Genomic DNA, 54395 nt, shown 5'->3' on the forward strand with positions numbered 1-54395 from the left:
CACAGGCAAATGTGAAAGCTCAGAAGCGTTTGATTGGCTCATACTGCAACCTTCATTTCAGTATAGGGCGCTGTAGTATGTTGTAGCGCAGATAAATTTGAATGTGATGTCATTTTAGTTTTAGGGAGTAACACCGCAGAGGTTTTTTCAGTATTTAAAACCAAGGTGTAATGATGCTGTTGTAAGGTATTTTTTGATACGGCATGCGGGGAATGTGTGCTTTTTGCAGTTGTATCTTCAAATATTTTTTCTTGCTGCATTTCATGCATTTGTGCTTGCATCTTTGCTTCAAGTTCCTGAATACGCGCCATTTCTTGCTGCATTTGCTCGCGTAATTCAGATAAACGCAATTCGCGGTCAATGTCATTTTGAACATTACTGACCATACGTTTAATTTTAGCGTACCATTTGCCGACAAAACGCGCTGCTTCAGGGAGTTTTTCAGGACCCAGCACCAATAATGCAATGATGCCGAAAATCAGCAGTTCCGTCATTCCAATATTGAGCATAATCTCAAACCCTCAGCCTTAATGCTTTACAGTCGAATTTACATCACTGCTATTGGCTTGATGTTCAATCGTACGAGGTTCTTTCAGTTGCGCCGCTTCTGCCTCATCATCTTTTATTGATTTTTTAAAATCTTTGACCGCGCCACCTACATCTTTACCTAAGTTTTTAAGCTTAGATGTACCAAATAATAAAATGACCACAATTGCAAAAATCAGCACGTGCCAAATAGATAATCCTGCCATGATTTAGACCTCTCAATAGTTGAGCCTATCTCAACAGGTCTGTATGACAATGCGGTGACGAATGTGTTGCGATTTGACGACAAGGGATGTTTGACCTGATTTGTAAAGCTTGAAAATAAAACAGCCCGTGTTTGAAAACGGGCTGTAAGATCAATCACATCTGTTAAATCTAAGCTTGTAAACTTGCTTTAAACAGTTGCATCGCCTGACCACGGTGACTGATTTTATTCTTTTCTGCTTTCGACATTTCTGCGCTCGACACTCCCAATTCAGGCAACCAAAAGAGCGGGTCATAGCCAAAACCATTTTCACCACGAGCTTCTGCTAAAATCTCGCCTTTCCAAATACCTTGGAAAATTTGTGGTAATGGATCATCGGTATGTTCAACCAAAGCCAAAACACAAACAAACATACCTTCAATTGCTGCGCCGTCTTGACGTAGTGGTTTGAGTTTATTCAAAAGTTTTTCATTGTTGGCTGCATCATTGCCATGTTCGCCTGCAAAACGTGCAGAATAAATCCCCGGTGCGCCGCCTAAAATAGGCACACATAAACCAGAGTCATCTGCAATGGCAGGCTTTCCTGAAATTTTTGCGGCATGGCGTGCTTTTAAAATGGCATTTTCAACAAAGCTCAAACCATCTTCAACAGCATCTTCAATATTTAGTTGACCTTGCGGAATCACTTGCACAGGCAAGTCTAATTGCGCAAACAGGGTTTCAAATTCTGCAATTTTTCCCTTGTTATTGCTTGCTAAAACCAAAGTACCTTGAGCGCGCCAATCAGTTGCAGCCATAATTCAGATCTTAATTTAAAATAATCTTGGATATTTTAACGGATTTTGCAGACTTAAAAGTTTAATCTTGCACAGATTTGTTTTAATACATGCAAATCATGCTGAGATATAAGAAGTAGGGGAATCATGACGAGCAAAATTTCAGAGATCTACCGTTATTCGAGTCAGCACCGTACATTATTTCAGCAAAGTGAGCGTTGTGGCTGTTTTTACTGTCTGGAAACTTTTGCTTATAGCGAAATTGAAGATTGGTGTGATGATGAGCAAACCGCAATTTGTCCGCATTGTGGTATAGATGCGGTATTAGGTTCTGCTGCAGTAGAAGAATTCAGCCCTGAACTGCTACAGGCCATGCAGGCAGTTTATTTCGGATAAAACAAAAAGCACCCGAAGGTGCTTTGAGATCACTTCAAACGTAGTTAAATTTATTGCGCTTGAATCCATTGGTCTGCGCGGTCACGTGCTTGACGAATTTGTTCTTGAGTTAAGTTAGCTGCCAAAGCGGTTTTCTTACCTTCAGACAAAGAAATTACTTTATTGTCGAGCATGCCATCACGGGTAGATAACTCATACCACTGATACGCACCCATATAGTTTTTCTTTTGTTCTTCCATCATGGCAAGGTTAAAGCTGGCACGGTTATCACCACGGCTAGCCGCCTTTTCAAAATATTGACGTGCTAAGACTTCGTCTTTTTTCGTGCCAATACCATCTGCCAACATACGACCTACATTTAATTGCGCAGCCGATAAACCTTGATCTGCCGCAGCTTTGTACCAAGCAAACGCTTGACGGCTGTCTTGTTGAACGTCTTTACCTTGTTGATATTTTGTCGCTAAGTAAAATTGTGCGCCTGCCTGACCTGCTTTGGCTGCTTTAATCAAGCCATTAATATCCATGGTTGAATATTGAGCCGCTTGGCTCGCTACAGAAGATGATGGTGAAACATAATCTGCATGGGCTTGAATGCTCAACAGTCCAACCAATAGCGTGGTGCTTAATAATAGTTTTTTCATAGAGCGCTCACTCGATAAATTGCGACTTCACCAAACAAATTAGGCAGATGCTTACTGAGTAAACTATCTTGTTGATTCCCATTCACGGCAAGTCGGTTAATGATGCGAATATTATTTTCGGCACAAAGTGCCTCAAAATCACGAAACGTACACAAATGAATATTTGGGGTGTTGTACCACATATAAGGTAATGCATCTGAAACAGGCATTTTCCCTTTTAAGGCAAGAAAAGAGCGAGTCTTCCAATGCGCAAAGTTCGGAAAGGTAATAATTGCCTGTTTACCCACACGTACCATATCTCTTAATAATACGTCAGGTGCATCTACTGCTTGCAAGGCTTGTGCCATGACCACATAGTCAAAAGACTGGTCTGCAAAACGGCTAAGCCCCAAATTCAAGTCTTGTTGGATAATATTTAACCCGCGACTGATCGCAATTGCAATCTTTTCTTGATCAATTTCTAATCCGTATGCACGAATATTATGCTGTTTGCTCATGTGTGCCAACAGTTCACCATCGCCACAACCCAAATCGAGTACTTTAGAATTGGGTTTAATCCACTTTTCGGCAAGTTGCTGATCAAGACGCATTACACGGCCTCCTGTGGGGTTGCTTGAAGATGTTCTGTTCCGCCCAAGAATGCACGCATGGCTTTCACGTACAGTGGAATTGGGAACAAGAACGAGTCGTGTCCTTGTTCGGCATCAATATCTAAATAGCTGACAGGTTTATGATTGCTAATTAGCGCATCCACAATTTCCTGCGAACGCTCAGGGCTAAAGCGCCAGTCGGTGGTAAATGACACCACTAAAAACTTGCATTTTGTATTCGCCATGGCTTTTTGTAAGGATTGCTCGTATTCACGTGCAGGATCAAAATAATCCAGTGCCTTGGTCATAATTAAATAGGTATTGGCATCAAAATTACGGCTAAATTGTTCGCCCTGATAGCGTAAATAGCTTTCGACCTGAAATTCGACATCAAAACCATACATAAATTTGCCTGATTTTAAGTCACGACCAAATTTCTGTTTCATGGCCTCTTCAGACAAATAGGTGATATGTCCAACCATGCGTGCCAAAATCAAACCACGTTTTGGGTAGCTGTCGTGTTCTAAATAACGGCCATGATGAAAGTCTGGGTCAGATAAAATTGACTGACGTGCGACTTCATTAAAGGCAATATTTTGTGCAGACAATTTTGGCGCACTGGCAATGATCACACATTTTTTTAGACGGTCAGGATAATCTACCGACCATTGCAAAGCCTGCATGCCACCCAAAGAGCCGCCAATAACTGAATACCAGACTTCAATCCCTAAACGGTCAGACAGCATGGCTTGGGTTTTGACCCAATCGCGCACAGTGACCAAGGGAAAATCTGGGCCATAAGGGCGGTTGTCATTTTCAGGGTTTGGCGATGTTGGGCCAGTCGAGCCGTTACATCCGCCAATATTATTTAAGGCCACCACAAAAAAGTGGTTGGTATCAATGGCTTTTCCCGGGCCAATACAGGCATCCCACCAGCCTGCTTTTTTATCGTCGGCATGATGATAACCTGCAGCATGATGATGCCCTGACAACGCATGACAGATCAGAATTGCATTGGATTTTTCGGCATTGAGCGTGCCGTAGGTTTCGACCATCAGTTCGAAGCGGGGTAGAACACGGCCACATTCGAGCTCTAGGGGTTCTTCAAATTGGAACTTTTCTGGAACAACAATGCCTACTGAGTCAGCTGGAAAAGACACGGGAATAATTCGCCTTAAATCCTGAGGATGAATAAACAAAAGGATACCACTTGGGGTATCCTTTTCAAAATGCTTTTATGCGTTTGCAGCGCTTTAAACTGCGGCAGCAACCACTTGATCCGTGCTTAATACACCTTGCTCAATCAAGCGATTTGTACAAGCAATGATCGCATCAATTGATGAAGTCACAATGTTGTCATGAACCCCTGCACCAAATGCAGATTTACCTGTGCCTTTCACTTGCAATTCAATTAAAGCCAACGCTTTTGCATGTGCACCCGAGCTAATGCTGCGCTCTTCGTAGTTCAAGACATCAATTGGCAATTGCAATGCGTTTAAAATCGCTGAAATTGGGCCATTGCCTTCGCCACGTAAGTGCTGCGTTTCACCATTTACTACAACATCTAGTTCAATGACCTGATTGCCATTTTCATCAGACAATTTGTAGTTTTGTGTTGCATATTGTGCATCTTTTACCGCAACGTAAGTTTCTTTAAACAAGTTCCAAATTTCGCTTGCGCTAATTTCTGTACCTTGTTCATCGGTACGTTGTTGCACAATTTGTGAGAATTCGATTTGTAAACGACGCGGCAAAGTCACGTTGTAGTTCGATTCTAACAAGTAAGCAATACCGCCTTTACCCGATTGTGAGTTGACACGAATCACTGCGTCATAGTCACGACCTAAATCTTTCGGGTCAATTGGCAAGTAAGGCATATCCCAAATTTCTTCATTTTTCTGGAACTCAAAACCTTTCTTAATTGCGTCTTGGTGTGAACCAGAGAATGCAGTAAAGACTAAGTCACCTGCGTACGGATGACGAGGGTGTACTGGCAAGCCTGTGCATTCTTCAACTGTTGCAATAATTTCGTTGATGTTTGAGAAATCCAACTCTGGTGCAACACCTTGGGTGTACATGTTCAACGCAATCGCAGCAACGTCTACGTTACCTGTGCGCTCACCGTTACCAAATACACAACCTTCTACACGGTCTGCACCCGCCATGATGGCCAATTCAGAAGCGGCAATACCACAACCACGGTCATTGTGACAGTGTACTGAAATGATCACACCATCACGACGCTCAATATTGCGGTGCATCCATTCAACTTGGTCTGCATACACGTTTGGTGTAGACACTTCCACTGTTGCAGGCAAGTTTAAAATGACTTTATTGGTTGGCGATGCTTCCCAAATTTCAGTTACCGCATCACAAACATCTTTAGCCACTTCTAACTCAGTTGCAGTGAAACATTCTGGGCTGTACTGGAATACCCACTCAGTTTCAGGCTGTTTTGCTGCATATTCTTTTACTTTGGTTGCAGCGTTGATGGCCAATTGTTTGGCACCCGCAACATCTACATTCAAGACTTTTTGGCGGAAGGTAGGCGAGTTGGCATTATAAATATGCACAATTGCACGTTTTGCACCTTGTAAAGATTCAAAAGTACGTGCGATTAAATGGTCACGTGCTTGTACCAATACTTCAATATATACGTCATCTGGAATATGACCTTCTTCAATCAATTTACGCGTGAAATCGAAGTCAACTTGAGATGCCGATGGGAAACCAATTTCGATGTGTTTAAAACCAATTTTCACAAGCATTTGGAACATTTTGAATTTTTGTTCAATGTTCATTGGCTCAAAGATCGCTTGGTTACCGTCACGTAGGTCGGTACTCATCCAGATTGGCGCTTTGGTAATTTCGTTATTTGGCCATTGGCGGTCTGGTAAGTCGACACGCTGGTACATACGACGGTATTTTTTGCTTGGATCTGCCAACATCATGTGAAAACTCCTTGAATAGTAGCGGTTGCATCGGTCGTGGATAACGGCAACTTACTATAAATATAGATTGTGTCTATTCTATCAATTTACAAGCTATTTTCAGGAGACTATCGCTAAAAGTCGAATCATGGCACTTGTAAACCAATATCTGTATGTTAATGGATCTGCAAGGGTAATAATTCCCTGTTTTTTACAAATATAGCCATACCTGTGAAAATTTTTTCTGTTATTTGTTTTATTTCTGATAAATATAACTGTTTTTAATCTGTTTAATGCTGCTTGTTCCCATAAGTGCCATGCTCACTTCAAATTCTTCTTTTAAGAGCTTGATGCTATGCGCTGCCCCTAATGCACCAGCAACTGCCAAGCCATAAATATATGGCCGTCCAATTAATACTGCATTTGCCCCTAGGGCTAATGCTTTAAAAATATCTGTGCCACGGCGGATACCACTGTCCAATAGAATAGGGAAATCGTGCGGTAAAATTTTTCGCATCGTGCTTAAAACTTGAATTGGACTGACAACGGTATCTAAAACTCGACCACCATGATTAGACACAATAATCCCTTGTACGCCGTATTGATGCGCCTGTTGTGCATCGGCAGGGTGTAAAATACCTTTGAGTAAAATAGGGAGCGGGCTGCGTTGTACCAGCCAAGCAATATCTTCCCATGTGGCGGCTTGCTGCATTAAGCCATCAAATAGAGCATGCTGATTGTCTTTGAGGGTTGCTGTACTCACAGGATGATGATGCACTGCCTGAATATGTGCGGGTAACTGAAAGTAAGCGCGACGTTCCCGATCTCGAATACCCATGTGCTGTGCATCAACCGTGAGTACAATGGCTTGATAGGCATAATGTTGCGCTTGAAAAATCAAATCCAAAGCGGCTTTACGACTGCCTTGCCAATACAGTTGAAACCATTTTGGCGCAGATGAAACCTGATCAAGCGTTGCCATTGAGGTGGTGCTTAAATGACTGAGAATCATGGGCGCTTGCATAGCGGAAGCTGCTTGTGCTGTGGCAATTTCCCCCTGCAGATGAAATAGCTGTTGATAAGCCACGGGGGCTAAAAAAATCGGGTGGGGATAGTGTTCGCCTAAAAGTTGAATCTGCGTATTGGCATCTTTAAAAGAATTTAAGTGACGTGGTAATAATTGAATATTGGCAAAAGCAGTTCGGTTATTATTTAGACTGTATTCATCGCCCGCAGCGCCTTCTAAATTGGCCCATGTGGCTGCATCCAAGTGTAGTTTCGCCTGTTTTTGATAGTCGGCAATCGTTTGTAAATGTGGGGGAATATGGTTTAAGGCTGCCAATGGTGCGGTATTCATAATTGACTCCATTGACGAATCAGATTGTGATAGTGCGCAGTCAGGGACAATACTTCTGCGGTATCACCAAGTTGTTGACGTAATTGCAGAATGGTCATGTCTAAATTGAACAACATACTGCGCTGCCAGTCATCTTTCACCATACTTTGACACCAAGTAAATGCCGCAATTCTTTGGCCTACTGTTACTGGTTCAACCCGATGTAAACTGGTCGCAGGATACACAATCGCATCGCCCGCACTGAGTTTAACTTCATGACTTCCATAGTTGTCTTCAATAATCAGTTCACCTCCCTGATATTCTTCAGGTTCACTTAAAAATAAAGTCATAGAAACATCAGTACGAATCGGACGTTGCGCCTGCGCACAATATTGCACCGCACTATCGACATGATTGCCATAAGTTCCTGTGTTTTGATAACAATTGAACATCGGCTGAAGCATATGCAGCGGCAAGGCAAATGACTGCAATAAAGCCTGTTGTTTGAGAGCGCTGAGTATTTCTTGCGCCAGTGCTGCATAACTCGGATGTTTGGGATCAAACTGCAAATTTTGTTTAATTTTTTGTGCTTGCGCGCCTGCGCTGAATTGGCCATTTTGCCAAGCCGATGCACTGTCTAACTCAGCCCGAATTTGCTGGACTTGCACTTTACTGAGTACGTTAGGAATGTGAAGCATCATATTGATTCTTCCTGTGAAAGTTATAATTCAAAAAATTGAATACTCGACATTATGGTTCAGCAGTAAAAGTTCGAGCGATCTGTGCTATGAAAGCGACTCATCGCCCGAACCAATCTATATAGTCTCTTTTGAGCTACGCTATAGATTTATTGCAATTACTTAGAACTTGTAATTCAAGCTAAGCGTTGCCGAGCGTGGCTGTCCAAGAACCACACGACCACCACCATTGTTAAGGGTGCTGATATATTCTTTATCGGCAAGGTTGTAGAGGTTCAGATTTAGTGAAGCGTGTTTGTTAAAGTTGTAGCCTACCAAAGCATCAAAGACGACATAGCCTGGGATATTCGGCATGTTGGCAGGTGCGGTGCTGTCAGTGACTACACGTTTTTGTTCATCAACATAACGAGCGCCTAAACCAAATTTAAAGCCTGCCCAGTCGTAGGTTGACCATAAGCTTGCAGTCCATTCAGGTGACCAGCGTTCAGATAATGTTGTGCTACTCGATGAACGTTGATTCAGTTGTTTAACTTTCATGTGGGCAACGCCTGCAGAAATATTCCAGGCATCGGTAATTTGCCCCACAGCACTTAGCTCAACACCATCGACACGTTTTTTACCTTCCTGCACGGCTAGCTGGGAAATCGGATCAATGGTCGATTGATTTTCATTTTCTGTACGATACGCAGCAGCAGCCATAGCAAGTTTGCCTTGCAATAACTCCCATTTGCTGCCTACTTCATAATGATGGGTTTCTTGAGGCTGCGCATTAATGGCATCATTGCCTGATTCAGACAGCGTGAAGTTGGCACTGCCTGGCGGAGTCAATGATTTGGCATAAGAGGCATACACACTGCTATTTAAAGTAGGTTTATACACACCGCCAAGTTTCCAGCTTAACAATGTGTCGTGCGTACTGAGGTCTTTGGCGACCAAGGCATTACCACCTCGCGGCAAAGTTAAGCCCTGATAATCGGTTTCATAATAATCGACCCGAACACCGCCGTTCAGCTGGAAACGCTCTCCAAATTTTAAAGTATCGAATAAATAAGCTGCGGCAGTTTGGGTTTCACCATTGGTATAACCGCCATTATAAATAAGCGCTGGCATGGCTTGATTGCGGTCAGGTCGATAAAGATTAGCCCAAGGTGTATTGACGGTCGCTTCACCTGGCAATTGTGTGGCCAACAGTTTGCTGGATTGCTGTTCTTTTAAAAACTCCATACCTGCAACAACATCATGTTCAACAGCGCCAGTTTGTAGATCGAAATTTAAAGTGGTTTGGTTAGCCAGAATCTTATTTTCCTGATCAACCCCTTGGCGGGAGCGATTCACTTCCCATTGTGCTGGGTCAGATGAACCATTGGTTCTTAAACCACTAGAACCAGTATTGATCCCTGTCAGCACCCGATTCATCTGCGTTTTGCCTACACGGGTGGTGTTGGTCAGTTTGAGCCGATCCGTTAAATCACTTTCAATTTTTGCCGTAAACATATCTGCATCGACATCTTCATAGTCATTGACATGACCATAAAAGTTTTCCCGATTGACTTGAGGTGCAGTCGCTAACAGCGAGTCTGAGTTATAAAAGCCCTTCATGCCGATTGTTGGAATACCACCATCTGGAATATTCCGCTGTCTGATGTGTTGAGAATACAAATATAAACGAGTGGCCGTGTTTAATCCGAAAGCAAGAGAAGGAGCGATGGCATAACTGTTATTTTCGATATAGTCACGTCCTTCCACACCACCTTCTTGCCCCATCACGTTCAGGCGAAACGCCGTATTGGGGTTGATGACTTGGTTAATGTCTGCAGAGAGTCGGGCATGTTCTGCGGTGTTATAGCTGGCAGAAACTTCCTGACTATTTTCACTTTGCGGTAATTTACTCACCAAATTGATATAACCCGAAGCCGCACCACGACCTGCTTCTGAACCTGATGGGCCTTTGACCACTTCAATTTGATCAAGGTTAAATACATCACGGCTGATAGCACCTAAATCGCGAATACCATCGACATAGGTTGAGGTTTGGGTAGAAAAACCTCGCATTTGAAAGGCATCGCCTGCGCTGGTATTACCATTTTCACCAAGTTGTAGGGTGATGCCTGGGGTGTTACGCAAGGCTTCAACCAACGAGGTTGCACCTTGCTCCTGCAAGATTTCTTTTTTAATTACAGAGATGGTTTGTGGAGTATCCAACAACGGCTGTGTGTATTTTGCAAAGCTTAAACGGTCTGCCTTGTATTTGCTTTCGGCTTCCGATTTAACCGTAATGGTGGGTAAGTGGGTGACGTCATCTTCAGGGCTTGCGGCATGTGCAAGTAGTGGAAGAGAGGCGGCTAAAGCCATCAGTTGCGCAGAGCGATTGTGTTTGCGGCTTTTGATCTGTGCCATTTATGGTATTTCCCTAAATGTAAACCAACAGGAGGCCACGCTTTATTCAGCGTTTTTAGTTCAAAATGAATAAAGTGTGAAGTTGTTGTTATGACGTCTATAACAATTGTTGCTAATTGTATTGAGAATCATTATCAATAACAATGTGCGGAGTGGTGTTTTTCTTTAATTCTTATTTGAAAATAATAATCATTATCAATATTATTATTTAATAAAACGATGTGAACGTGAAAGGCTTGGGGGGAGACTAGAAAACCCTGCCGAAGCAGGGTTTGAGATGAAGTTTAAGACTTAGAAGTCATAAGAAACAGAAAGCCAGTAGTTACGGCCTGCTAAATATGTACCTTCAGAACTGCGTCCGATAGATAGATATTTATATGCCTGTTGTGTATCACCATTGATATCGATGTAATCCATATTTTGGGTAAAGTCTTTATCTAGTAAGTTGTTTACCGCAGCATTAATACGAATGTGATCGTTAAATTGATAGCTTGTGCCTAAGTTAAAGAGGTTATACCCAGAGAACTCATTATTTGTTTGTACTTCAATGCTTTGTGAGCCGGCATCTGTTGGTTTGGCAGTAAAGCGAGGGCGACCAGATTGGTACTCATGTTGTAACCAAATATCAAATGCATCATTAATATGCCAAGTTGAAGTCAAGTTAAGTAAATGTTTAGCAGTTGATTCTAAAGCATACCCTTTATCATCACCTTTGGTGATTTCTGATTCTGTAAAGGTGTAGGAGGCTTTGATATCCCATTCTGGGATAATTTGGTACTGCAATGAAGTTTCTAATCCGTAAATTTCCGCTTCATCAGCATTAAAGCTTTTACTAAAAGAGGTAACTTTGTTGCTGAAGTTAGAACAGTCATTGGTTTGACAGCTAAAGGTTTTAGAAATAATTTTATCTTCAACTTGGTTGAAGAATGCTGTTGCCGTTAAATTTAAAGCATCAGTCGGTTGATAATTAAAACCAAGTTCATAGTTGACTGAAGTTTCTGGATCTAGATCAGGATTTCCGAGACTTGGTGTTGCACCTTGTCCACTATAACCATTGATACCGTTATACAAATCTTTGGCTGATGGAGTTTTATAGCCTGTGCTGACGCCTCCTTTAATCGTTAAGTCATCGGTTGTATTCCATACCAAATATGCGCGCGGGCTAAACTGTCCACCAAAACCACTGTGATCTTCGTAGCGTCCACCAAAGGTAAAATAAAGGTTATCTCTTAATTGCCATTCATCTTCAGCATACAGTGACCAAGTATCTTGAGTAAATTCTTTACCAATGCCTGCGATATCATCTGCAATAGTAGTGTCTTTATATTCGGTGCCAATAGTAAGTTTGTGGTTCGCAATTGGAGTGACTAAATGTGAGTCAAAGACTAAATCAGTATTTTCTAATTTGCGGGGTTGTCCTGCAAGTGCTGGAAATGCATCCGTTGGAATGGTGCGTCCTTTAGTCTCAGTTGTATTCTGACTGATATAAGTTTTCCACAAACCGAAGTCATATTGTCCATCATGACCTGCAGCAATTTGAATACGATTAAACTCAAGTTCATCTTCATATCCTGCAATACCGCCACGAGAAATGAAGTTACCCAAACGTTGATCTGAATTGTCATATTTTTGAGTTGATGAAAAACCATCGATCCAAAAAGAGTTTTGATCATCAAGTTTAAAGTCTAATTTTGCACCGATATCATAATTATCAGCTTTGCTTGGGCGTGGGTCACGACCTGTTGAACCCTGAATACGTTCTGAACGTTGACGGTCTAAATAGCTGCCACGTAGTTGCAAACCTAAACGGTCATTGATCAGTGGTCCATTGACGACAAAACTGGTTTTCCATGAGTCTGCTTCGGCATTACTTTCCATGACATTACCGCTGACAGTGACATTCCCATTCCACTCATCAGACACTTTTTTGGTAATGATATTGATCACACCACCCATCGCTTCTGAGCCATAGCGAGTAGCCATAGGGCCACGAATCACTTCAATTCTTTCGATTGCAGCCAGTGGGGGTAAAAATCCGTTTGATGTTTCTCCAAAACCATTTGGGGTAACATCTGACGAGGTAGTTTGACGACGACCATCAATTAAAATTAAGCTGTAATCATTTCCAAGACCACGCATTTTTATATTTAAACCAGAGGTTTTACCGACACCAGAACGTATATCGATACCAGGAACATCTGCTAACAAATCAGCAATACTGGTGGCATTTTTCTTTTCAATATCTTCTTTTGTGACCACGCTAATAGAAGCAGGTGCATTTTTAATATCTTGTTCAAAACCTGCCGCAGAAACCACAATCGTGGAAAGTTGGTGGGTTGAAGTCGCATCGGTAGAGGTATTTGCGAAAACAGCAGTAGAGGTTGCCCCAAGTAATGCAAGACACAGCGGGTGTAGGTTGAACTTAGCCATAAAATTATATCTCTAATATGAATCAATGATCCTAATTTAGACCTATATGGTAATTAGAATCATTCATGAAGGAGTTGGCTAATAATAATGATAAGGATTCTTATTTACAACAAGAAATATACACAAAGTTGAAAATTTACAGAAAATAGCGTGACGATTAAAAAAATTCAGTCGAGATCAGAACGTATTTTGTATATCCTTTAATGTTGTCATATAATGTGGCACTTTTTTATAAACTGTTATTACTAACTATATCGAGGAAGCCATGCAAGTAACTTCTGAAGCGGTTTCGGGCGTTGCCCGTCGTTTAAATGTATCTGTACCGACGAGCCGTATTAACGAGCAGTTTGAAGCTCGCTTGAAACGCACTGCCAAAACTGTGAAGATTAACGGCTTCCGTCCAGGTAAAGTGCCTCTAAACGTTGTTCGTCGTGAATACGGTGCAGGTATTTATCAAGAAGTGGTGAACGACATTATTCGTGACACCGTTTTTGAAGCAATCCAACAAGAAAAAATCAACGCTGTTGGTATGCCAAACATCGAAAAAACTGAAATGAAAGACGACGCTTTAGTTTACGAAGCGACAGTTGAAGTTTATCCAGAAGTTGAAGTGAAATTTGACGGTTTAGAAGTTGAACGTAAGTCTTCAGAAGTGAACGACAAAGACGTTGAGCAAATGCTTGAAAATCTTCAAAAGCAACGTGCTTCTTGGGCAGAAACCAAAGGCATGGCGAAAAAAGACATGCAAGTGACTTTCGACTTTGAAGGCACTGTAGATGGCGAAAAGTTTGAAGGCGGTGCTGCTGAAGACTTTAAACTAGTACTTGGTTCTGGTCGCATGATTCCTGGTTTTGAAGATGGCATCGTGGGCATGAAAAAAGGCGAAGAGAAAGTTATTGATGTAACTTTCCCTGAAGACTACCAAGCAGCAAACCTTGCAGGTAAAGCAGCTCAATTCAAAATCACTGTGAAACTTGTTGAAAAGCAAAAACTTCCAGAAATTGATGCTGAATTCCTACAAATCTTCGGTATTTCTGAAGAAGATGGCGTAGACAAATTAAAAGCTGACGTTCGTAAAAACATGGAACGTGAAGTGAAAAATGGTTTACGTAACCAAGTAAAAGGTGCAACTTTTGATGCACTCGTTGCGGCAAACGAAGTTGAAATTCCGTCTGCAATGGTTGCTCAAGAAATTGACCGTCAACGTCAACAAATGATTCAGCAATTCACACAGCAGTTTGGTGCGCAAGGTGCAAAAGCATTTGACTCAAGCATGCTTCCAGATGAATTGTTCAAAGAACAAGCTGAAAAATCTGTAAAACTAGGCGTATTGGTTAGCAAAGTATTGGCAGATGCTAAACTTGAAGTTGACCAAGCACGTGTAGATGCTTACATCGAAGATATGGCTTCTTCTTATGAAGATCCAAACGAAGTAATTGAATACTTCAAAAATGACAAACAACAGCGTTCACAAATCGAAGCAGTTGTTTTAGAAGATCAGGTTGTAGATCACATCTTGGCTTCTGCAAAAGTGACTGATACATCTGTAAGCTATGAAGACTTATTGAAAGAGCAACAAGCTCGTCAACAAGGCTAATTGGCTTTAGGTAAAAAAGGCGCTTTGTGCGCCTTTTTTATTGCATCGCAGTTTTTGGTTTTTCAGAGATTGATCGCATTTAACTCAAAATATCTACGATTTAAGCCGTGAATATTTTGCAATTTAGACAATTATCCCTCATATTGTGAACATGAGTCGTGTCACAAGAATTTAGGAATAAATAACCATATGTATGTTCCAACAATTGAAAATGCTTTAGTACCCATGGTGGTCGAACAATCATCTCGTGGTGAGCGTTCTTTTGATATTTATTCACGTCTTTTACGTGAACGTGTCATTTTTTTGACGGGTGAAGTCGAAGATAATATGGCCAACTTAATTGTGGCGCAGATGTTATTTTTAGAAGCAGAAAACCCAGATAAAGATATTCACCTATACATTAACTCACCAGGCGGTTCAGTGACTGCAGGTATGGCAATTTACGATACCATGCAATTTATTAAGCCTGATGTTGTGACTTACTGTATGGGACAAGCAGCATCTATGGGTGCTTTCCTGCTCAACGCAGGTGCAAAAGGTAAGCGTTACTGTCTTGAAAATGCGCGTGTCATGATTCACCAACCACTTGGTGGTTTCCGTGGTCAGGCATCTGATATTGAAATTCATGCACGTGAAATTCTATTCATTAAAGAGCGTTTAAACCGTTTAATGGCAGAACATAGTGGTCAGGACTATGAAACTGTCGCAAGAGATACCGACCGTGATAACTTCATGACTGCACAGGCAGCGAAGGAATACGGTCTTGTGGATGAAGTTTTAACAAAACGTCCATAAGTTTTAAAGATTGAGATATTGGAGTGACTATGTCCGAACATCCTCAGGGACAAAAACATTGTTCATTTTGCGGTAAAACGCAGTCTGAAGTCGGGAAGCTGATTGCAGGCGAGGACGCATACATCTGTAATGAATGTGTGGACGTATGCTTAGACTTGGTTCAGACCAGTCAACAAGTTGAGTCGGGTGATTGGGCAACACGTCCATTGCCAAAACCACATGAAATTCGTGCTGCGCTAGACCAGTATGTGATTGGTCAGGACACTGCGAAGAAAACCTTATCGGTTGCAGTGTATAACCATTACAAACGTCTGAAAGTGACCCAGCAAGGGCATAAGACAGACGATACTGTCGAAATTTCAAAAAGTAACATCATGCTGGTTGGGCCAACAGGTTCGGGTAAAACCTTACTTGCACAGACTTTGGCGCGCCTATTGGATGTTCCTTTTGCAATGGCAGACGCGACCACATTAACCGAAGCGGGTTATGTGGGTGAAGATGTCGAAAACATTGTGCAAAAGCTGTTGCAAAAAGCCGATTACGATGTAGAAAAAGCACAAAAAGGCATTATCTATATCGATGAGATCGACAAGATCACACGTAAGTCTGAAAATCCATCTATCACCCGTGATGTATCAGGTGAGGGTGTTCAGCAAGCCTTGCTTAAAATGATTGAAGGCACGGTTGCATCTATTCCACCTCAAGGTGGACGTAAGCATCCGCAGCAAGAATTCATTCAAATTGATACCTCAAATATCCTGTTTATTTGTGGTGGTGCATTCTCTGGTTTAGAGAAAATTGTGCAGCAACGTCAGGAAAAAGGCGGGATTGGTTTTACTGCAGACGTGAAGAAAAAAGATGAAGGCAAGAAATTGTCTGATTTATTCCGTCAGGTAGAAGCAACTGACTTGGTGAAGTTTGGTTTAATTCCAGAGTTTATTGGTCGTTTGCCAGTGATTGCAACACTAGATGAACTGGATGAAGATGCATTATTGCAAATTTTGACTGAACCAAAAAATTCCTTAACCCGTCAGTATCAATACTTATTCGAGATGGAAAATGTCGATTTAGTCTTTGAAGAGGCGGCTTTACGTGCAGTGGCGAAAAAAGCCCTTGAACGTAATACAGGTGCACGTGGTTTGCGTTCTATTTTAGAAAATGCTTTGCTTGAAACCATGTATGACCTACCAAGCCGTACCGATGTAGGTACAGTGGTGGTGACTGAGGCTGTGATTGATGAGGGTGCGAAGCCTGAATTTCAGGTCGAGCGTCAAGCCAAAGCTGAAGAGTCAGTTGAAGAAAAAGTCGACTTAAAAGTATTAGACAGCAAAACAGCTTAATTCGCTGTTCGTCTGAAACGTGCCGAAACGCTAGGTTTCGGCACGTTTTTTATTGTCAAAAAAAACAAGGCGGTGTTAATCTTAGTTCAAGGCGTGGACGCCTATTATTCAAAACAACAATTGCAAAATGAATTTGCAGCTTGATTTGCAAAAAACTTAATTTACAAAAATAAGAAACGCAGTGAGGGATAGACATGCGTGGTGTCGCAATCTTGGTCGTGACCAGTTTAATGTTAGTGGGATGTCATGGCAAAAAAAACGTGGTGCAACAAACACAACCACCGAGTACTTTAAAAGTTTTAGATTTAGAACAGAAACCGGGTTTTGTAGAGCAGCACCGCTTGGGCATGATGACCATTGGCGGTTGGGTTAATCAAAAACTGGGGCAGCGTTTTCAGCCCATTCAGGCACAGCATCAAGATGCGGCCATTGTGTATTTGTATCGCCCTGACTCTAAGTGGAATAGGCAGGAAATTGTCGCAGCCAGTATGTTTATCAATAAGCATCGGATTCCAAGTTTATTGCACAATCATTATTACTGGATTGAACTTGCACCGGGTGAGTATCGTTTAAGTGTGAGTCGGCCTTTGGGGGCATTACATTTTCAAAAACCGAAGTATTTAGATTTTCAGGTGCAGGCAGGGCAGTCGTATTTTATTAAGTATGACGAAGAAAATTTGAGTACACGTAAGGAAGTTTCAGGGCCTTTAATTTTAATGCCTACAAGTACCGCACAACAGGAAATCGCATTTACTCAACTCAAAACAGAAAGCTATAACTTTGTTGCGGAAGATCAGCACACAGGCAAGTTACGCAAAAAGCCACAAAAAATTAAGCATGAGAAATATGACCCTGCGGAAGATGTGCATTTAACTCAGCCATTTAAGTTGTGGGATCCTCGAACCTGGTAAGGTTTTTCATCTTTATCTTGCGCATTGCTTTTGTTCATTTCTAGCATGCATAAAAAAGCACCCAAAGTTTGGGTGCTTTTTCTTTATCACTGTATTGGAAAATTATTCTGCTGCAGCGTCTACAACAGGAATTTTACCAATTTTAGCTTGCCAGATTTTTGGTGCAATGGCGTGGATTGATGTACCGTTTACATCCACCGCAACAGAAACAGGCATATCTTCAACTTTGAACTTGTAGATTGCTTCCATACCTAAGTCTTCAAAAGCAACCACTTCTGCTTCACGTACAGCTTTAGATACAAGATAAGCCGCACCACCTACTGCCATAAGGTAAGTTGCTTTATGGTCTTTGATGGCTTCAATTGCTGCAGGACCACGATCCGCCTTACCAATCATACCGAACAAACCAGTGTGCTCTAATACTTGGCGTGTGAACTTGTCCATACGTGTTGCTGTTGTCGGACCTGCAGGGCCAACCACTTCATCACCCACAGGGTCAACTGGGCCAACGTAGTAAATGAACTTGCCTTTTAAGTCGACTGGTAATTCTTCACCATTGTTGATCATGTCTACCATGCGTTTGTGCGCAGCATCACGACCTGTGTAAATCGTACCGTTTAATAATAAAGTATCGCCCGGCTGCCAAGTGTTCATTTCTTCTGGAGTGATGTTGTCTAAATCTACACGTTTAGATTTAGAAGAGTCCCAAGTCACTTCTGGGTAGTCATCCAGTTTAGGTGCTTGAATGTGTGCAACACCTGAACCATCTAACTGGAAGTGTGCGTGACGAGTTGCCGCACAGTTTGGAATCATGCCCACTGGTTTGCCCGCAGCGTGGCAAGGATAGTCTTTGATTTTAATATCAAGTACTGTAGTTAAGCCGCCTAAACCTTGAGCACCAATACCCAATGCGTTTACTTTCTCGAAGATCTCAATACGGAGTTCTTCCATTTTATTTTGTGGGCCACGACGCAATAATTCGTCCATGTTGATTTCTTCCATGAGTGCTTCTTTTGCAAGCATCATGGCTTTTTCAGCAGTACCACCAATACCAATACCAAGCATACCCGGTGGACACCAGCCTGCACCCATGGTTGGAACAGTTTTAAGTACCCAGTCTACAATTGAGTCAGATGGGTTCAGCATGGCCAATTTAGATTTGTTTTCTGAACCACCACCTTTAGCAGCAACCGTAATATCAACTTTGTTACCTGGAACGAGTTTGTAGTGAATTACTGCAGGGGTATTGTCTTTGGTATTTTTACGACCAAATGCAGGATCAGCCAATACAGATGCACGAAGCACGTTTGAGTTTTCTAGGTAACCCTGACGTACACCTTCGTTAATTGCATCATCTAAGCTCATGGTTAAATCAAATTTAACGTCTAAGCCCACTTCAAGGAATACGTTTACGATACCAGTATCTTGACAGATTGGACGATGACCTTCTGCACACATACGTGAGTTAATTAAGATCTGTGCAATCGCATCTTTCGCAGCTTTGTTTTCTTCACGATCATAAGCACGGCTCATCGCTTGGATGAAGTCTTGTGGATGATAGTAGGAAATAAACTGAAGCGCGTCTTTGATCGAAGTGATCAAGTCTTCTTGCTTGATAATAGTTGTCATATCAAAAATCTCTTGAGCGGGCGGATAGCTAGCGGACTAAATTATAAGACAAAATGTGGTCGTTGTGGGCACTTTGATCAAGCTTTGGGCGAAAGTTTAATATCGCACATGGGCTGTGGGAGATTGATGAAAGATCAAGCAAAAATAAACATTGCGATATGCACTGATTTTGCTTCTTTAAGGCTAAATTTTCCGTTATGTTCAGAACTCTATTTGCTCAATATTGAAGTTATGTGATGACAGATTCCTCTGCTTTGGCGGCTCAGATTATCCCAATGTATAAAAGGCATGCCCGAGCGTGGACGGCTTTACGTGGTCAGGTGCTATATGAGAAAAACTGGCTGGATCGTTTGCTGCGTTATTTACCTGCGCAGGCCAAAATTTTAGATTTAGGTTGTGGTTCAGGCCGTCCAATTGCAGCGTATCTATTACAACATGGGCATCAGCTTACAGGTGTGGATAGTTCAGACACCATGCTGGAAATGGCACGAGAACATTTTCCATCACAATGTTGGATTGAAGCCGATATGCGTTCTGTAGAATTGAATCAGCGCTTTGATGCTATTTTGGCGTGGGATAGTTTTTTTCATTTAACGCCACAAGACCAGCGTGGCATGTTTACACAATTTGCAAAGTGGTCTAAACCCAATGCCGTATTGATGTTTACAAGTGGGCCAGCAGCAGGCGAGGCAATCGGGGAAATGTTTGGTGAGGCTCTCTATCATGCCAGTTTATCGCAAGAAGAATACCGTCAATTGTTAGCACAACATGGGTTTAAGGTATTGGACATGCAGGCTGAAGATCAGGATTGTGCAGGGCATACGGTGTGGTTGGCGCAGAAGTTTTGATATTAGTCATGCTAAATAATCATGTGGAACAATGATTGAGAATTGAGCGTGGAAAGTGAAAAACCATAAAAAAACCACCCAATTTTTCAATTAGGTGGTTTGTAAAACTTCAATTTACGAATTACTGTGCAGCTTGTTGCTCTGCTTGAATTGCAGTCAATGCAATGGTAAACACAATGTCATCTACCAATGCACCACGAGACAAGTCGTTTACTGGTTTGTTCAAACCTTGTAGCATTGGACCAACACTTACCACATTCGCAGAACGTTGTACGGCTTTATAAGTCGTGTTACCAGTGTTCAGGTCAGGGAAAATGAACACATTGGCACGGCCTGCAACTTCAGAGTTAGGTGCTTTAGAGCGACCAACACTTTCAACAGATGCTGCATCGTACTGTAATGGGCCATCAATCAGTAAATCAGGACGACGCTGTTTCGCAATTTCAGTCGCTTTCGCTACTTTTTCTACATCAGCACCTGCACCTGAAGTACCGGTTGAATAAGAAATCATCGCAATGCGTGGGTCAATACCAAACGCTTTTGCAGAGTCTGCAGACTGGATTGCAATTTCAGCCAATTGTTCCGCATCTGGGTCTGGGTTAATTGCACAGTCACCGTACACGTAGACTTCATCTGGTAACAACATGAAGAATACTGAAGATACCAATGAGTAGTCTGGAGCAGTTTTAATCAGCTGGAATGCAGGGCGAACAGTGTTGGCAGTGGTGTGTACTGCACCTGAAACTAAACCATCGACCTGATCAAGTGCCAACATCATGGTACCAAGTACTACAGTGTCTTGTAGCTGATCACGTGCTTGGTCTTCAGTGAGTTTGCCTTTACGCATTTCCACCATTTTTTCGATATAGTTTTCACGGATCAAGTCAGGATCAATGATTTCTAAATCATGTGGAAGTTCAATACCACGTGCTTTGGCAACATCTACGACAGCTTCAGGTTTTGCCAATAGAATACAGTGGGCAATACCACGTGATTGACAAATCGCTGCAGCTTGAACGGTACGTGGCTCATCACCCTCTGGAAGCACGATACGTTTTTTCGCTGCAATAGATTTTTGCACCAATTCATGGCGGAACGCAGAAGGCGATAAACGTGGTTTATGCGTATCGCTGATTAATTGGGTTAACCATTCTGCATTGATGTGACTGGCCACAAAGCGGGTAACTTGTTCTGCACGCTCAGTATCATCTACAGGAATTTCGTTGCTCAGGTTTAATAACTGTTGTGCAGTTTCAAAGGTGCTCAATTTAGTATGTAAAATTGGCAAGCCATTTTTCATTGCTGCTTGGCAGAACTCTAAAGCTTGTGCGCTTGGTGCTTGATGTTCAGTTAACACCAAACCTGCAAGTGGAATACCATTGCTGCTGGCTAAGCTACTGGCAAGCAATACATCGACACGGTCAGAACCACTGATAATCAGCTCGCCTGCAACGAATTTATGCATTTCGTGTTCAATATTCGATGCAATTAAGCTGCTGTGTAATACACGGCGCTGCGCTGCTTCACCTTGGTTAATCCATTCTGCAGAAATGTGTGCAGCCAAGTCCGACATGCGTGGCACACTTAAAGTATTGCTGAATGGCACCAAGCCAATCACTGGCATGCAATCTTTACCAATCATTGGATGTGTAGTTTGAATTTTGCTGACAAACTGGTTGGTGTCGCTAATTAAACGTAAGTTTGGATCAAGCGTAACAGGAATTTGTGCAGAATCTTCTGGTAAACCTTTGGTACGCATAAACAATACGCCCGCAGTACGCTCACAAGTTGCACCACCAAAGAAACGTAATTGATTGTCTACTTTTGACGCTGTTTTAACAGCATTGTTGATGTCGGCATTGCTGACAATAATGACTTTTGCATCAAGTGCTTTAGCCAAATTTGCATTCAATTCAGTTGCAAATGGATCACGTCCGTTTGGCAACACGCCTTCTACAATAATGATATCGTGATGTTTAGAAATTTCACGATGTAAACGAACTGCATCTTCAAGCAATTCGTCATTTTCATCATTTTTTAAACGCTCAGTCAGCGCAGTATAAGAAATCGGCTCAACTGTTTCATGCTTGAACAGGTGACGATACAACGCAGTTGTGCGGTCTGCTTCAGGTTGTAATTCTTGTGAAAAAGGCTTTAAGAAACCTGCTTTTACGCCTTGGCATTCCAAAGCGTAAATTAAACCTAAACATGCTGATGTTAAACCAACACCAATTTCTGTAGGAACCAAAAGTATTGTTTTCATAATTTTTTCTAAATCGTAAAGGGACTGATTGAAAGTGGCTGAGCACTACGATTGCTTAAGCAATCGCAGCGTCACATTCAGACTTTTTTGCAGCTGACTTTAGCTCCTCTGCAACTTGCGCAGTTTCTTTCGCAATACGGCCTTCTTCGTCAGTTGGTACAACCCAAATTTGTGGACCGCCTGTACCTGCATCAATACGACCTTCAGTACCGCGTTTTAAGCTGTCATTGCGTTCTTTGCTGAAGTTAAAGCCAAAGTGTGGCAAGTAAGATACAGTTTTTTCACGGATGTACGCAGAGTTTTCGCCAATACCACCTGTGAAGAATAAGCCATCTAAGCGTGGTAAACCACAGCTAAGTGCAGCTAAAGATTTAGCTAAACGGTAGCAGAATACTTCAATTGCAAGCGTTGCATCTTCGTTGCCTTGTTCAGATGCTTCAATCAGGGTACGCATGTCGTTCGATAAGCCTGACAAACCAAGTAAACCACTTTGGCTGTTTAGCATTTTGTCAATTTTGTAGATATCCCAACCTAAGTTGCTTGCAAGGAAGCTGTGTAAGCTTGGGTCTACATCACCACTACGAGTACCCATCACCAAACCTTCAAGTGGGGTTAGGCCCATAGAAGTGTCTACACTTTGACCATTCCAGATTGCACAAGTCGAGCTACCGTTACCCAAGTGAGCAGTTAACCAGCCACCTTGTTTGAAGCTGCCAGCCAACTCTGAACCGCGCTCTGAAACGTATGCGTGACTTGTACCGTGGAAGCCATAACGACGTACGTTGTGGTCGGTATATAAGAATTTAGGCACTGCATAACGGTAAGCGTGAGCAGGCATCGTTTGGTGGAATGCAGTATCAAATACAGCCACTTGCGGAAGTTCTGGGAACAAACGCATTGTTGCTTCAATACCCACCAAGTGTGCAGGGTTGTGTAAAGGTGCAAGCGGAGTTGCTTCACGAATACGTTGCACGATTTCTTCAGTTAATAATTCTGCTTTGGTTAAAGTACCGCCGTGTACAACGCGGTGACCAATGGCTTGTGGCTTATATTGAGATAAGCGACCAAGAATAGTTTCCAATGCTTTTTCATGGTCAGCATGTGGAATAGAAAGTTCGAGCGGCTCACCACCTGCGGTAATGCCTTTAATGCGCGCATCAGCAGAACCTAGATTTTCTGCCAAACCAAAGATACGATCTCCAACGCTTTCAGATACAAGCGCATATTTGATAGAAGAAGATCCGCAGTTAATCACTAATACTGATGTAGTCACTTTTATGTACCCGAATTCTAATTGAAGTTATCCCTAGTCAATCAAGCTGCATTGCAAGATATGGCAAACGGCAATCTATTGTGTTGCAATCTTGATCATTACGTATGTTTTATCATGGGTTTTTTATTGCTCCTAGATAGACTTTAGGAGATTAGACTTAAGCATTATCGACCATGAAATCAGAAATAATTAAAATTTATCAGCCCGAAACTTTCATTTTTTCATGAAATGATGGTCTAAAATTTCTGCTTAATTCCTGTTGTATTCTCTTAACATAGCACACTTCATTCTGCAGGCGAGTGGCAAACTGTTTTAAATTATTTCCTCAATCTTTGTCGGTTTATTTTGATTTGGCAGCGTATTTAATTTCCGACCAACGGACAATCACATAAGCAATCAGTGCCACCATAAAAAACACCAACATCATCCACGCCAAGCCTTGTAAGGTTTCAATAATGGTGCGGTAAATTTCCAATACCCAGCGTTCTTGCGTCAGTTCAATCACAATTCTTTTGTCATTTTCGGCATAGGTGAGTGGGGTAATGTATTTTTCCATATCGTAAATACGAATGCCTGAAGATGTGCCGACCACCATGCCTGCAAATTTGGTGTACTTTGCCCATGCTTCATGAATTGGGTCGTGGATGATACGCGCCAAAATTGCATTGATGGAGCTGGAAAACAGACGCATGACAATGAACGACACCAACAGTGCTAAAGCAAAGGTACTAATAATCAAATAATAAAACATAAGCATCGCCACTCTTTTTGATGATTTTTCTAATCTTGATGGTGTTTTTATTTTAAGTGAGCGTGAGGCAGAAATGTGTAGTGGAACTGTGTCTTAAAACAATGTCTAAAAAATAGAAGGGAATAAGGTTCAGCTTCCTGTGAAACTGAACATTATATTTGGATATTGCAAAATTACAGATGGATTTTATTGGCGGATTTGACCATCGCCAAACACGATCCATTTTTGTGAGGTTAAACCTTCCAAACCGACAGGGCCACGGGTATGAATTTTATCGGTAGAGATTCCAATTTCAGCACCTAAACCATATTCAAAACCATCAGCAAAGCGTGTAGAAGCGTTAATCATGACTGAACTAGAATCTACCGCAGCCAAGAATTGACGCGCCAAACTAAAGTTTTCAGTAATAATGGCATCAGTATGATGTGAACCATATTTATTGATATGTTCAATTGCCTCATCAATTCCTGAAACCACTTTAACTGCCAAAATTGGGCCTAAATATTCGGTGTACCAATCTTCTTCGGTTGCTGTTTTAACACTTGTACCCAAAATCTTTTGGGTTGCAGGACAGCCGCGTAATTCGACTTGTTTTTCTGCATATAGCTCGGCAATACGTGGCAAGAATTGTGCGGCAACAGCCTCATCGACCAACAATGTTTCCATGGCATTACAGACGCCATAACGGTGAGTTTTTGCATTCAGTGCAATTGGTAGCGCTTTTTGCAAGTCAGCCTGTGCTTCTACAAATACGTGACAGTTACCATCTAAATGTTTAATCACTGGTATACGTGCTTCATTGCTGATGCGTTCAATCAGACTTTTACCGCCACGTGGCACAATTACATCCACATATTCAGACATGGTAATCAGTTGCCCGACTGCAGCACGGTCTGAAGTGTTAATCACTTGCACCGAAGTTTCTGGCAAACCTGAAGCTTTTAAACCGTGTTGAATCGCAGTTGCAATGGCTTGATTGGATTCCAATGCTTCAGAACCACCACGTAAAATAATGGCATTGCCTGATTTTAAAGCCAAAGATGCAGCTTCAAGGGTCACGTTCGGACGTGATTCGTAAATCATGCCTACCACACCCAGTGGCACACGCATTTTGCCTAGTTGAATACCAGATGGGCGATAGGCCATATCGGTAATTTCACCAATAGGGTCCATTAAGCCAATCACATCTTTCAGGCCTTGTAACATACCTTTAAAACGTGCGGGGTTGAGTTCTAAGCGATCTAGCAGTGCGCTATCCAAGTTATTGTTACGACCTTTGGTCATATCAATTTGGTTGGCAGCTAAAATAGCAGACTCGCTATTTTCCAATGCCGTATAAATAGCCGATAACGCATTGTTTTTAGATTGGGTAGAAGCGCTTGCTAAGACACGAGAGGCTTGGCGTGCTTGTTGTCCTACCGTTTGCATATATTGTTCAATAGACTCTTGCATAGCGGTTTGATCACTTAGAAATTTCTATCTGATATTAACAGTCTGTGCCTATACAATGAAGCATCTAGGCGGAAAATTGACTAAATTGTTCAATCTTTAAATATTTTGTAATCTATTCATCTTTAAAAGTAGATGAGCGGTCATGGAAATTGTTGCGTATAAAATCAGCACCTGTATAGAATGATGCGATAAGACAATGATGTCATTCACAACAATAAGCAGGATGCCACTTCGGTAAAGCTGGCAATCGTTCTATTACGAACACTTGCACAATAAAAATAAAATGCGCATGGAGGTAAGGAATATGAATTCCATGATCCAGATGGACACGGACGTACAGGACTCAGGGTCTCATGTCTGCTTTTTTGATATTTACGATAAACACAGTTTTAAACAACCCGCTCGCACCACTTGGATCAATGGCTGGAAAGTGGAATACATGGCGATTGCACAGCCTGAAACTGCTCATTTAACTCCTATTGTGATTGTTGGCGGGGCATTCCAGAATTTTAATTCTTATAAATACTGCGTAGAGCAACTATTTCGTGCTGGCCCGATTATTTTAATTGATATGCCTTCTATGGGGGCTAATCAGCAAATGACCAATGTTGAAACAGGTGAGTCTGCAGGAACGTTGGAACTGCATGACTTGGGGCACATGCTGGGTGACTGGTTGGATATAGTCGGTTTAGACAAAGTCTCGGTGATGGGCATGTCACTCGGTTCAGTGGTGGCGTCCTGTTTGGCAGATCAGCGCCCTGAATTGATTGACCGCATGATTTTAATGGGGGTGATGCAAAAGACCCGTAAAAGTTGGCGTATGTTGCTTGAAGAATCGCTGCATTTAATGAAAGAACAGCGCATGGATGAGTTTGGTCAGGCGGTGATTTTGTACTTGGTGAATCATGCCAAAATGGAACAAACTCGCATGTCACCGACTGCAAAGCGTTTGTTTTACCGACAAATGGCCGACTTTACCGCCACTGAGCAAGATCGCTACGATGTGAACTGCAACCGTTTATTGCGGTTAACCAATGTGCCTATTCCGCAATGTAAGGTTTTGGTGGCGTGTGGGCAATATGACAGTTTTACCTTGCCGCATGAAAATGCCAATTTTGCCTTACAGTGCCCGAACATGGAATTTGCCATGATTGCCAATGCAGATCATGTGCCGCAATTACAGCGCCGTAAAGAAACCATGAATTTATTTGCGACCTTTTTAAGCGATGAATCTATTCAGGACTTAGATGGCATTATTCCAATGACACGTGCGCAACTATTGACGATGGAACGCCGTGGAGAAGCGCGTATTCGGGTGCAAAATCCGCAAAGTCATTTGCAGTATCGTCATTCTGATTTGAAAATTGCCACGCACATTGTCGATTTAAACTTCTTTGGTGTATTGCTTGATTTTGAAAATGCTGCGTTGGCGGCACAAGCAGCACAGTTTGAACGAGATATGGCCTTAGAATTACAGGATGAGGAAGGCAGTTTTAGCATTGAATGTTTAATTTTTGAAAGCCAAGGGCAGCAACTACGCGCATTATTTAAGCATGGTAGTTTTGAGGTGGCAGAGCGTTTGTTGCGTTATGTGGAACGTCAAAAAGCGGCTGCACAAAATTTGGAATATGCCCGTTAGTAGATAAAATCAGTGCTTGGTTTAAAATTATCCAAAGAAAATAGAATCAAAATAGCGTGTTAAACCACGCTATTTTTTTTGTAGGCATGAACCATCCAGACTAAATCGCCTAAATGTTCTGCGGTTGTTTTTTCTAAAGAGCTGTTGGAAAAATACAGTTGTGGTTGTTGTAGCTGCACTTGCTCAAAACCTGCATTTTGAAAAAACTGAGTTAATTCCTGCGGAGATTGAAAGTGAAAGGTGAAAGCACTGCGTGACATAAATTTCAATAATCGGCTGCAGTTCCAAATAAAATTGGCGAGCTTGTTTTTGACGGGTTCAGGGTAAAGATCGGTTAAATAATGCAGTTCTGGAAAGTCTTGGGTGTAGTTACACATGCCATTTAACAGCTGTTGTAGCATGTCTTTGCTGAAGTAGTTAATTAAACCTTCACTAATAATTACTAAGGGCTGCGAGTGATCAAAATATTCAAAGGCCTGTTGAAAGGATTCACTAAAAATATCGGCGGTGAGAACTTCAGGTGCGTCGTGGTCAATTTGTCGTAACGCTTGAGTTTTAATTTGCGCCATATCAGGCAAATCCAGTTCACGGTAATTCAGTTCAGGATATTTTTGTCGAAAGTTCCAGCTGCGTGGTGACAGCCCAGATGCAATTTCGAGCACTTGTAATTGCGGATGTTGCTGAATCAGTGCGGTTAAGTGTGCATCAATCATTTGGTGACGTTGTTTGAGGGTGCTGCGCATACTGCCGCCCACATGACGTTCTGCCCAGTTTTCTAAAGGATGTACCAATTTGGCTAAAAACTTGCCTTTTCGGGTCGCAAATACAGGATGTGAAATCCCCCTTTGATACCAGATATATCCCGTATAATGTGCGGTAAAAGAAATATGCCGATGTTTGGACAATGCAGTCGTGTCTGAGCGAGTTGGCTTGGCATCCGAGTTGTGCATTTCAGTCCTTTTTTCTGTCGTGATTTTGCTGTTCAGCAATGTTTTTGTCATTTTCGTATAGACCTTAATTGTTTGTATGGTGGTCGTTGTCTTTTTAGGCATGCTTTGACACTCAAGCTGCGGTGTCAGGCATATACTCAAAATAGAATAAGTTTATCATAATCAAAAAGGAACAAGCTGTCGTGTTCCTTTGTCGTATAAATGCTGTGAAAAAGTGAAGGCGTATAGGGTCTGTTGACATTTCATAAATGGCTTGCGCTGTAGGCTAAAACTGAGCAGATCAGGCATGAAGCGCAGGGAATAGTGGGTCTATTGCTAAGCTTCATAACGCAATCTGAGAAAGTTTTAGCCACAGCCTTTCAGGGCGAGCATATTTTTGCTGCTATTGCGTTATGTGCCAGTCATTTAGAATGACTAAATTTCCTGTCCCATGCCTTATATCAGCTAAAAAATCTTGCGAGATATATCTCTCACGTCGCAAACATAGACGAATTGTCAACAGACCCTAGTTAGTTTGTGGTGATCTCAAGTCGCAGCGTTTTTAGTGGTACTTGAATAATTGGTCGGGTCGTGACTAGTTTGTGCTGCCAGTAGCGTGGCACTTTGTTCTTTAAATACCAAGATACGATCACGGACGCTTCGCCATTCATCACCCAAGTCTAAAACTTCAGCAATGCTAAACTCTGCACTAAGCTCAGGGATTTTACCGCGCATGCGTTCTAAACGTGCCTGATTCGGCAAGGGTAAATCGGCAATCGCATTTAAAGCCAATCGTTGTGCAGCACGGTTGTTGCAGACCAATCCCATGTCACAGCCTGCAAGCAAAGCGGCATGAATACGTGCATCGGCATCGCCTGCTACACAAGCCGCCTGCATGCTTAAATCATCCGAAAAGAGTACACCATCATAGTCCAAGTCTTTGCGAAGCACTTGCTGTAACCAAAACTCAGAAAAACCTGCAGGGTTCGGATCGACCTGATCATAAATGACATGCGCAGGCATGAGCGCATCCAGTTGATTTTGCAGTTGGATAAAGGTTTGCATATCCTGTTGTTGAATTTCGGCAAAAGAACGTGAATCTATCGCGGCAGCAACGTGAGAGTCTGCTTTAACCGATCCATGTCCAGGAAAGTGTTTGCCTGTGGTTGCCATTCCTGCACGATGCATTCCACGTAAAAAAGCATCTGCCAAAGCAATAATATCGACAGGACGCGCAGCAAAAGCACGATCTCCAATGACATCACTGATGTCATTTAAATCTAAAACGGGTGCAAAACTAAAATCAATGCCTACGGCTAATACTTCGGTGGCCATCAACCAGCCACATTCTTCGGCTAAATCTAAGGCACGTTCAGGTTCGTTTTGGTATAACTCGCCAAATCTACCCATAGCAGGCAATAGGGTAAAACCTTGTTTTAAGCGTTGTACGCGTCCGCCTTCCTGATCGACTGCAATTAAAATATCAGGGCGTACCTGACGCATGTGGTCGGTCAAGGCGCGTACTTGCGCAGGAGATTGGATATTTCGGGCAAATAAAATGACTCCACCGACTTGCGGAGCGCTTAATAGTTCAATATCTTCTTGAGTAAGTTCTGTGCCAGCGATGTCGAGCATCAATGCGCCAATCATATTGGGTGTCCGTATTCGATTTTTATCAATAAAAAAACAATACCTGAATTCTGCAATGATTTGCTACATTTTGACAGCACAGATTATGATAAAACTACACGACAGATCCAAATTAAGTTGTATAAGATTTTGAATCTGCTCAATTCATTGTGAAAAGCAGAGATTGGTCAAAAACCAAGGACGTAAATATTTTTATGAAACTTCAAACCATCGCTTGTGCGGTTGCAATAGCAACTGGCGGTTTTTTCTTTTCTCACGCCATTAACGAGGCAATTGCAGCCAATAATACCGCTGTCGTTGCTAACAGTATTGTGCCGACGCAGGAACAAGCTTTGGTTTCGCGTCAATTGGCGACCTTGGTCGATCGTCAGCATTATTTAAATCAGCGTTTAGATGCTGCGACGTCGCAGCGCATTTTTGATTTTTATATCGACAGTTTAGACCCAGACCATACTTTGTTTTTGGCTAAAGAAGTTGAGCAATACCGCAAACAATATGCAGCAACATTTGGCGCTTCATTAAAAGCAGGCAATTTGGCGGGGCCGTATCAAATTCATGCACAGTATCGTGAACGCTTAAAACAGTTTTATCATTTCATGTTGGCAGAGCTGAAAAAACCACAAAATTTAAAACAGCCAAATGTCACGATTGAAACAGATCGTGAAAAAGCACCGTTCTTTAATACTGAAGCAGAAATGCGTAAGCATTGGCAAAAAATGTTGGTGTCACAGCTCATTAACCTGACCATTAGCAAAGAAGAAGAATTGGCAAAACAAAAAGCCATTAAAGATAACCCTGAATTGACTAATGGGCAGGATTTGGCAAGTCCAGAAGATTTGACACCAGTTCAGACTTTAACCAAGCGTTATACCCGCCAGTTAGAGCGAATGGATCGTTTAAAGAGCGATGACGTGCTGGATAAAACTTTGAATGCGATGATGCTGACTTATGATCCGCACAGCAATTATTTCCCACCTGTCGATGCGATGGAGCTGAACCGTCAAACGACTTTGCAGCTTGAAGGAATTGGGGTGTCGATTCGTCCTGAACGGGGCAATGAAGACTACACTAAAATTGAAACCATTGTTGAAGGTGGCCCTGCCAGTAAAACAGGGCAGGTGAAATCGGGTGACCGCATTATTGGTGTGGCGCAAGATGGCGAAAAAATGGTGGATGTTGTGGGTTGGCCGAGTAATGAAATTGTTGGGCTGATTCGTGGTAAACGTGGCACCAAAGTCACTGTGCGTTTGTTGGGTGCGGGTGCGGCGATGAATCAGGCGCGTAATGTGACCATTGTGCGTGATGTGATTCAGGAAGAAGATGCGGGAGTTCGTTCACGAACGATTGACATCAAACGTGATGTTCAAACTTATACCTACGGTGTGATTGAAATTCCATCGTTTTATTTGAATTACCGTGCGCGTCGTGCAGGTAATGAATATCGCTCGGTGTCGGAGGATACCAACAATGCCCTGAAAAGTTTGGCGGCCAAAAATGTCGCAGGGATTATTGTCGATTTACGTAACAACCCTGGCGGTTCACTAGAAGAAGTGGCACGTATGCTTGGGCAAGTAATCAAATCAGGCCCTGTAGTGCAAATTCGTGATGGCAATGGCAACGTGAGCGTATTTGAAGATGACGATGGCGGTGCACAGACTTATGCAGGCCCATTGGCAGTGATGATTAACCTTGCTTCTGCTTCGGCCAGTGAAATTTACTCTGCTGCAATTCAGGACTATCAGCGCGGGATTGTGATTGGTAGCACCACCACAGGTAAAGGTACAGCGCAGGTACAACTCGACACCTTAGCCTATGGGCAGGCGACCTTAACTCAACGTAAGTTCTACCGTATTACAGGTGGAAGTACCCAAAACAAAGGTGTGATTCCTGACATTAAACTGGTGGATATTTACAATGAGGAGTTTGGTGAACGCAAAGCGAAAAATGCTTTGAAGTGGGATACTATTCCAACTGCACCATTTAAGCGTGAAGGTTCAGTACAGCCGTACATCACCAAGCTAGGGCAATTGTCACAGCAACGTGTCACGCTTGATCCGCAATTTCAATATTTGGAACAACGTAAGCAAATTGCCAAACAAACTGAAGATCGCAAAAGCATTGTGTTAGATATTGAACAACGCAGAGCAGAGTTGTTAGCTTTGGAGCAACAAACGCTGACTGCGGAAAACAAACGCCGTCAGGAAACAGGTTTGAAACCATTTGCTAATTGGGAAAGCCATCAGGCATCTATTGATGCTTTGGCAGAAGCGCGTGCCAAAATGAAAGCGGCACAACGCCCTGCTTTACCTGAGGAAGAAGCTTTTGTGATTGAAGCAGCGCAGGTGTTGCAAGACTATGCCATGTTACAAAAAGGTGTTTCTGAGCCGAATCAACCTTAAAACAATGTTAGAATCTTAATCAAATAGAACCAGCAGCGAAAAGTTGCTGGTTTTTTTCATCCTAAAGCGAAAAGTAAAGTGACAAGATGCATATAGCTTTGAGTCAGACAGCTATTTTTAGCAGTTTTGAATTGCCATTATTTCATGATGACATATTATATATTTGACTATTGACCAAAGCGGAATAGTATTAGACTCTTAAGTCAATGCAGTCTTTGCTAGATCAATCCGTCGTTCAGGTTGCTTTTTAGTTATTATTTATAAGAGAGTGTGAGATTGAGTAGCCGAAAAACAATAAAATATGACAGAGATGGATACATCTAATGATGCATGTACATTATGATCTGAGCTTGGTAATTGGCTCGGTAGCAATCTCAGTATTGGCCTGCTATTTTGCAGTGTCTGTTGAGCAAATGCTTTTTCAAAATGTACAACAACAACTAAAAAAAATTGCATTAATCATGAGTGGTTTACTGCTGGGTGCGGCAGTGTGGAGTATGCATTTTGTGGGCATGTTGGCATGCCAGTTACCTGCACCGTATCAATTTGATCTTAGCTTTACGACCCTATCTTTTGTTATTGCATTTATCGCTTCTACGTTTGCGGTTTGGCTGACCACGCAATCGACCCTGCCTGTGGCGCGTTTGATCCTGAGCGGCATTTTAATGGGGTTGGGTATTTCAGGCATGCACTATACGGGCATGATGGGAATTCAGGTAGAAGGCTACCGTAGTTATTATGATCCTACCATTGTTTTGCTGTCTGTATTAGTGGCCATTGGCGGTGCAATACTTACCTTTTGGTTTATGTTTCATTCCAAGTGCAGAATGGGGCGTCAGGCACAATATAAAATTTTCATTGCGGTGCTCATGAGTCTGAGCATTGTTGCCATGCACTATATAGGCATGGAAGCACTGCATCTTTACTCTACAGCAGATTTGCCTCAATCAGGGCACTTCCAGATCGGGCAAGGGCCAGCTCTGTTGGTGGTTATTTTAGTGACCAGTCTGATTTTTGCTGCTGCGGTGGGCGTATCTCTGCTGGAGCTGCGCTTAGAAGAAAAAAGCAGACAATTGTCTTTAGCCAACCGTGAATTGGCCAATCAGGCAGTCAAAGATAACCTGACCAAATTGCCCAACCGTTTATATTTAGCTGAATATGCACAATTGCTTTTTTCTGAGCATCGGCAAAAAAACACTAAAATTGCATTTTTGTATATCGACTTAGACCGCTTTAAAGCGGTGAATGACGTATTTGGGCATCATGTTGGCGATCAATTGCTGATTCAGTTGTCTAAACGTGTGCAATCCCACTTGGGCGAAAATACCCAATTATTAAGAATTGGTGGCGATGAATTTCTTTTGGTGATTGAACATACCGACATTGCAGAAGCCACTGTCATTTCTGAAAAAATATTAGAACTGATTCAGCAAAGTTTCTTAATTGCAGGCAAGGTCATTAATATTTCAGGCAGTATTGGCATTGCGATGTATCCAGAGCATGGCACCAATTTGCAAGATATTTTAATGAATGCTGATGCGGCGATGCTGACCTCTAAATATCAGGGGCGTAACACCAGTTCAATATTTAATTATGATCTGGAGTTACTTGAGGCTAAAAGCCAAAGTAAGTTGATTAATGATTTATATAAAGCAGTTGAACAACAACAATTTGCGTTGTTCTATCAGCCAAAGTTTAAAGCCGCTGACCATAAAATTTGTGGCGTAGAAGCTTTAATTCGTTGGTATCACCCCGTACATGGTTTACTTACCCCAAATATGTTTATTAAAGGAGCTGAAAAGACGGGGTTGATTATTCAAATTGGCTATTGGACGTTAGAGGAAGCCTTTAAACAAATTCAAATTTGGGAAAGATCAGGTGCACCGTTATTTCCTGTGGCTGTGAATTTATCGGCAGTGCAGTTTGAACATAAACACTTATTTTCGACTTTAGAAAACTTGTTTAAACGCTATGAGATTCAACCCCATCACCTGATGATTGAAGTGACTGAAAGTACAGCAATGCATCATATTGAATCGAGTATTCGTAGTTTTGAGCGTTTGCGTCAAATGGGGATTCAATTGGCGATTGATGATTTTGGCACAGGACATTCGAGTTTCTTATATTTGAAAAAATTGCCAGTCGATGAGTTGAAAATTGATCGTGCTTTTATTTTAGATTTGTGTTTGGACAGCAAAGAAGAATTAATTTTAGAAAGTATTATTCAGTTGGCGATTAAACTGGGTTTAACTGTGACCGCTGAAGGGGTGGAAACGCCGTTACAAGCAGAAATTTTAACCCGTTTAGGCTGTCAGCAGTTGCAAGGTTATTTATTAGGCTTACCTATGGATGTTGAGCGTTTAGAAGAGTTGTTTAAACATTCGGCTTAAGTTAGTGGCATATAAAAATGATCACTGGCATGAACATGGAATCAGCTATTATCAAAAACAGATGATTGAAGATTTTTATGAATATATGCAGTTGATAGGTGGTAAGGTTGTTTTGAAAAATGAGTTTATACGGTAATTTCTTTTATTTTTTAATAAGTTTATAAATATTAGTGTTTTGATGAATAATTCTGGTGCGCACTGAGGGAATATGAAATACCAACCGCCTTATACTATCACCTCAAAAATCATTCATTTGATTGCTCAGATCAGTGAGAATATAGGGCGTTTGACTGTTTTAGAAGAAATCCAAGAAAATTTAAAACTTAGAAAAGCTAATCGTATTCGTACCATTCAAGGTTCACTTGCGATTGAAGGTAACACGCTTAGCACTGAGCAAATCACGGCAATCCTTAATGGTAAAACAGTAATTGCACCTCCAAAAGAAGTACAGGAAGTGCGTAACGCTATCAAAGCCTATGAAGCATTTCAGCAGTGGCAACCGAGCCAAGAAGCAGACCTATTACAAGCACATCAAGTTTTGATGACAGGCTTGATTGATGAAGTCGGTCAATATCGTCATGGTGGTGTCGGTGTAATGTCAGGTGATCGTGTGGTGCATATGGCGCCACCTGCGAATCAGATCAATCGTCTTATGGCTGATCTACTTGGTTGGTTGAATGATAGTGATGTGCATCCACTCATTCAAAGTTCAGTATTCCATTATGAGTTTGAGTTTATTCATCCATTCGCAGATGGTAATGGGCGGATGGGAAGGCTGTGGCAGACATTGATTTTGAGCAGGTGGAATCCAATCTTTGCTAATATTCCTGTTGAGAGTTTGATCTATCAAAATCAAAAAGCCTACTATGATGCTTTGCAAGCAAGTACAGACCGAACAGATTCAGCCCCATTTATAGAATTCATCTTACAGATGATTTTAGATGCCATTCTTAGTTCAACCGATACCGCTCAAGACAGCGATCATGCTACCGCTCAAGCTGGCGATCATGTTCAACGGTTAATTTCAGCAATGAAGCAAGGAGACTATACTTTCGCTGAGTTGATGCAATTGGTCGGATTGACTCATCGAGCAACGTTCCAAAAGAATTACTTGAATCCTGCTATAGAAGCTGGCTTGATTGAGCGTACTATTCCAGATAAACCGAAAAGTCCGAAACAAAAGTATCGTCTTAAACCATGATTTAGCTTGAAAAATATTTTATTACATCTTTGCTTAAGTAGTTAGACATGAATGATAATCAAAAAGCGTAAAGTAAGTTTTTAAATGAATAATTTATTATTAATCAATAATTTATTTAATATTTTTCTTGATTGTGCTATTGGGGTTTGGTAAAAATAAAATCATTACCAAGTGTGAGATCGGTGTGATGAGTACTTTTGAAATGCAAGGTCTGACATGGAAGGCAAGATCGAAGTATCAACAAGATGCCATATTGATTGAAAATAAGGTTATTCAACATGATGGGCTGATCAGTAAACTTTACAGCCATTCTGAAACAGAATTATGGTGTGTTGCTGTAGCGGATGGGATTAGTAATAGTCCAGTAGCTGAGCAAGCATCCTATACGGTCTTAAAAGCTTTAATACAAAATAAAAAGATAGAACCTTGTCAAGCATTTACCATTCAGCAGTATCTTGTTGATCAATTAGCAAATAAAAAAAGTAGTTTTGGCGCCAGTTCAACACTCGCACTCATTCATCACGGTACAAGACAAGGTTTTGTAACCATTCAACATATTGGTGATAGCCGAGTTTATTTGTTTAGTCAGCATGATCAAAAATGGCACTGTCTGACGAGTGACCATAATTATCTTGAACAGTTAAGAGCAAATGGAGAAGTAAAAGCTGGAGAGAACTATGCCAGTATGTATGGTGCATTATTACAATACTTTTGTGCTGATCCCTTGCATGAAGTGATGGATTTTACAATAGCTGAGGAATTCTTAACTCAGAATGATGCCCTATTAGTCTGTACGGATGGCGTACATGATGTGATGGAGTGTACAGAATGGCCTCCATTAAAAGTAGATATGGAGCTTCGAACATGGTTACTCAATATGAAAGCGTCATTAGATTCAAAACAGGCGTATGACAATATCAGCATGGTCTTAGTACGAGCAAAAATTTAATTCATTGAGAATGGGGAAATTATGCAATCAGATGATCTTTTTGAACGTGCCAAATTATTCACAAAGGAAGTGGGTGTCGTTTCTGTATCGAGTTTACAACGCCATTTTTTAATTGGGTATTCTCATGCAGAACAACTACTTAGCCAGTTAATTGAAGCAAGTATTTGTGAATCTACAAAAACTTTTGTTCTAGATTATGGGTATGGCTATAAATTGCATCAAGGTATGAAATAACAACTTTAACAATTAAAAAATTTTATTTTTAGGATAATTTTTTATGGCTCAGCATCAAGTTGATCAACTGAAAACAGGAATTTGGTCAGTAAAAGAATTACTCTTAATTTTAGATCAACTCAGAATTCCTGATTATCAGCGTCCTTACAAATGGACAGAAAAAAATTTAAATGCCCTCGTCAATGATATACAGGAACATAAAGATAAATCTGCATATCGATTGGGTACTATCGTATTACACCGTGATAAAAATAATACGAGCCTTAAAAATATAAATATTGTGGATGGACAACAACGAACTTTAACTTTAATACTCCTTGTTTGGGCGGTTATTCAGAAGCAAGAATTAGATTTAGAACGAGAGGATCTGAAAACAGTTTTGAATGAAATATCGAATCAAATTAATGTCTTTATGGATGTGCAAAAATTTAATAGTGATATTAGCCATTACAATATTTATCAGAACTTTAATGCCGCTAAACGGATCGTTGCAGTAAACTTTTCCGAACAAGATATTGATTTTTTACTCAATAATTGTCAGGTTGCGGTTTTTATTTTAGATGATATTTCAGAGGCATTTCAGTTTTTTGATTCACAAAATGCACGTGGTCGTGATTTAGAACCGCATGATCTTTTAAAAGCTTATCATCTACGAGAATTTTCTGAACAGGAGCAACATTTAGAAGCGCAAACTGTTGCGCATTGGGAAAGTTTAGACTCGGCTCATTTGGCAAAGTTATTTTCGAACTATCTATTCCGTATTCGTCTTTGGTCAAGAGGAAAGTCCGCAAGATTTTTCAATAAAGATCATGTGCATCTTTTTAAAGGTATTCATCTTGGGCAATCAGACCATCATCCATATTTAGAACCATTACGCATAGCGCATTATTTTATTGATGACTATAACGCACAATATCAACGGCAAATAGATCGACAAGAAATGAGTTTCCCATTTCAGCTTGATCAAATGATCATAAATGGTCGTCGATTTTTTGAAATGGTTGAGCACTATGAAAAACAGATCAGTAAAGTGGTGGATCATCAAGATCAGTCTGAGAAGATCTCTATGTTTGGTGCAATATTACAAGATAGAGCAAATAGAATTATCAAAAGTTTGAATAAATTTCATGGTGCAAGCCATCGGTCAGGTGATGGCTATGTGCGAACCTTGTTTGATTCTGCATTGATTTTTTACATCGATAAATTTGCTACAGATCGGTTATCTGAGGCGATTGAAAAGATTTTTATTTGGGCATATCACAGTCGTATTAGTCAATATTCGGTGCAATTAGCAACGATAGATAATTATGTCATAAAAAATAATATATTCAGTTTACTGAAATATGCTCAATCACCCAGTGAGTTAATAGGATGGTCTCTCCCGATAGTTGATAAACAGGAAGGCACTAAAGTTGAGCCTTTGATCGAATTATTTAAAGAATTAAATTATATCAAACAGGAAAATCATAATGACAAATGAGTCAATCCAAGCTCTTAATGTTCAAGCCTTGTTCGAGAATAAACAAACTTATATTATCCCGATGTATCAGCGTAATTATGCTTGGGGTGAGAAAGAAATTGATCAGTTAATTTTGGATATTCAAGATTATCAAAAGCAAACTGATCAATTAAATCAAGGACAGACTCAAGAAAATAAAAAATACTATATTGGAACTTTGGTTGTTTTTGAGCGTAGCAATAGCACTTATGAAATTATCGATGGTCAGCAACGATTTACCACTTTAACCTTGTTAGCGATTTGCCTGAAACGATTATCCAAAGAAGAAAAAATTGTTCTTGATATGTCTTGGTTTAATCAATTCAATCTTGATTTTCATAGTCGTCCAAAGTCTTCTTTAACCTTTCAGGCTTTACTCAGAGGCGATCATCTACAACATTTAAAATCATCCGAATATAACGCGGATTTAGTTCAGGGGTTTGAGTTGCTACAACGTGCAATTCAAAAAATCATCAAACAGGGTGACTTGAGTGTTTTTTGCAAATATTTATTTGAAAATGTAGTCATCACACAAGTTTTAGTTCCGAAAGATACTGATCTCAATCATTATTTTGAGGTTATGAATAACCGTGGTGAACAATTAGAAAAGCATGAAATTTTAAAAGCGCAATTGATGAGCGTATTGAATCAAATCAAAGATGAAGCAGATAAAACATCAAGCATGACACTATTTACGAGTATTTGGAACGCGACTGCCAATATGGAGCGTTACGTTCAATATGGTTTTTCCACAACACAGCGTGATGTGATTTTTGGAAAGGATTGGGGTGATTTTGTTCCTGAAAATGCTTCTAGCTTGCTCGAAATTTTTAGCAAAAATGTAGAATCACAAGAACAAACAAATTCGGAAAACAATTTTCAATCTATTTCTGAAATGTTACAAAAAGTGCCTGAGCGTATTAGAAATAAAGATACAAAAGAAGAAAAGCCTGAACGATTCAACAGTATTATCAATTTTCCGAATTTCTTATTACAGGTTTTACAAATTTGGCTAAGTCAAACGATGCGTAATGAAAAAGTGGCATTGGATGATAAGCAACTGATTGATCAATTTGAAAAACATATTCTTTTAAAAGGGCAGGGAAACCCAGAGCATGAAAGGGTTATTGAGAATGTAAAAGGTTTTATGTTTACCTTGCTGAAGTGCAAATTTATATTTGATCAATACATTGTTAAACGGGATTATTCTACGGATCATGATGATTGGAGCATAAAAAAACTTAAACGATATGAAAATAGTGGTTCTTATGTGAATACATTGGATGGAGACAGTTCTGAAATTAATCAAAAAATTCTATTATTGATGACAGCATTTCATGTATCCACGCCTACTTTGTCTTATAAATACTGGTTAAATGGCGCACTGTATTGGCTTTATCAAAATAAAGATAAATCTGTGTCTGACTATTTTAATGCATTCCAACATTTAGCGAGAAAGTTTATTTTTCAGCGGTATCTAAATGAAAAACAGATTGATTATTTTGATTTGATTTATGGCAATCAGAAAATTGATGATTTTAAAATTGATCAATCCAAACTAAGCTTTGGAAATATTGAAAATAATTTTGTCTTTAACTATTTGGATTTCTTAATTTATTGTAATGCAGAAAAACGTAATTTAGATGATCGATATGATGTAATCAAAAAATTTAAATTTACGCAACGGAGTTCGGTTGAGCATTTTTATGCACAACAGATAGAGGGAGAGCGTGATGAATCAGATCATGAAAATTTACATCGCTTTGGGAACTTGTGTCTCATTAGTTCAAGTAAAAATTCAAGCATAGGGAATCGCTTGCCAAGTGCTAAACGTGATTATTTTATGCCTGAGATAAGGAAGGGTAAAATTGATACCCTTAAATTGTATTTGATGATTCAAACGCTTGAAGAAGAAAAAGTTTGGAAAAAAGAACAAATCCTAGATCACGAGAAAAAGATGCTTGATTTGTTTGAGTCAGATTACAAAGACTTTTGTGAAATGTGTGCTGGTGAATCTATTCAATAATTTGAATTGTGGATAAATCAAGACATATCTGCAATCAGTAAAATTCTATTCAAATCTGCTACAATTACGCCAATTTTGAATTCCCACTTTTTCAGTTTTAGTACATATTTAGAAATGTGTACATAACTGTGTACATATTGTAGATTTTTCTCATGTTTAAAGATCAATTAGCTAGAGAAGTAAAGGCTCGTAGAACCTTTGCTATTATTTCCCACCCCGATGCTGGTAAAACCACCATGACAGAAAAACTGCTGTTATGGGGACAAGCCATTCAAGTTGCAGGGATGGTAAAAAGCCGTAAGTCAGATCGTGGCGCAACATCTGACTGGATGGAAATGGAAAAAGAACGTGGTATTTCCATTACAACTTCGGTGATGCAATTCCCGTATAAAGACAAAATGATTAACCTGCTCGATACCCCAGGGCACGAAGATTTCTCTGAAGATACTTACCGCACTCTAACTGCGGTGGACTCTGCACTGATGGTGATTGATGGTGCGAAAGGTGTCGAAGACCGTACCATTAAATTAATGGATGTGTGTCGTATGCGTGACACACCCATCATTTCATTCGTCAACAAAATGGACCGCGAAATTCGTGAACCATTAGAGTTGTTGGATGAAATTGAAAATGTCCTCAAAATTAAGTGTGTGCCAATCACTTGGCCAATGGGTACAGGGCGTGATTTCGCAGGGGTGTTTAACCTCATCGAAGAAAAGTTTTATGTGTACAAATCAGGTTTTGGTTCAACCATTCCTGAAATTGAAGTACGTGATGGCTATAACCATGCAGACCTACGTGAAAAAGTAGGTGAATTGGCATGGGCGGCATTTGAAGAATCACTTGAATTGGTACAAATGGCGAATGAGCCTTTAGACCGTGAAGAGTTTTTAGCGGGTCGTCAAACACCAGTGCTATTTGGTACTGCTTTGGGTAACTTCGGTGTAGATCATGTATTGAATGCATTCAGTGAATATGCGCCGCCGCCAAAAGCACATCCAACGCAAGACCGTATTGTAGAAGCCAATGAAGAAGGCTTTAGTGGTTTTGTTTTTAAAATTCAGGCCAATATGGATCCGAAGCACCGTGACCGTATTGCTTTCATGCGAATCTGTTCAGGCAAGTATGAAAAAGGCTTAAAAATGAAGCATGTGCGTATTGATAAAGATGTACGTATCAGCGATGCCTTGACCTTCTTGGCAGGTGACCGTCAGCACCTCGAAGAAGCTTGGCCGGGCGACATTATTGGTCTACATAACCACGGGACGATTCAAATTGGCGATACCTTCACTTCGGGTGAAAAGTTGCAATTTACAGGGATTCCGCACTTCGCACCTGAAATGTTCCGTCGTGTACGCTTGAAAGACCCATTGAAGTCCAAACAGCTGCAAAAAGGCCTTAAAGAGCTTTCAGAAGAAGGTGCAACGCAAGTCTTTATGCCACAAAACAGCAATGATTTAATCGTAGGTGCTGTTGGTGTGCTACAGTTTGAAGTCGTCGCCTATCGCCTGAAAGAAGAATACAAAGTCGATTGTATTTACGAGCCTGTCAGCATCAACACGGTACGCTGGGTGTCTTGTGCCGATGAGAAAAAGTTTAACGAATTTAAGAAAAAAGCCCACGATCAGTTGTCTGTCGATGGTGGTGGTCACTTAACTTATCTCGCGCCAAGCCGTGTGAATTTACAGTTAATGCAAGAGCGTTACCCTGACATTGAGTTTAGAAACACGCGCGAGCACTAAGCCGTTGCTAATGTTTGATCTGGCAGGTGCGATCAGCGTAGCGTAGATGAATGTTCAGCGTTGCTAAAAGTTTCAAAATTAAAACAGCTTCTTTAGGAAGCTGTTTTATTATGGGGCGGTAAAAGATTAAAGATTATTTTTGATAAGTGAATTGGGGAAATCATGCAGCAAAAATCGGTTTATCTGGGTGCAATTTTGAGCGGGATGGTTTTGCTTAGCGCCTGTGACTCATCTAAACAAGATCAAAACTCAGATGAGCAAACGTCTATTTTTCAGAAAGATCAAGCGGATGTTTTACCGTATTTGAATATCAAGCAACAGGCAGCAGAAATTGCCTTGCCATTTTGTGAAAATAAAAACTGCATTGAATTAGAGGTACAAACTTTAAATACCCAAGATACATGGCTCAACAGTTGGATTGCAAAAAATCAGGCCATGGTGATTCAAGATCAAATTGGCTTAAAACAAAACATGAGTTTGCAGCAAGCCGTAGATGCCTATGTGAAAAAATCCGATGCTTGGCAGGCACAATTAGATCAAAATAAAGCTTATGAATTGGCGATGTACACCCGTATGGCATATCAACGCAATCAATATGTTTTGTTGCAAGTCGGGGTAGATAGCAAACAGGAAGGCACGCAGGTCAAAGAACGCTATTATTTCTTTGTGGCAGATCGGAAGCAGCAAAAAGCCTTGTCTGTTTTAGATGTGATTGATGCCAAACAACAAACCCGTATGAATACTTTTGTACAGCAGGCCTATCAGGATTGGCTCAAAACACAAAGCAGTGACGTGCAAAAAGCAGCACCTGCCAAATTATACTGGGGGCAGGCAGATTGGTTTTTTGATGATCAGGGCTTAGGATTGCATTATCGCACCCATGAAATTGTCAAAGATGGCACGCAGTTAGATATTTACCTAAGCAAAGCACAAACACAACAAGTTTTAAAAGCAGACATCTATCCATCTATGTTTTAGTAGGTGAGTACGGTGACAAGCAAAAATAGATGAAATCAAGGTTGGATCCATGTTGAAAAATAAAAGTATTTTGGCGATCAGTATTTTAATTACAACGCTAGGGATTACTGCATGTCAGCCAAAGAAAACCGAACCAGAAACAGTCGAGCCAGAGCAGACGCAGGCGGAACAACAAAGCTTAAAACTGGTCGGGGATACTGAAAAACTGAATTTGTCGTTGCCTAAATGTGAAGGGAATAACTGCCCTGAAATTTCAATTGAGCGTTTGAATAGTAATCAGGCCTTTATCGACCATTTTATTGATCAGAAAATTATTCAAGAATTGGCACAAATTTTAGAAATTGCACCACAGCAGGCGGCTTCTGAGGCTATAGCAGTTGAGAATGCAGCCAGTGAAAATACAGCAGCCAGTGCTGCAGATGCACCTGCCAGCAACCCCACTGCAGCAGCCATTGCACAAGTGGAAACTTTGGCGCAAAAATTAGAAAAACAAACTGTGCCTTATGTGCAAAGCTTTTTGGCACTTGATCAGGAGCTGAAAGCTTTAAGCTCAAATCATAAAATCAGTTTGATGATTAAGCCTAAAATTTTGAATGCAGATCAACCATTGGCAACCGTGGTATTAAATAGCAGCAGTTATTTGGGCGGAGCGCATGGTGCATCGGCACAGCAATACTATAATTTTGATTTAGAGCAGAAAAAATTAGTGTTGTTAAATGACATTCTGTTAGAGAAGCAGCGTCCCCAATTGGAGCGTAAAGCCTACGAAGCGTTTAAACAATGGGTCATCGCATCTGAACTTTCCACCAATGTGCAAGAATATGAACAAGCGTGGAAATTTAAGCTGTCGGAAAATTACTATTTAGGTCAACAGGGTTTAATTCTGCAATACGCAGAATATGAAATAGGCCCTTATGTCGTTGGTTTACCGCGTTTAACCATTCCGTATGCAGAACTGCAGGGGATTTTAAAAGCTGCGTATTTGCCTGTAACAGAAGCAGCCTCTGAAGCAACCGCAAAATCTGCCGAAGCCAGTGCAGTAAACACAACCAAAGCGAAATCTTAATATGAGCATTGCGCTGTTTGATACGCATACCCATTTTGATGTACCTGATTTTGACTCAGATCGGGAGCAATTGGCGTATGCGGCCAAGGCAGCAGGCGTAGAACATTTGGTACTGATTGGCTTTGTACAATCACGTTTTCAAGATTTAATCTCTACACAACAGTTTTTAAACCAACTTGAGCATGTGCCACAAAGTCATCTTGCACCAGGCTTGCATCCTTTTTATATCGAACAACATCAAGACCAACATTTACAAGATTTAGAACATTTTTTGCAACAACAGCATTGTGTCGCGGTGGGTGAAATTGGCTTAGACACTTTTTTGGTTGAACATAAACAGCCTGAAGCGTTTCAAAAGCAGCAAGATTTTTTTGCCGCGCAATTGGAAATCGCACGCCATCGACAAAAACCTGTACTGCTACATATTCGTAAGGCCCATGCCGAAACCTTAAAAATACTCAAACAACAACAATTTCAGTTTGGTGGCATTGCACATGCTTTTAGCGGTGGGGTAGAAGAAGCCAAAGCACTGATCAAATTGGGCTTTAAAATTGGTGTGACAGGGCAGATTACCAATCCCAATGCAAAAAAACTGCGCCGTGTTGTGCAGGAAATTGGTGCTGAACATTTGGTTTTGGAAACCGACTGCCCCGATATGACGCCTTTATGTTGTCAGACAGATACTCAATCACGAACCCGAAATACCCCTGCGAACCTGATTTATGTGCTTGAAGGTTTAGCGGATTGTTTAGATATTGCACCGCAAACTTTAGCCGCACAGCTTTGGCAGAATAGTGTTCAAGTATTAGACCTGCCTAAACTTTAGATGAAACAACACGAAGTCTGCGAAACGCAGTAAAATGCCCACACTTTGAAATTAAATTTGATTGCAGCATGACAGATCTTCTTCAAGATGATGAATATGAACGCCGTTTTGCAGGTGTGGCCAAAATTTATGGCGACAGTGCTTTTCAGCATTATGCCCAAAGTCATGTCATGGTGATTGGAATTGGCGGTGTCGGCTCTTGGGCAGTTGAGGCGTTGGCACGTACAGGTATCGGCGAGCTGACATTGGTGGATATGGATGTGGTCGCAGCATCTAACATTAACCGTCAATTGCCTGCCATGAGCTCAACCTTGGGGCATGAAAAAATTAATGTCATGGCAGAGCGTTGTCGCGCCATTAATCCACGTATCAAAATTAATTTGGTCGATGATTACCTCAGTCCAGATAACGTCAAAGCGTTATTGGCGACTGCACCTGATTTGATTTTAGATTGCATTGATGACGTAAAAGCTAAACTAGCGTTGATGCTGCATTGTCGTTTTAACAAGATTCCACTGATTGTTTCGGGTGGTGCAGGTGGCAAACTTGATCCGTTGAAAATTCGAGTGGCAGATTTATCTAAAACCGAACAAGACCCAATGTTGGCCAAATTGCGCGCCCAATTACGCAGCAAAGGTATTTGTAAAAAGCCAAAAGAAAAGTTTGGGATTACCTGTGTGTATTCCATCGACAATCCATTTTCTAGTGCCGATGTATGCCCAAGCGCAGGCTTGCGCTGTGGCGGCTATGGTTCGGCGGTGGTGGTCACGTCCAGTTTTGCGATGGTAGCTGTGGCAGAAGTGTTGAAAAAGTTAGATGCCTTACAGGCTAAAAATACATAAATCAAAGCCATGCGAGGCATGGCTTATAAAAAAGTTCTTTGATTTTGCACATCGCCAATGACTTTATTCAGTAGGTCGTTGTAGCTGCTGCTCTTTTAAATAGTCTTCCGTACGCTGCATTGCTGCTTGAATATTGACCAATGCTTGCTCTACATCTGCAAATGTTTTGGCATTGCCGCCACTTAGTGCCTGACGCCATTTACGTGCACCTGGCAGGTTTTGGAATAAACCTAAAATATGGCGGGTAATGACAGAAAGTGGTGCACCTTGTTGTAGACGTTGTTCAATATACGGCAACATGCGCTGCATAATTTCAAAACGGTCAGGTAATTCTAGCCCCCATAATTGCCCAAGCTCTGCCAGTAAATAAGGGTTGTGATAGGCTTCACGACCAATCATCACCCCATCGACATGCTTGAGGTGTTGTTGGGTTTCGGCAAACGTTTTAATTCCACCATTAATTTCAATTAACAATTCGGGGCGGTCTTGTTTTAGGCGATACACATCCTCATAACGCAGAGGCGGAACTTCGCGGTTTTCTTTAGGCGATAAACCTTGTAATAAGGCAATTCGGGCATGCACGATAAAGTTATTGCAACCTGTTTGAGCCACAGTATCCACAAAATGCAGCATCTCTGCATAAGAGTGCATGTCATCAATCCCGATGCGATGTTTTACGGTCACAGGAATATCAACCGATTGACGCATGGCGGCAATACACTCTGCAACCAAGTCTGGTTCTGCCATTAAACACGCACCAATTTTATTGTTTTGTACTCGATCACTTGGGCAGCCAACATTCAGGTTGATTTCATCATAACCCCAGTCTTGTGCCATTTTACTGCAGGTCGCAAGGTCTTTCGGATTTGAACCGCCCAACTGCAAGACAATAGGATGTTCTTCTTTGCTGTAATCTAAATGGCGCTTGGCATCACCAAATAAAATTGCGCCAGTGGTTACCATTTCAGTATACAGAATGATATTGGGGTTAAATAAACGTGCAAAAAAACGGTAATCGCGGGTAGTCCAATCCATCATCGGGGCAACCGAAATGCGAGGTTGTAAAGTTTGGATGGCACGTGTCATAACCCACCTGAATTGAAAAACAAAAGCACAAGACCGCGCATTATACGGGGTTTAAATGAAAATCGACAGTGTCCCCACCCCACATCCATTGGCATCAACTTTGCTTTGTTCGCTATGAACACAGCAGCGCAACCGTAGGTGCTAAAGCGGAACTGCTCAGTATTTGTATGCGTAGCCGTTTTTTAGTATGTTGAAAAGATAACGATAACGCAGCATAAGAGTGAGAATAAAATGTTGGTATTAGAAGAAATTTATCGAACTAAGAAAAATGAATTTTCAAAGGCATTTAATTTACGCATGCAGCGCAGTTTAAGTTGGTGGAAAAAAGCCATTGATTTTCATGATGATCTTGATATGCAATTTATGACAGCATGGGTAGCCTTGAGTGCCTTGTATGCGCAAAGTCAGACAGCAGAGCATACACAACAACAGACCTTGCAGCAATTTGTGCAGCGTATGTATCAAAAAGATGTCGATCAGCGCATGGCGAGAATTATTTGGGATAAATATCCACAAAGTTTAGAGGTGTTGCTGACCAACCCTTATTTGTATCAAAGTTTTTGGGATTGGCGTAATCAAAAAATGACTGAAGCTGAATGGCGTGCAGATTATGAAGCAGAGAAACAGCAGATTATGCAGGCATTGCACATCCATGATTCAGCTACAATTTTGGCATGTTTGTTTAAGCGCTTATTGACGTTACAGCAGCAACTTTTACAAGGTGGTGCAACTTATAACAGTGCAATCAACCGCAAACAACTCAGCCATGCCAATACTTTACTGTGTGCGTTGATGCCGTGTTTTATCCAAATTTTATTGGAAAATTTAGAAAATGTGGAGTTGAGTCAGCCATTTTATCCTGTGATGCAAATGTCTTAAGCGACTTGCTTGATTGTAATAGCAGCGTTTAAGGCATGGCGGTGTGTTGACGTTGATGTTGCCAGTCGAGCAGGGCAAAGCTCATTGCGGCGGCAACAAAACACAAACCAACTAGGCAACTCCATAACCATCCACCGTGTTGCCATGCATAGATTCCCAAGGCAGAACCACAAGCACCGCCAGTAAAATAACTGGTCATATAAATTGAGTTAATCCGCGATTTGGCATCGGGGTGTAAACGGAAAATCACGTTTTGGTTGCTGCTGTGTACGGTGGCAAGCCCAAGGTTAATTAAGCCAAAACCAAGAATATAACTCCATAAGCTGAATTGTCCGTTGTATAGAAAGACCCAGCTAATTGCTAATAAAGCTAAACCACCCCAAGTCAGTGCTGTAACATAGCCGCGATCTGCAATTTTTCCCACATGTTTAGTCGAAAGAGCACCGAATACTCCCACCATTGCCACAATGCCCACCATAAAGTCGGCTAAGCCAAAACTGGATTTGAGTAATACTGCAATGGTAGAAAACAACACACTCATCGCTGCAAAAGCAAACGCACCGAGCAAGGCACGATAGACCAAACGACGTTCTTCTAAAATGAGTTTGCCCATAGACTGAAACACAGCCAAATAACTGAGTTTGCTGGTTGAGACAAACGGCAAGCGCGCTTTGAGTACTGCAGCAATGCATAGCATCAGCACGCCACTAATCAGGTAAATCACTTTCCAATGGAATAAGTTGGACAGCAAACCTGCCAAACTGGTCGAAAGTAAAATACCGACCAATAAACCACTCATCAATAAACCGACCACTTCACCCATTTTTTCAGGTTTTACAGTCATGGTGGCAAAAGGAATTAAGACTTGTGCTGCCACAGAAAATAGCCCTGTGATAATCGTGCCAATCCATAACATGCTTAAATTGCTGGAAAAGGCACATAAAAATAAGCCAATCGAGGCCAAAAACATTAATAGGGGAATGAATTTGGTTTTATTGACAATATCGCCCATAGGCACAATGAACAATAAACCCAGTGCATAAGACACTTGTGCAAAAGTCACCGTCAATGCCACTTGGGATTGCGGAATTTGGAAAGATTGATGAATCGAGTAAATCAGCGGTTGGCAATAATAATTCGCACCCGCGCATAGACCACAGGCAATCGCCATCAACCAGAGCAGGGTTTTATCTTGGCTGATGTCGGGTGCAGTGTTCATAATTATCCTAAGGTCAATGGTAAAACGGGGTTGCAGTAGCTCAAAGATTGAATCCAATATTCAACTTCATTAGTGGCAGGATGTCGCCTTTAGCTTAATGAGAAAACTTGTTTTTGGACAAGGTGATCATCATCACGCCTACAATATTGAGCATGCAGCCGAACCATTGTATGCCATTTAGATGTTCACCTAAAAATGCTGTGGCCAATAGAATCGTCAAGATGGGGCCAATTGAAGCAATCATGGCCGATTGTGCCGCACCTAAACGGGCGATACTGTGCGCCATGAGTAAGGTGGGCAAGACTGTGACAAATATCCCTAAAGCTATGCCATAGCCCAGCACTTCTACAGGCAGTTGTTGCACCAGTCCCAGTGGATTCGGTGTGACCAAACTGTAATGCGTAAGCGTACCGATGCAGGCAGTACTTAAAGCCAGACCTGTAAAATTCCATGAACCAAAATGCTGAATCAGGCTTTTGGTCAGCAATAAATAGCCTGCAAAACACACTGCACTGGCGAACACCAAACTACTGCCTAACCAAAAATACGTGTCATGTGGGGTATTGCTCTGTTCCTGTAACATCACAATCACTGTTCCGCCATAACTCAGGGCAATTGCAAACAGACTCAACCAGCTAAGTTTCTGCCGATACATCACACTCGAAGCCAAGACGGTGAGTGTTGGGTATAAAAACAGAATAATGCGTTCTAATGAGGCACTAATGAACATCAGCCCTAAAAAATCCAACCAACTGGAAAAATAATAGCCCATCAAACCTGCAAAGATCAGCAGCAGCCAATTGCGTGTAGAGATGTTGCGGCTGTGGTAGCGATTGAGCCAACAAATCAGTAGGAAGAAAGGCAGGACACTTGCCATGCGCAAAGCCATGAGTACGGTTGCATCGACCAACGGTGAAAGTGCATAAGCTTGTTTAATAAAAATGGCTTTGGTACTAAATAAAAAGGCTGCAAATAAGGCAAAGATGGAGCCCCATTGTGTGGCGTTAAGTCTGATCATGAAAAATGCTGTCGAGCAAGGTGGATGCAAGAGAAGTGACACATGCCGCGCACACAAATGCAAGTTGCATGATAGATAAAGGCAGATGCGACTGCATGGATCAAGCTGTGTGTGCTGTATTTGAGCAAGCATAGCCGATTTTATGCAGATGGTCTGCTTGAGATGGCATAAATTTTGTGAAAAGTAGAGTAAATGGGATTTGCACGATAATGGTGCAAATTAGTTGAAAATATTGCAAAACAGAGAAAATCCATCATCAGACAAAATGACGCACAAAAAAAATGAAAAAAATAGCAGCACTTAACTTAGACCTGAGTTGAATAAATTCAAGCTTCTTTTAAAAGTTTTACTGTTTCAAATATTCGGTTTTACTCATAAGGCAAAGGTAGGTTTTTCTAAGGTTTTCAGATGCGCAAAACACTTCTAAATTGAACCATGTTGTGCGGTGTAAAAATTGTCAAAAAAGTCAATTTGGTGTTTAAGTTTTTGCTTTTAGCGCTTAAATGTATAGATATGCAATCTTTTAGCGCTAAGTCGGATTTTCCCAATTAAGTGAAATGCGTGTCAGAATGATCAATGCTTAATTCATTTAAATGTGGTCAACTGCAAGCTCAAAGCATCGCTTTTTTTCTTTTAGACACTTCAAATCGAAGTTTTGCTGAATAATTAGACTTATATTCAATAAGCAAAACTTATCAATTATATCTCGCAACAATATTTTTATGAATCATCAGTTCAAAATATGGGTATTTATTAAATAAATATTGGGTGGTAATTTAAAAATGTTGCATTAGAATCCAAAAATTCAACAAAACTTATCCTGAGGGGAAAGCATCGTTATCCACGATGTTGACTTAAGAAAAACTAGCTTGAGGAACGCTCATGCAGATCGGAATTCCAACCGAAACTGTTGTCGGTGAAAATCGTGTCGCTGCGACGCCAGAAACAGTAAAGAAGTTGATTAGCGCGGGTCATAGCGTAGTCATTGAACGTGGTGCAGGCGTAAAAGCCGCTTATATCGACAGCGCTTATGAACAAGTAGGCGCGACCATGACAGATGATGCTTATCGCGGTAGCCAAATGATTTTGAAAGTTCGTGCCCCAAAGGGTGAAGAAATTCAAAAACTTGCACCGAACAGCACTGTGGTGGCGATGTTTGATCCTTACCGCAATACTGAATTAGACCAATTTGCTGCGGCTCAGGTGTCTGCATTTGCTTTAGAGCTTTTGCCACGTACCTTGTCGCGTGCGCAAAATATGGACGTGTTGTCATCACAAGCCAACTTGGCAGGTTATAAATCTGTGTTGTTGGCTGCAGCAGAATATCAACGCATGTTCCCAATGTTAATGACGGCAGCGGGTACTGTAAAACCTGCGCGTGTTGTGATCATGGGTGTGGGTGTTGCTGGTTTGCAAGCCATTGCAACAGCGAAGCGTTTAGGTGCTGTAGTCGAAGCAACTGACTTGCGTCCAACGGCAAAAGATCAGGTGGAATCTTTGGGTGGTAAGTGGTTAGACGTACCAATGTCTGAAGAAGAACAACAAAAAGCTGCCGATGCTGCCAAAAATGGTTATGGCTGGATGCCTGGTGAACAATACATTAAAGACCAAGCAGTGATTGTCGATAAAGCCGTTTCTAATGCGGATATCGTGATTACCACTGCGTTATTGCCGGGTCGTGATGCACCGCGTTTAATCAAAGCGGAAACTGTGGCAAAAATGAAGCCGGGTTCTGTGATTTTAGATATGGCAGTCGAAACGGGCGGTAACGTCGAAGGTTCACAATGCGGTGAAACTGTAGTGACTGCCAATGGTGTGAAAATTTTGGGTATTCCAAACATTCCATCGACTGTATCGACAGAAGCATCTGCACTATATGCGCGTAATGTGTTGAATTTTGTTGAAACATTATTTGATAACGACAAGAACTTCGCATTGAATCCTGAAGAAGAAATTCAGAAAGCGTTGCTGGTCACTCATAACGGTCAAGTGCTGTTAAAGCGTGGTTAAGGAGAATTCTCATGGTTGAAACAATTACGATTTTTGTCCTTGCCATCTTCGTAGGTTACTACGTGGTGTGGGGGGTAACACCTGCGTTACATACGCCATTAATGGCAGTAACCAATGCACTTTCTTCAATCATTATTGTCGGTGCGATGATTCAAACTGTTGGTCTACCAATCATGGGTGTAGAAGGCAGTGTCGATTTCCAAACCATTAATGTGGTGAGTGTACTGGGTGCGATTGCTGTGTTCTTGGCAAGCATCAATATTTTCGGTGGTTTTGCAGTGACTGCACGTATGCTGGAAATGTTCAAACCAAAAGCAAAGAAAAAAGAGGGCTAATGCATGGAATTTATTCGTGAATATGCAGACTGGTTCTATTTAATCGGGGCTGTGCTCTTTATCTTAACTTTACGTGGTTTGTCTGGGCCTAAAACTGCGATTGCGGGCAACCGTTACGGCATGATCGCAATGGCGATTGCAGTCTTGACTACATTCTTTGTGGCAGACAATCCAGTTGTGTGGATGATTCTGGCAGCTATGGCAGCAGGTGCGGTGGTGGGTATTGCCCGCGCACGTACGGTGCCAATGACTCAAATGCCTGAAACTGTAGCGTTAATGCACTCTTTAGTCGGTTTGGCTGCAGTTTTAATTGCGATTGCTGCGATTATTCATAACAACAAGTTAATCGAACTTGGTCCAGACTTGTTGGCTGCAAATGGCATTACTTTCCATGAAATGAGCAAAGTTCATTTATTTGAATTGTTTGTGGGCTGTTTCGTGGGGGCGATTACCTTTACTGCATCTGTTTTTGCATACGGTAAATTGGCGGCGAAGAAATGGGCAAAAACTATTTCGGGTGCATGGGTAAAACCTGTTCAGGCGTTAATTTTCCTTGCCATGCTCGGTTTTGGGATTCACTTCTTCCTGAGCGGCAACATGACTTCATTCTGGGCAATGACAGGTTTAGCATTGGCATTCGGGTGGGTATGGATTGCACCAGTGGGTGGTGGTGACATGCCAGTTGTGGTGTCATTGTTGAACTCGTTCTCAGGTTGGGCGGCAGCAGGTATTGGTTTCACACTTGAAAACAACATGCTGATTGTTGCAGGCTCATTGGTCGGTTCTTCAGGTGCGATTCTCTCTTACATCATGTGTAAAGCCATGAACCGTTCAATCATCAACGTATTGTTTGGTGGTGCGATGGGCGGTGCAGCAGCACCAACGGCAGCAGCGGGTGCGCAAGTGCAACGTAACTACCGTTCAGGTTCTGCTGATGATGCTGGCTTCTTGATGTCAAATGCAGACAGCGTAGTAATTGTACCGGGCTATGGTATGGCGCAAGGTCGTGCACAGAATGCAGTCAAAGAATTGGCCAACTTGTTAAAAGAGCAAGGTGTAACTGTGCGTTTTGCGATTCACCCAGTGGCAGGTCGTATGCCGGGTCACATGAACGTATTGCTTGCAGAAGCTGACGTACCGTATGAAGACATCTTAGAAATGGACGAAATCAACTCAGATTTCCCTGCAACAGATGTGGTGTTGGTGATTGGTGCAAATGACGTAGTTAACCCTGCGGCAAAAGACGATCCAAACTCGCCAATTTACGGCATGCCAATTCTTGAAGCGCATAAAGCACGTACCATTATGGTCATCAAGCGCTCAATGGCAACAGGTTATGCGGGTCTAGACAACGACTTGTTCTATAACGACAAGACCATGATGATTTTTGGTGATGCCAAGAAAGTTGTGGAAGATATGACTAAATCAATCAACGGTACAGGTCACTAAGACACTGTTCCTAGAGATGAAACCGCCTTCGGGCGGTTTTTTATCAAATGGAGCGTAAAACTCAGTCCTTCAGGTCAGAGATATAAGCGACACGACATGAAGTGTCGTTTGATTTAACTAAGGACTATTTTCCTTGAGTTTTGATTGTTAATATAAGTACATGAAAACCCTTAAATTACGTATAAAAGACAAACATTGCAAGGTGTTAGACCAACTAGCATCAGAA

Annotated in this window: 45 protein-coding genes (1 of these 45 cut by a window edge); 23 read left to right on the top strand and 22 right to left on the bottom strand. The window is 41.4% G+C overall.

From position 1 onward, the window contains the following. From tatC to rdgB, 4 genes are all read right to left on the bottom strand, one after another. On the bottom strand, positions 1-42 hold the beginning of the coding sequence (gene tatC, locus FTU71_RS04965) for a twin-arginine translocase subunit TatC (protein ID WP_180111540.1). It extends 744 nt beyond the left edge of the window; the window shows 42 of its 786 coding nt (coding positions 1-42); its start codon is at positions 40-42; its stop codon lies off the left edge, out of view. Continuing rightward, positions 39-509, bottom strand: a complete 471-nt coding sequence (gene tatB, locus FTU71_RS04970; RefSeq protein WP_019836836.1) for a Sec-independent protein translocase protein TatB — start codon at positions 507-509, stop codon at positions 39-41. The genes tatC and tatB overlap by 4 nt, the downstream gene beginning before the upstream one ends. Before the next feature lie 18 nt (positions 510-527). Beyond that, on the bottom strand, positions 528-752 hold the full coding sequence (gene tatA, locus FTU71_RS04975; protein WP_004974820.1) for a Sec-independent protein translocase subunit TatA: 225 nt from the start codon (positions 750-752) through the stop codon (positions 528-530). Positions 753-921: 169 nt separating this feature from the next. Further along, positions 922-1548, bottom strand: coding sequence for an RdgB/HAM1 family non-canonical purine NTP pyrophosphatase (gene rdgB, locus FTU71_RS04980; protein WP_180111542.1), 627 nt, complete (start codon positions 1546-1548; stop codon positions 922-924). Positions 1549-1674: 126 nt separating this feature from the next. On the opposite strand from rdgB, the gene FTU71_RS04985 reads away from it, so the two are divergent. After that, positions 1675-1923, top strand: coding sequence for a cytoplasmic protein (locus FTU71_RS04985; RefSeq protein ID WP_180111543.1), 249 nt, complete (start codon positions 1675-1677; stop codon positions 1921-1923). A 50-nt stretch (positions 1924-1973) separates the two neighbouring features. Here FTU71_RS04985 and FTU71_RS04990 read toward each other — a convergent pair whose 3' ends face one another. From FTU71_RS04990 to FTU71_RS05025, 8 genes are all read right to left on the bottom strand, one after another. Then, complete coding sequence (locus FTU71_RS04990; RefSeq protein WP_070153255.1) at positions 1974-2564, bottom strand: tetratricopeptide repeat protein; 591 nt, start codon at positions 2562-2564, stop codon at positions 1974-1976. Beyond that, a complete protein-coding gene (gene metW / locus FTU71_RS04995; protein ID WP_004974832.1) occupies positions 2561-3154 on the bottom strand; it encodes a methionine biosynthesis protein MetW in 594 nt (197 codons plus the stop codon). Before metW ends, FTU71_RS04990 begins: the two co-directional genes overlap by 4 nt. After that, on the bottom strand, positions 3154-4314 hold the full coding sequence (locus tag FTU71_RS05000) for a homoserine O-acetyltransferase (RefSeq protein ID WP_180111546.1): 1161 nt from the start codon (positions 4312-4314) through the stop codon (positions 3154-3156). Before FTU71_RS05000 ends, metW begins: the two co-directional genes overlap by 1 nt. Before the next feature lie 93 nt (positions 4315-4407). Then, positions 4408-6105 carry a 2-isopropylmalate synthase gene (gene leuA, locus FTU71_RS05005; RefSeq protein ID WP_104852560.1) on the bottom strand — a complete coding sequence of 566 codons (1698 nt, stop codon included), beginning with the start codon at positions 6103-6105 and terminating at the stop codon, positions 4408-4410. Positions 6106-6340: 235 nt separating this feature from the next. After that, positions 6341-7441, bottom strand: coding sequence for an alpha-hydroxy acid oxidase (locus FTU71_RS05010; protein ID WP_180111548.1), 1101 nt, complete (start codon positions 7439-7441; stop codon positions 6341-6343). Further along, positions 7438-8121, bottom strand: coding sequence for a Fe2+-dependent dioxygenase (locus FTU71_RS05015; protein WP_180111551.1), 684 nt, complete (start codon positions 8119-8121; stop codon positions 7438-7440). Before FTU71_RS05015 ends, FTU71_RS05010 begins: the two co-directional genes overlap by 4 nt. A 159-nt stretch (positions 8122-8280) precedes the next feature. After that, positions 8281-10515, bottom strand: coding sequence for a catecholate siderophore receptor Fiu (locus FTU71_RS05020; protein ID WP_180111559.1), 2235 nt, complete (start codon positions 10513-10515; stop codon positions 8281-8283). 291 nt (positions 10516-10806) lie between these two features. Then, the gene (locus tag FTU71_RS05025; protein WP_179993964.1) at positions 10807-12945 is read right to left on the bottom strand and encodes a TonB-dependent receptor domain-containing protein; all 2139 of its coding nucleotides are present in this window, start codon (positions 12943-12945) and stop codon (positions 10807-10809) included. Between the two features lie 265 nt (positions 12946-13210). Between FTU71_RS05025 and tig the strand changes: the two genes are divergently transcribed. The 4 genes from tig (at position 13211) to FTU71_RS05045 (ending at position 17588) form a co-directional block, all read left to right on the top strand. Continuing rightward, entirely contained in the window at positions 13211-14542 is a 1332-nt protein-coding gene (tig, locus tag FTU71_RS05030) for a trigger factor (protein ID WP_180111561.1), read from the top strand. Positions 14543-14731: 189 nt separating this feature from the next. Continuing rightward, on the top strand, positions 14732-15337 hold the full coding sequence (gene clpP / locus FTU71_RS05035) for an ATP-dependent Clp endopeptidase proteolytic subunit ClpP (RefSeq protein WP_004974855.1): 606 nt from the start codon (positions 14732-14734) through the stop codon (positions 15335-15337). 29 nt (positions 15338-15366) lie between these two features. Continuing rightward, complete coding sequence (gene clpX, locus FTU71_RS05040) at positions 15367-16677, top strand: ATP-dependent protease ATP-binding subunit ClpX (RefSeq protein WP_180111564.1); 1311 nt, start codon at positions 15367-15369, stop codon at positions 16675-16677. 194 nt (positions 16678-16871) lie between these two features. Then, positions 16872-17588 carry a DUF2846 domain-containing protein gene (locus tag FTU71_RS05045; RefSeq protein ID WP_136144672.1) on the top strand — a complete coding sequence of 239 codons (717 nt, stop codon included), beginning with the start codon at positions 16872-16874 and terminating at the stop codon, positions 17586-17588. A gap of 102 nt (positions 17589-17690) precedes the next feature. On the opposite strand, the gene FTU71_RS05050 is transcribed toward FTU71_RS05045, so the two are convergent. After that, positions 17691-19217: a fumarate hydratase gene (locus tag FTU71_RS05050; RefSeq protein ID WP_180111566.1), complete on the bottom strand. Its 1527-nt coding sequence runs from the start codon at positions 19215-19217 to the stop codon at positions 17691-17693. A 236-nt stretch (positions 19218-19453) separates the two neighbouring features. Here FTU71_RS05050 and FTU71_RS05055 point away from each other — a divergent pair, with 236 nt between their 5' ends. After that, complete coding sequence (locus tag FTU71_RS05055) at positions 19454-20065, top strand: class I SAM-dependent methyltransferase (protein ID WP_168417898.1); 612 nt, start codon at positions 19454-19456, stop codon at positions 20063-20065. 121 nt (positions 20066-20186) lie between these two features. Here FTU71_RS05055 and pta read toward each other — a convergent pair whose 3' ends face one another. The 4 genes from pta to FTU71_RS05075 form a co-directional block, all read right to left on the bottom strand. Next, positions 20187-22328: a phosphate acetyltransferase gene (gene pta, locus FTU71_RS05060; protein ID WP_180111568.1), complete on the bottom strand. Its 2142-nt coding sequence runs from the start codon at positions 22326-22328 to the stop codon at positions 20187-20189. 55 nt (positions 22329-22383) lie between these two features. Then, positions 22384-23601 (bottom strand): acetate/propionate family kinase, encoded by a 1218-nt coding sequence (locus FTU71_RS05065; protein WP_096901391.1) that lies wholly within the window; start codon positions 23599-23601, stop codon positions 22384-22386. Positions 23602-23941: 340 nt separating this feature from the next. Then, positions 23942-24352 carry a hypothetical protein gene (locus FTU71_RS05070; RefSeq protein ID WP_026438428.1) on the bottom strand — a complete coding sequence of 137 codons (411 nt, stop codon included), beginning with the start codon at positions 24350-24352 and terminating at the stop codon, positions 23942-23944. Positions 24353-24538: 186 nt separating this feature from the next. Beyond that, a complete protein-coding gene (locus FTU71_RS05075; protein WP_178318777.1) occupies positions 24539-25804 on the bottom strand; it encodes a glutamate-5-semialdehyde dehydrogenase in 1266 nt (421 codons plus the stop codon). Between the two features lie 304 nt (positions 25805-26108). Between FTU71_RS05075 and FTU71_RS05080 the strand changes: the two genes are divergently transcribed. Next, complete coding sequence (locus FTU71_RS05080; RefSeq protein WP_180111570.1) at positions 26109-27443, top strand: alpha/beta fold hydrolase; 1335 nt, start codon at positions 26109-26111, stop codon at positions 27441-27443. A gap of 59 nt (positions 27444-27502) precedes the next feature. Here the strand turns inward: FTU71_RS05080 and FTU71_RS05085 are convergent, their stop codons facing one another. Both FTU71_RS05085 and nagZ read right to left on the bottom strand, forming a co-directional pair. Continuing rightward, entirely contained in the window at positions 27503-28393 is an 891-nt protein-coding gene (locus FTU71_RS05085; RefSeq protein ID WP_136144264.1) for a class I SAM-dependent methyltransferase, read from the bottom strand. A gap of 525 nt (positions 28394-28918) precedes the next feature. Continuing rightward, positions 28919-30022 (bottom strand): beta-N-acetylhexosaminidase, encoded by a 1104-nt coding sequence (gene nagZ / locus FTU71_RS05090; protein ID WP_096901392.1) that lies wholly within the window; start codon positions 30020-30022, stop codon positions 28919-28921. Positions 30023-30216: 194 nt separating this feature from the next. Between nagZ and FTU71_RS05095 the strand changes: the two genes are divergently transcribed. From FTU71_RS05095 to FTU71_RS05150, 12 genes are all read left to right on the top strand, one after another. Continuing rightward, positions 30217-32421 (top strand): carboxy terminal-processing peptidase, encoded by a 2205-nt coding sequence (locus FTU71_RS05095; protein ID WP_180111572.1) that lies wholly within the window; start codon positions 30217-30219, stop codon positions 32419-32421. A gap of 323 nt (positions 32422-32744) precedes the next feature. After that, positions 32745-34811 (top strand): bifunctional diguanylate cyclase/phosphodiesterase, encoded by a 2067-nt coding sequence (locus tag FTU71_RS05100; protein WP_180111574.1) that lies wholly within the window; start codon positions 32745-32747, stop codon positions 34809-34811. A 208-nt stretch (positions 34812-35019) separates the two neighbouring features. Continuing rightward, complete coding sequence (locus FTU71_RS05105; protein WP_178318771.1) at positions 35020-36012, top strand: Fic family protein; 993 nt, start codon at positions 35020-35022, stop codon at positions 36010-36012. A gap of 187 nt (positions 36013-36199) precedes the next feature. Then, the gene (locus tag FTU71_RS05110) at positions 36200-36961 is read left to right on the top strand and encodes a PP2C family serine/threonine-protein phosphatase (protein WP_179993968.1); all 762 of its coding nucleotides are present in this window, start codon (positions 36200-36202) and stop codon (positions 36959-36961) included. A 21-nt stretch (positions 36962-36982) separates the two neighbouring features. After that, a complete protein-coding gene (locus tag FTU71_RS05115) occupies positions 36983-37195 on the top strand; it encodes a DNA translocase FtsK (RefSeq protein ID WP_178318769.1) in 213 nt (70 codons plus the stop codon). A 43-nt stretch (positions 37196-37238) separates the two neighbouring features. Then, the gene (locus FTU71_RS05120) at positions 37239-38675 is read left to right on the top strand and encodes a DUF262 domain-containing protein (protein WP_178318768.1); all 1437 of its coding nucleotides are present in this window, start codon (positions 37239-37241) and stop codon (positions 38673-38675) included. Continuing rightward, on the top strand, positions 38665-40719 hold the full coding sequence (locus tag FTU71_RS05125) for a DUF262 domain-containing protein (RefSeq protein ID WP_180037422.1): 2055 nt from the start codon (positions 38665-38667) through the stop codon (positions 40717-40719). The genes FTU71_RS05120 and FTU71_RS05125 overlap by 11 nt, the downstream gene beginning before the upstream one ends. A 152-nt stretch (positions 40720-40871) precedes the next feature. Beyond that, a complete protein-coding gene (locus FTU71_RS05130) occupies positions 40872-42461 on the top strand; it encodes a peptide chain release factor 3 (RefSeq protein WP_167846306.1) in 1590 nt (529 codons plus the stop codon). Positions 42462-42623: 162 nt separating this feature from the next. Then, complete coding sequence (locus FTU71_RS05135; RefSeq protein ID WP_096901395.1) at positions 42624-43439, top strand: hypothetical protein; 816 nt, start codon at positions 42624-42626, stop codon at positions 43437-43439. A 49-nt stretch (positions 43440-43488) separates the two neighbouring features. Next, positions 43489-44505: an RsiV family protein gene (locus FTU71_RS05140; RefSeq protein WP_179993970.1), complete on the top strand. Its 1017-nt coding sequence runs from the start codon at positions 43489-43491 to the stop codon at positions 44503-44505. A gap of 1 nt (position 44506) precedes the next feature. Then, entirely contained in the window at positions 44507-45331 is an 825-nt protein-coding gene (locus tag FTU71_RS05145; protein ID WP_154320325.1) for a TatD family hydrolase, read from the top strand. Between the two features lie 68 nt (positions 45332-45399). Next, complete coding sequence (locus FTU71_RS05150; RefSeq protein WP_004974901.1) at positions 45400-46173, top strand: ThiF family adenylyltransferase; 774 nt, start codon at positions 45400-45402, stop codon at positions 46171-46173. A 63-nt stretch (positions 46174-46236) separates the two neighbouring features. Here FTU71_RS05150 and dusA read toward each other — a convergent pair whose 3' ends face one another. Beyond that, on the bottom strand, positions 46237-47259 hold the full coding sequence (gene dusA / locus FTU71_RS05155; protein ID WP_004974902.1) for a tRNA dihydrouridine(20/20a) synthase DusA: 1023 nt from the start codon (positions 47257-47259) through the stop codon (positions 46237-46239). Between the two features lie 231 nt (positions 47260-47490). Here dusA and FTU71_RS05160 point away from each other — a divergent pair, with 231 nt between their 5' ends. Then, positions 47491-48138 carry a hypothetical protein gene (locus tag FTU71_RS05160; protein ID WP_180111576.1) on the top strand — a complete coding sequence of 216 codons (648 nt, stop codon included), beginning with the start codon at positions 47491-47493 and terminating at the stop codon, positions 48136-48138. A gap of 28 nt (positions 48139-48166) precedes the next feature. On the opposite strand, the gene FTU71_RS05165 is transcribed toward FTU71_RS05160, so the two are convergent. Continuing rightward, positions 48167-49357 carry an MFS transporter gene (locus FTU71_RS05165; RefSeq protein ID WP_179993972.1) on the bottom strand — a complete coding sequence of 397 codons (1191 nt, stop codon included), beginning with the start codon at positions 49355-49357 and terminating at the stop codon, positions 48167-48169. A gap of 94 nt (positions 49358-49451) precedes the next feature. Continuing rightward, complete coding sequence (locus tag FTU71_RS05170) at positions 49452-50375, bottom strand: DMT family transporter (RefSeq protein WP_180111578.1); 924 nt, start codon at positions 50373-50375, stop codon at positions 49452-49454. Between the two features lie 882 nt (positions 50376-51257). Between FTU71_RS05170 and FTU71_RS05175 the strand changes: the two genes are divergently transcribed. Genes FTU71_RS05175 through FTU71_RS05185 form a run of 3 tightly spaced genes read left to right on the top strand, consistent with a single transcriptional unit; the run spans position 51258 to position 54169 of the window. Next, on the top strand, positions 51258-52385 hold the full coding sequence (locus FTU71_RS05175) for a Re/Si-specific NAD(P)(+) transhydrogenase subunit alpha (RefSeq protein ID WP_004974923.1): 1128 nt from the start codon (positions 51258-51260) through the stop codon (positions 52383-52385). Between the two features lie 11 nt (positions 52386-52396). After that, complete coding sequence (locus tag FTU71_RS05180; protein ID WP_004974924.1) at positions 52397-52720, top strand: proton-translocating transhydrogenase family protein; 324 nt, start codon at positions 52397-52399, stop codon at positions 52718-52720. Between the two features lie 3 nt (positions 52721-52723). Continuing rightward, positions 52724-54169: an NAD(P)(+) transhydrogenase (Re/Si-specific) subunit beta gene (locus FTU71_RS05185; RefSeq protein ID WP_004974925.1), complete on the top strand. Its 1446-nt coding sequence runs from the start codon at positions 52724-52726 to the stop codon at positions 54167-54169. Positions 54170-54395: the final 226 nt, after the last annotated feature.

It is taken from the genome of Acinetobacter sp. YH12136 (assembly GCF_013418545.1).
In the GTDB taxonomy this organism is placed as follows: Bacteria; Pseudomonadota; Gammaproteobacteria; order Pseudomonadales; family Moraxellaceae; genus Acinetobacter; species Acinetobacter towneri.

What these genes read in the sequence shown, in the direction of transcription:
- FTU71_RS05080 (WP_180111570.1), top strand. Translation starts at nt 26,109, where the DNA reads ATGAATTCCATGATCCAGATGGACACGGACGTACAGGACTCAGGGTCT.
- clpX (WP_180111564.1), top strand. Translation starts at nt 15,367, where the DNA reads ATGTCCGAACATCCTCAGGGACAAAAACATTGTTCATTTTGCGGTAAA.
- FTU71_RS05010 (WP_180111548.1), bottom strand. Translation starts at nt 7,441, where the DNA reads ATGAATACCGCACCATTGGCAGCCTTAAACCATATTCCCCCACATTTA.
- FTU71_RS05115 (WP_178318769.1), top strand. Translation starts at nt 36,983, where the DNA reads ATGCAATCAGATGATCTTTTTGAACGTGCCAAATTATTCACAAAGGAA.
- FTU71_RS05185 (WP_004974925.1), top strand. Translation starts at nt 52,724, where the DNA reads ATGGAATTTATTCGTGAATATGCAGACTGGTTCTATTTAATCGGGGCT.
- FTU71_RS05075 (WP_178318777.1), bottom strand. Translation starts at nt 25,804, where the DNA reads ATGCAAGAGTCTATTGAACAATATATGCAAACGGTAGGACAACAAGCA.
- metW (WP_004974832.1), bottom strand. Translation starts at nt 3,154, where the DNA reads ATGCGTCTTGATCAGCAACTTGCCGAAAAGTGGATTAAACCCAATTCT.
- FTU71_RS05145 (WP_154320325.1), top strand. Translation starts at nt 44,507, where the DNA reads ATGAGCATTGCGCTGTTTGATACGCATACCCATTTTGATGTACCTGAT.
- FTU71_RS05120 (WP_178318768.1), top strand. Translation starts at nt 37,239, where the DNA reads ATGGCTCAGCATCAAGTTGATCAACTGAAAACAGGAATTTGGTCAGTA.
- tatA (WP_004974820.1), bottom strand. Translation starts at nt 752, where the DNA reads ATGGCAGGATTATCTATTTGGCACGTGCTGATTTTTGCAATTGTGGTC.
- FTU71_RS04990 (WP_070153255.1), bottom strand. Translation starts at nt 2,564, where the DNA reads ATGAAAAAACTATTATTAAGCACCACGCTATTGGTTGGACTGTTGAGC.
- tig (WP_180111561.1), top strand. Translation starts at nt 13,211, where the DNA reads ATGCAAGTAACTTCTGAAGCGGTTTCGGGCGTTGCCCGTCGTTTAAAT.
- FTU71_RS05015 (WP_180111551.1), bottom strand. Translation starts at nt 8,121, where the DNA reads ATGATGCTTCACATTCCTAACGTACTCAGTAAAGTGCAAGTCCAGCAA.
- FTU71_RS05050 (WP_180111566.1), bottom strand. Translation starts at nt 19,217, where the DNA reads ATGACAACTATTATCAAGCAAGAAGACTTGATCACTTCGATCAAAGAC.
- rdgB (WP_180111542.1), bottom strand. Translation starts at nt 1,548, where the DNA reads ATGGCTGCAACTGATTGGCGCGCTCAAGGTACTTTGGTTTTAGCAAGC.
- FTU71_RS05165 (WP_179993972.1), bottom strand. Translation starts at nt 49,357, where the DNA reads ATGAACACTGCACCCGACATCAGCCAAGATAAAACCCTGCTCTGGTTG.
- FTU71_RS05150 (WP_004974901.1), top strand. Translation starts at nt 45,400, where the DNA reads ATGACAGATCTTCTTCAAGATGATGAATATGAACGCCGTTTTGCAGGT.
- FTU71_RS05130 (WP_167846306.1), top strand. Translation starts at nt 40,872, where the DNA reads ATGTTTAAAGATCAATTAGCTAGAGAAGTAAAGGCTCGTAGAACCTTT.
- clpP (WP_004974855.1), top strand. Translation starts at nt 14,732, where the DNA reads ATGTATGTTCCAACAATTGAAAATGCTTTAGTACCCATGGTGGTCGAA.
- pta (WP_180111568.1), bottom strand. Translation starts at nt 22,328, where the DNA reads ATGAAAACAATACTTTTGGTTCCTACAGAAATTGGTGTTGGTTTAACA.
- FTU71_RS05125 (WP_180037422.1), top strand. Translation starts at nt 38,665, where the DNA reads ATGACAAATGAGTCAATCCAAGCTCTTAATGTTCAAGCCTTGTTCGAG.
- FTU71_RS05135 (WP_096901395.1), top strand. Translation starts at nt 42,624, where the DNA reads ATGCAGCAAAAATCGGTTTATCTGGGTGCAATTTTGAGCGGGATGGTT.
- FTU71_RS04985 (WP_180111543.1), top strand. Translation starts at nt 1,675, where the DNA reads ATGACGAGCAAAATTTCAGAGATCTACCGTTATTCGAGTCAGCACCGT.
- tatB (WP_019836836.1), bottom strand. Translation starts at nt 509, where the DNA reads ATGCTCAATATTGGAATGACGGAACTGCTGATTTTCGGCATCATTGCA.
- leuA (WP_104852560.1), bottom strand. Translation starts at nt 6,105, where the DNA reads ATGATGTTGGCAGATCCAAGCAAAAAATACCGTCGTATGTACCAGCGT.
- nagZ (WP_096901392.1), bottom strand. Translation starts at nt 30,022, where the DNA reads ATGATTGGCGCATTGATGCTCGACATCGCTGGCACAGAACTTACTCAA.
- FTU71_RS05095 (WP_180111572.1), top strand. Translation starts at nt 30,217, where the DNA reads ATGAAACTTCAAACCATCGCTTGTGCGGTTGCAATAGCAACTGGCGGT.
- FTU71_RS05055 (WP_168417898.1), top strand. Translation starts at nt 19,454, where the DNA reads ATGACAGATTCCTCTGCTTTGGCGGCTCAGATTATCCCAATGTATAAA.
- FTU71_RS05160 (WP_180111576.1), top strand. Translation starts at nt 47,491, where the DNA reads ATGTTGGTATTAGAAGAAATTTATCGAACTAAGAAAAATGAATTTTCA.
- FTU71_RS05045 (WP_136144672.1), top strand. Translation starts at nt 16,872, where the DNA reads ATGCGTGGTGTCGCAATCTTGGTCGTGACCAGTTTAATGTTAGTGGGA.
- FTU71_RS05105 (WP_178318771.1), top strand. Translation starts at nt 35,020, where the DNA reads ATGAAATACCAACCGCCTTATACTATCACCTCAAAAATCATTCATTTG.
- FTU71_RS05140 (WP_179993970.1), top strand. Translation starts at nt 43,489, where the DNA reads ATGTTGAAAAATAAAAGTATTTTGGCGATCAGTATTTTAATTACAACG.
- FTU71_RS05170 (WP_180111578.1), bottom strand. Translation starts at nt 50,375, where the DNA reads ATGATCAGACTTAACGCCACACAATGGGGCTCCATCTTTGCCTTATTT.
- FTU71_RS05180 (WP_004974924.1), top strand. Translation starts at nt 52,397, where the DNA reads ATGGTTGAAACAATTACGATTTTTGTCCTTGCCATCTTCGTAGGTTAC.
- FTU71_RS05110 (WP_179993968.1), top strand. Translation starts at nt 36,200, where the DNA reads ATGAGTACTTTTGAAATGCAAGGTCTGACATGGAAGGCAAGATCGAAG.
- FTU71_RS05100 (WP_180111574.1), top strand. Translation starts at nt 32,745, where the DNA reads ATGATGCATGTACATTATGATCTGAGCTTGGTAATTGGCTCGGTAGCA.
- FTU71_RS05175 (WP_004974923.1), top strand. Translation starts at nt 51,258, where the DNA reads ATGCAGATCGGAATTCCAACCGAAACTGTTGTCGGTGAAAATCGTGTC.
- FTU71_RS05085 (WP_136144264.1), bottom strand. Translation starts at nt 28,393, where the DNA reads ATGCACAACTCGGATGCCAAGCCAACTCGCTCAGACACGACTGCATTG.
- FTU71_RS05070 (WP_026438428.1), bottom strand. Translation starts at nt 24,352, where the DNA reads ATGTTTTATTATTTGATTATTAGTACCTTTGCTTTAGCACTGTTGGTG.
- FTU71_RS05020 (WP_180111559.1), bottom strand. Translation starts at nt 10,515, where the DNA reads ATGGCACAGATCAAAAGCCGCAAACACAATCGCTCTGCGCAACTGATG.
- dusA (WP_004974902.1), bottom strand. Translation starts at nt 47,259, where the DNA reads ATGACACGTGCCATCCAAACTTTACAACCTCGCATTTCGGTTGCCCCG.
- FTU71_RS05025 (WP_179993964.1), bottom strand. Translation starts at nt 12,945, where the DNA reads ATGGCTAAGTTCAACCTACACCCGCTGTGTCTTGCATTACTTGGGGCA.